Origin of the sequence: Micromonospora sp. CA-240977 (assembly GCF_050942285.1) — a bacterium.
GTDB lineage: Bacteria > Actinomycetota > Actinomycetes > Mycobacteriales > Micromonosporaceae > Micromonospora.
In genome coordinates this window covers 335253-391930 of sequence record NZ_CP192055.1, presented here as the reverse complement: position 1 = coordinate 391930, position 56678 = coordinate 335253, and the positions used below count along the sequence as shown (strand labels likewise).

The 56678-nt window shown below is 71.1% G+C and carries 52 protein-coding genes and 1 riboswitch (2 of these 53 cut by a window edge); of the genes, 12 read left to right on the top strand and 40 right to left on the bottom strand.

Going from position 1 to position 56678, the window contains the following annotated elements; translation table 11 throughout:
- Together ACQPWW_RS01925 and ACQPWW_RS01920 are read right to left on the bottom strand one after the other, a co-directional pair.
- On the bottom strand, window positions 1–479 hold the 5' portion of the coding sequence (locus ACQPWW_RS01925) for an anti-sigma factor family protein (RefSeq protein ID WP_433128505.1). It extends 241 nt beyond the left edge of the window; the window shows 479 of its 720 coding nt (coding positions 1–479); it begins with the start codon at window positions 477–479; its stop codon lies off the left edge, out of view.
- The gene (locus tag ACQPWW_RS01920) at window positions 476–970 is read right to left on the bottom strand and encodes a sigma-70 family RNA polymerase sigma factor (protein ID WP_030334158.1); all 495 of its coding nucleotides are present in this window, start codon (window positions 968–970) and stop codon (window positions 476–478) included. Before ACQPWW_RS01920 ends, ACQPWW_RS01925 begins: the two co-directional genes overlap by 4 nt.
- Window positions 971–1218: 248 nt before the next feature.
- Between ACQPWW_RS01920 and ACQPWW_RS01915 the strand changes: the two genes are divergently transcribed.
- On the top strand, window positions 1219–3333 hold the full coding sequence (locus tag ACQPWW_RS01915; RefSeq protein ID WP_433128503.1) for a PhoX family protein: 2115 nt from the start codon (window positions 1219–1221) through the stop codon (window positions 3331–3333).
- Window positions 3334–3447: 114 nt separating this feature from the next.
- Here the strand turns inward: ACQPWW_RS01915 and ACQPWW_RS01910 are convergent, their stop codons facing one another.
- Complete coding sequence (locus tag ACQPWW_RS01910) at window positions 3448–4230, bottom strand: IclR family transcriptional regulator (RefSeq protein ID WP_433128501.1); 783 nt, start codon at window positions 4228–4230, stop codon at window positions 3448–3450.
- Window positions 4231–4384: 154 nt separating this feature from the next.
- On the opposite strand from ACQPWW_RS01910, the gene ACQPWW_RS01905 reads away from it, so the two are divergent.
- The gene (locus ACQPWW_RS01905; RefSeq protein WP_433128499.1) at window positions 4385–5623 is read left to right on the top strand and encodes an MFS transporter; all 1239 of its coding nucleotides are present in this window, start codon (window positions 4385–4387) and stop codon (window positions 5621–5623) included.
- Window positions 5624–5645: 22 nt separating this feature from the next.
- Here the strand turns inward: ACQPWW_RS01905 and ACQPWW_RS01900 are convergent, their stop codons facing one another.
- The 26 genes from ACQPWW_RS01900 to paaA form a co-directional block, all read right to left on the bottom strand.
- Window positions 5646–6731 carry a polyprenyl synthetase family protein gene (locus ACQPWW_RS01900; RefSeq protein WP_433128497.1) on the bottom strand — a complete coding sequence of 362 codons (1086 nt, stop codon included), beginning with the start codon at window positions 6729–6731 and terminating at the stop codon, window positions 5646–5648.
- A gap of 90 nt (window positions 6732–6821) precedes the next feature.
- Window positions 6822–8375, bottom strand: a complete 1554-nt coding sequence (gene nuoN, locus ACQPWW_RS01895) for an NADH-quinone oxidoreductase subunit NuoN (protein ID WP_433128495.1) — start codon at window positions 8373–8375, stop codon at window positions 6822–6824.
- Entirely contained in the window at window positions 8372–9904 is a 1533-nt protein-coding gene (locus ACQPWW_RS01890; RefSeq protein ID WP_433128493.1) for an NADH-quinone oxidoreductase subunit M, read from the bottom strand. The genes nuoN and ACQPWW_RS01890 overlap by 4 nt, the downstream gene beginning before the upstream one ends.
- 64 nt (window positions 9905–9968) lie before the next feature.
- Window positions 9969–11894, bottom strand: a complete 1926-nt coding sequence (gene nuoL / locus ACQPWW_RS01885) for an NADH-quinone oxidoreductase subunit L (RefSeq protein WP_433128491.1) — start codon at window positions 11892–11894, stop codon at window positions 9969–9971.
- Between the two features lie 12 nt (window positions 11895–11906).
- Window positions 11907–12224: an NADH-quinone oxidoreductase subunit NuoK gene (gene nuoK / locus ACQPWW_RS01880; protein WP_088951135.1), complete on the bottom strand. Its 318-nt coding sequence runs from the start codon at window positions 12222–12224 to the stop codon at window positions 11907–11909.
- Window positions 12224–12994, bottom strand: a complete 771-nt coding sequence (locus ACQPWW_RS01875; RefSeq protein WP_433128488.1) for an NADH-quinone oxidoreductase subunit J — start codon at window positions 12992–12994, stop codon at window positions 12224–12226. The genes nuoK and ACQPWW_RS01875 overlap by 1 nt, the downstream gene beginning before the upstream one ends.
- Window positions 12991–13632 (bottom strand): NADH-quinone oxidoreductase subunit NuoI, encoded by a 642-nt coding sequence (nuoI, locus tag ACQPWW_RS01870; RefSeq protein WP_433128486.1) that lies wholly within the window; start codon window positions 13630–13632, stop codon window positions 12991–12993. The genes ACQPWW_RS01875 and nuoI overlap by 4 nt, the downstream gene beginning before the upstream one ends.
- Window position 13633: 1 nt before the next feature.
- Complete coding sequence (gene nuoH, locus ACQPWW_RS01865) at window positions 13634–14986, bottom strand: NADH-quinone oxidoreductase subunit NuoH (protein WP_433128485.1); 1353 nt, start codon at window positions 14984–14986, stop codon at window positions 13634–13636.
- Complete coding sequence (locus tag ACQPWW_RS01860; protein WP_433128483.1) at window positions 14983–17490, bottom strand: NADH-quinone oxidoreductase subunit G; 2508 nt, start codon at window positions 17488–17490, stop codon at window positions 14983–14985. The genes nuoH and ACQPWW_RS01860 overlap by 4 nt, the downstream gene beginning before the upstream one ends.
- Window positions 17490–18806 (bottom strand): NADH-quinone oxidoreductase subunit NuoF, encoded by a 1317-nt coding sequence (nuoF, locus tag ACQPWW_RS01855; protein ID WP_357068630.1) that lies wholly within the window; start codon window positions 18804–18806, stop codon window positions 17490–17492. The genes ACQPWW_RS01860 and nuoF overlap by 1 nt, the downstream gene beginning before the upstream one ends.
- Window positions 18803–19969, bottom strand: a complete 1167-nt coding sequence (gene nuoE, locus ACQPWW_RS01850) for an NADH-quinone oxidoreductase subunit NuoE (RefSeq protein WP_433128480.1) — start codon at window positions 19967–19969, stop codon at window positions 18803–18805. Before nuoE ends, nuoF begins: the two co-directional genes overlap by 4 nt.
- A 52-nt stretch (window positions 19970–20021) precedes the next feature.
- Window positions 20022–21347, bottom strand: coding sequence for an NADH-quinone oxidoreductase subunit D (locus ACQPWW_RS01845; protein ID WP_355027401.1), 1326 nt, complete (start codon window positions 21345–21347; stop codon window positions 20022–20024).
- Window positions 21344–22081 (bottom strand): NADH-quinone oxidoreductase subunit C, encoded by a 738-nt coding sequence (locus tag ACQPWW_RS01840; protein ID WP_357805124.1) that lies wholly within the window; start codon window positions 22079–22081, stop codon window positions 21344–21346. The genes ACQPWW_RS01845 and ACQPWW_RS01840 overlap by 4 nt, the downstream gene beginning before the upstream one ends.
- Window positions 22078–22755, bottom strand: a complete 678-nt coding sequence (locus ACQPWW_RS01835) for a NuoB/complex I 20 kDa subunit family protein (protein WP_357404631.1) — start codon at window positions 22753–22755, stop codon at window positions 22078–22080. Before ACQPWW_RS01835 ends, ACQPWW_RS01840 begins: the two co-directional genes overlap by 4 nt.
- 14 nt (window positions 22756–22769) lie before the next feature.
- Window positions 22770–23135, bottom strand: a complete 366-nt coding sequence (locus tag ACQPWW_RS01830; protein WP_007454588.1) for an NADH-quinone oxidoreductase subunit A — start codon at window positions 23133–23135, stop codon at window positions 22770–22772.
- A gap of 135 nt (window positions 23136–23270) precedes the next feature.
- Window positions 23271–24548: a geranylgeranyl reductase family protein gene (locus ACQPWW_RS01825; RefSeq protein WP_433128477.1), complete on the bottom strand. Its 1278-nt coding sequence runs from the start codon at window positions 24546–24548 to the stop codon at window positions 23271–23273.
- Window positions 24549–24687: 139 nt separating this feature from the next.
- Window positions 24688–24912 carry a hypothetical protein gene (locus ACQPWW_RS01820; RefSeq protein WP_355027404.1) on the bottom strand — a complete coding sequence of 75 codons (225 nt, stop codon included), beginning with the start codon at window positions 24910–24912 and terminating at the stop codon, window positions 24688–24690.
- Window positions 24913–24991: 79 nt separating this feature from the next.
- A complete protein-coding gene (locus ACQPWW_RS01815) occupies window positions 24992–25639 on the bottom strand; it encodes a demethylmenaquinone methyltransferase (RefSeq protein WP_433134076.1) in 648 nt (215 codons plus the stop codon).
- 211 nt (window positions 25640–25850) lie between these two features.
- Entirely contained in the window at window positions 25851–27179 is a 1329-nt protein-coding gene (locus ACQPWW_RS01810) for an LPXTG cell wall anchor domain-containing protein (protein WP_433128474.1), read from the bottom strand.
- A gap of 421 nt (window positions 27180–27600) precedes the next feature.
- Window positions 27601–28791: a cyclic dehypoxanthinyl futalosine synthase gene (mqnC, locus tag ACQPWW_RS01805; protein ID WP_433128472.1), complete on the bottom strand. Its 1191-nt coding sequence runs from the start codon at window positions 28789–28791 to the stop codon at window positions 27601–27603.
- 143 nt (window positions 28792–28934) lie between these two features.
- On the bottom strand, window positions 28935–29336 hold the full coding sequence (locus tag ACQPWW_RS01800) for a hypothetical protein (protein WP_433128470.1): 402 nt from the start codon (window positions 29334–29336) through the stop codon (window positions 28935–28937).
- A complete protein-coding gene (paaE, locus tag ACQPWW_RS01795; RefSeq protein WP_433128468.1) occupies window positions 29333–30442 on the bottom strand; it encodes a 1,2-phenylacetyl-CoA epoxidase subunit PaaE in 1110 nt (369 codons plus the stop codon). Before paaE ends, ACQPWW_RS01800 begins: the two co-directional genes overlap by 4 nt.
- Window positions 30439–30933 carry a 1,2-phenylacetyl-CoA epoxidase subunit PaaD gene (paaD, locus tag ACQPWW_RS01790; protein ID WP_433134073.1) on the bottom strand — a complete coding sequence of 165 codons (495 nt, stop codon included), beginning with the start codon at window positions 30931–30933 and terminating at the stop codon, window positions 30439–30441. The genes paaE and paaD overlap by 4 nt, the downstream gene beginning before the upstream one ends.
- 20 nt (window positions 30934–30953) lie before the next feature.
- The gene (gene paaC, locus ACQPWW_RS01785; RefSeq protein WP_433128466.1) at window positions 30954–31679 is read right to left on the bottom strand and encodes a 1,2-phenylacetyl-CoA epoxidase subunit PaaC; all 726 of its coding nucleotides are present in this window, start codon (window positions 31677–31679) and stop codon (window positions 30954–30956) included.
- Window positions 31676–31963 carry a 1,2-phenylacetyl-CoA epoxidase subunit PaaB gene (gene paaB / locus ACQPWW_RS01780; RefSeq protein ID WP_355027413.1) on the bottom strand — a complete coding sequence of 96 codons (288 nt, stop codon included), beginning with the start codon at window positions 31961–31963 and terminating at the stop codon, window positions 31676–31678. The genes paaC and paaB overlap by 4 nt, the downstream gene beginning before the upstream one ends.
- Window positions 31960–33051, bottom strand: a complete 1092-nt coding sequence (gene paaA / locus ACQPWW_RS01775; RefSeq protein WP_433128464.1) for a 1,2-phenylacetyl-CoA epoxidase subunit PaaA — start codon at window positions 33049–33051, stop codon at window positions 31960–31962. The genes paaB and paaA overlap by 4 nt, the downstream gene beginning before the upstream one ends.
- A gap of 369 nt (window positions 33052–33420) precedes the next feature.
- Here paaA and ACQPWW_RS01770 point away from each other — a divergent pair, with 369 nt between their 5' ends.
- Together ACQPWW_RS01770 and ACQPWW_RS01765 are read left to right on the top strand one after the other, a co-directional pair.
- Window positions 33421–34413, top strand: a complete 993-nt coding sequence (locus tag ACQPWW_RS01770) for a hypothetical protein (RefSeq protein ID WP_433128462.1) — start codon at window positions 33421–33423, stop codon at window positions 34411–34413.
- Window positions 34413–35372 (top strand): hypothetical protein, encoded by a 960-nt coding sequence (locus tag ACQPWW_RS01765; RefSeq protein ID WP_433128460.1) that lies wholly within the window; start codon window positions 34413–34415, stop codon window positions 35370–35372. The genes ACQPWW_RS01770 and ACQPWW_RS01765 overlap by 1 nt, the downstream gene beginning before the upstream one ends.
- A 124-nt stretch (window positions 35373–35496) precedes the next feature.
- Here ACQPWW_RS01765 and ACQPWW_RS01760 read toward each other — a convergent pair whose 3' ends face one another.
- From ACQPWW_RS01760 to ACQPWW_RS01750, 3 genes are read right to left on the bottom strand one after another with little or no spacing between them, the layout of a single operon-like run.
- Window positions 35497–36348: a menaquinone biosynthetic enzyme MqnA/MqnD family protein gene (locus ACQPWW_RS01760; RefSeq protein WP_433128458.1), complete on the bottom strand. Its 852-nt coding sequence runs from the start codon at window positions 36346–36348 to the stop codon at window positions 35497–35499.
- The gene (locus ACQPWW_RS01755) at window positions 36300–37688 is read right to left on the bottom strand and encodes an MFS transporter (RefSeq protein ID WP_433128456.1); all 1389 of its coding nucleotides are present in this window, start codon (window positions 37686–37688) and stop codon (window positions 36300–36302) included. The genes ACQPWW_RS01760 and ACQPWW_RS01755 overlap by 49 nt, the downstream gene beginning before the upstream one ends.
- 43 nt (window positions 37689–37731) lie before the next feature.
- Complete coding sequence (locus ACQPWW_RS01750) at window positions 37732–38316, bottom strand: ArsR/SmtB family transcription factor (RefSeq protein WP_433128454.1); 585 nt, start codon at window positions 38314–38316, stop codon at window positions 37732–37734.
- A gap of 149 nt (window positions 38317–38465) precedes the next feature.
- Between ACQPWW_RS01750 and ACQPWW_RS01745 the strand changes: the two genes are divergently transcribed.
- Together ACQPWW_RS01745 and ACQPWW_RS01740 are read left to right on the top strand one after the other, a co-directional pair.
- The gene (locus ACQPWW_RS01745; protein WP_433128451.1) at window positions 38466–39716 is read left to right on the top strand and encodes a DUF222 domain-containing protein; all 1251 of its coding nucleotides are present in this window, start codon (window positions 38466–38468) and stop codon (window positions 39714–39716) included.
- Between the two features lie 335 nt (window positions 39717–40051).
- Window positions 40052–42325 carry a HelD family protein gene (locus ACQPWW_RS01740; RefSeq protein WP_433128449.1) on the top strand — a complete coding sequence of 758 codons (2274 nt, stop codon included), beginning with the start codon at window positions 40052–40054 and terminating at the stop codon, window positions 42323–42325.
- Here ACQPWW_RS01740 and ACQPWW_RS01735 read toward each other — a convergent pair.
- Window positions 42314–42856: a hypothetical protein gene (locus ACQPWW_RS01735; RefSeq protein WP_433128447.1), complete on the bottom strand. Its 543-nt coding sequence runs from the start codon at window positions 42854–42856 to the stop codon at window positions 42314–42316. The genes ACQPWW_RS01740 and ACQPWW_RS01735 overlap by 12 nt on opposite strands.
- A gap of 389 nt (window positions 42857–43245) precedes the next feature.
- Between ACQPWW_RS01735 and ACQPWW_RS01730 the strand changes: the two genes are divergently transcribed.
- The 3 genes from ACQPWW_RS01730 to ACQPWW_RS01720 all read left to right on the top strand — a co-directional run bounded on the left by ACQPWW_RS01730 (window position 43246) and on the right by ACQPWW_RS01720 (window position 45781).
- Window positions 43246–44172 carry an ABC transporter ATP-binding protein gene (locus ACQPWW_RS01730; RefSeq protein WP_433128445.1) on the top strand — a complete coding sequence of 309 codons (927 nt, stop codon included), beginning with the start codon at window positions 43246–43248 and terminating at the stop codon, window positions 44170–44172.
- A 10-nt stretch (window positions 44173–44182) separates the two neighbouring features.
- The gene (locus ACQPWW_RS01725) at window positions 44183–44920 is read left to right on the top strand and encodes an ABC transporter permease (protein ID WP_433128443.1); all 738 of its coding nucleotides are present in this window, start codon (window positions 44183–44185) and stop codon (window positions 44918–44920) included.
- A 96-nt stretch (window positions 44921–45016) separates the two neighbouring features.
- Window positions 45017–45781, top strand: coding sequence for a VOC family protein (locus tag ACQPWW_RS01720; RefSeq protein ID WP_433128441.1), 765 nt, complete (start codon window positions 45017–45019; stop codon window positions 45779–45781).
- Between the two features lie 76 nt (window positions 45782–45857).
- On the opposite strand, the gene ACQPWW_RS01715 is transcribed toward ACQPWW_RS01720, so the two are convergent.
- The 4 genes from ACQPWW_RS01715 to ACQPWW_RS01700 form a co-directional block, all read right to left on the bottom strand.
- Window positions 45858–46697, bottom strand: a complete 840-nt coding sequence (locus ACQPWW_RS01715; RefSeq protein ID WP_433128439.1) for an ABC transporter ATP-binding protein — start codon at window positions 46695–46697, stop codon at window positions 45858–45860.
- Window positions 46694–47722, bottom strand: coding sequence for a FecCD family ABC transporter permease (locus ACQPWW_RS01710; RefSeq protein ID WP_433134070.1), 1029 nt, complete (start codon window positions 47720–47722; stop codon window positions 46694–46696). Before ACQPWW_RS01710 ends, ACQPWW_RS01715 begins: the two co-directional genes overlap by 4 nt.
- 115 nt (window positions 47723–47837) lie before the next feature.
- Entirely contained in the window at window positions 47838–48767 is a 930-nt protein-coding gene (locus ACQPWW_RS01705; RefSeq protein ID WP_433128437.1) for an ABC transporter substrate-binding protein, read from the bottom strand.
- A 112-nt stretch (window positions 48768–48879) separates the two neighbouring features.
- Window positions 48880–48945, bottom strand: a riboswitch (cobalamin riboswitch).
- A 177-nt stretch (window positions 48946–49122) separates the two neighbouring features.
- Complete coding sequence (locus ACQPWW_RS01700; protein ID WP_433128435.1) at window positions 49123–51000, bottom strand: M14 family zinc carboxypeptidase; 1878 nt, start codon at window positions 50998–51000, stop codon at window positions 49123–49125.
- 211 nt (window positions 51001–51211) lie between these two features.
- Between ACQPWW_RS01700 and ACQPWW_RS01695 the strand changes: the two genes are divergently transcribed.
- A complete protein-coding gene (locus tag ACQPWW_RS01695; protein ID WP_433128433.1) occupies window positions 51212–52549 on the top strand; it encodes a C39 family peptidase in 1338 nt (445 codons plus the stop codon).
- Between the two features lie 64 nt (window positions 52550–52613).
- Here the strand turns inward: ACQPWW_RS01695 and ACQPWW_RS01690 are convergent, their stop codons facing one another.
- From ACQPWW_RS01690 to mqnE, 3 genes are all read right to left on the bottom strand, one after another.
- Window positions 52614–52904 carry a DUF4229 domain-containing protein gene (locus ACQPWW_RS01690; protein ID WP_433128431.1) on the bottom strand — a complete coding sequence of 97 codons (291 nt, stop codon included), beginning with the start codon at window positions 52902–52904 and terminating at the stop codon, window positions 52614–52616.
- A 73-nt stretch (window positions 52905–52977) separates the two neighbouring features.
- Window positions 52978–53415, bottom strand: coding sequence for a hypothetical protein (locus tag ACQPWW_RS01685; protein WP_433128429.1), 438 nt, complete (start codon window positions 53413–53415; stop codon window positions 52978–52980).
- A gap of 23 nt (window positions 53416–53438) precedes the next feature.
- Window positions 53439–54608, bottom strand: coding sequence for an aminofutalosine synthase MqnE (gene mqnE, locus ACQPWW_RS01680; RefSeq protein WP_091395685.1), 1170 nt, complete (start codon window positions 54606–54608; stop codon window positions 53439–53441).
- Window positions 54609–54846: 238 nt separating this feature from the next.
- Here mqnE and ACQPWW_RS01675 point away from each other — a divergent pair, with 238 nt between their 5' ends.
- On the top strand, window positions 54847–56415 hold the full coding sequence (locus ACQPWW_RS01675) for an NlpC/P60 family protein (protein WP_433128427.1): 1569 nt from the start codon (window positions 54847–54849) through the stop codon (window positions 56413–56415).
- Window positions 56416–56511: 96 nt separating this feature from the next.
- On the top strand, window positions 56512–56678 hold the 5' end (the start) of the coding sequence (locus tag ACQPWW_RS01670) for a hypothetical protein (protein WP_433128425.1). Its footprint extends 1579 nt past the window's final position; 167 of the gene's 1746 nt are visible here — the first part of the coding sequence; the start codon lies at window positions 56512–56514; the stop codon falls past the right edge of the window.

The window sequence follows — 56678 nt, the reverse complement described above, 5'->3', positions numbered from 1 at the left end:
CACTTGGTGCCCATGAGCCCGATGTCGGCATGCACCGGCCCGGTGCTGGCCACCGGACGCATGGCGACCATCGACACCTGCGGTGCGGGCGTGCTGCCCTGGGCCACCGGCGGGCCGGACTGGTCCGCGGGCCGGGGCAGCACCACTGCGGTGCCCACACCGACAAGCAGGGCCAGCCCGGCGGCGGCCAGGGTGGTCAACGCGTAGCGTCGCCGGTCGCTGGCGCGCTCCCGACGCCGGCGACGCCGGGCCTCCTCCAACAACGCGGGCACCCGGGGCGGGGCCGGCGGCGGCAGGATCTGCTCCAACCCCGCCGGGTCGAGCCGCCCGAGCAACCCGGGCAGGACGGCGATCTCGGCGACCGCCTCCCGGCAGGACGCGCAGCCGCCAAGGTGCCGCTCGTAGGCCGCCCGCTCGGCGGGGGCCAGGGCACCCAGCACGTACGCGCCATCGTCGTGCGCGAACTCGCACCGGGTCATCCCGTCACTCCCATCTCAGCCAGGACCAACCGTAGGGACCGCAGCGCGTAGTGGGTGCGGGACTTCACGGTCCCCGGTGGCACGCCCAGCCGGGACGCCGCCTCGGCCACCGACCGTCCCTGGTAGAAGCACTCGACAAGCACTTCCCGGTGGGTCGGGCTGAGCCGGTTGAGCGCCTCGGCGACGGTCCACGCCTCCACCGCCCGCTCGGCCTCGTCGATCACCTCCGGCGGTTCGGGAAGGTCGTCGGTGAAGACCTCGCCGACCCGGGTGGAACGCCGCCGCCAGGCGTCGATGGCCAGGTTGCGGGCAGTGGTGAAGAGCCAGGACCGCACCGAGCCGCGCCGCGGGTCGAGTGACTCGGGATGTCGCCAGGCCCGCAGCAGCGTCTCCTGCACCAGGTCCTCGGCTCGCTGCCGGTCGCCGTTGACCAGCCGCAGGGCATGGGCGTACAGCGCCTCCGCGTGCTCGTCGTGCAGCGCGCGCAGCAGTTGGGCGTCGTGGTCGCTGATGGCGGTCTCCCTCGCTTCCGGCGCGCGTCCGGCGTTGCGTTCGCTCGGGAATACGTGCGGTCACGCCGATCGGTTCAGCCCGAGGTCAGACCGGTTACGTGCGGTAGCCGCCCGCACAGGTGTTCATGGCCGGTTCACATCGTGGCCGACGCACGCTCACCGCGTCCTCCTAGCGTCCGCCTGGTACGCCGCCCGCCGTGCCACACACTTCTCTGGAGGCCTCCCCCATGAGCGACCGTCCCCGGCTGCTCCCGCTGCTGACCGGCAGCCGCCATGGCACCCGTGACGCGATGACCTGTCTGTACCGCTGCGGAAACGCCTGTGACCACCCGGTCCCGAACACCTCCGACAACGCGTACTTCGGAGACGTGGTGAACGCGGAGGTCTCGCGGCGCGGCGTGGTCCGGGCCGGCGCGGTCGGCGCACTGGTCCTCGGCTTCGGCGGCGCGGTCGCCGGCGCGGCCCCGGCCCTGGCGGCCCCCGCCACGCCGGACGTCCCGGAGGCCTTCGGCTTCGGCCGGCCCAGCACCGGGGTCGGCAACGGCGCGCTGACCTTCAAGCCGATCCCACCGAACAAGCTGGACACGCTGCTGGTCCCGAACGGCTACGACCACGCCGTGGTGATCAAGTGGGGTGACCCGGTGCTGCCGGGCGCGCCCGAGTTCGACCTGCACCACCAGACCGCCGCGGCGCAGTCCCGGCAGTTCGGTTACAACAACGACTTCGTGGGCGTGCTGCCGCTGGACAAGCAGGGCCGGCGCGCGCTGCTCGTGGTCAACCACGAGTACACGAACGAGGAACTGATGTTCCCGGGCTTCCCCGGCCTGGACGGGCTCTCCGTCGAGCAGCTCCGCACCACGATGGCCGCGCACGGCATGTCGGTGGTGGAGGTGGAGCGGGTCGCGGGCACCGGGCAGTGGAAGCCGGTCGACACCGGCCGACGACCCTACAACCGGCGGGTCACCGCGCTCAGCACCAAGTTCGACCTGACCGGCCCGGCCGCCGGCTCGGCCTGGCTGAAGACCGCCGCCGACCCCAGGGGTCGTACGGTCGTCGGCACGCTGAACAACTGCTCCGGTGGCGTGACCCCGTGGGGCACTGTGCTCTCCGGTGAGGAGAACTTCAACCAGTACTTCGTGGGCGCCGACGCGGCCCCGGCCGAGCTGAAGCCGAAGTTGGACCGTTACGGCATCAGCACCGCGAGCCGCTACCCCAGCGGCAGCCGCAAGTGGGAGCGCGCCGACGAGCGCTTCGACCTGGCCAAGCACCCCAACGAGGCGCACCGGTTCGGCTGGGTCGTCGAGATCGACCCGTTCGACCCGGAGAGCCGCCCGCGCAAGCACACAGCGATGGGCCGGTTCAAGCACGAGGGCGCGAACGTGATCGTCGCGAAGGACGGCCACGTGGTCGCGTACCTGGGCGACGACGAGCGGTTCGACTACCTCTACAAGTTCGTCTCGGACCAGAAGTTCCTGAAGGGCAACTCCTGGGCCGCCCGCAAGCACAACCTGACCCTGCTGGAGTCCGGCACGCTCTACGTGGCGAAGCTCGACCAGACCAGCGCCGCCGAGATCGACGGCTCGGGCCAGCTCCCCACCGACGGCGCGTTCAACGGCCGGGGGCGCTGGATCAAGCTGGTCAGCGGCAACCGGTCGTTCGTCGACGGGATGACTGCCGCGGACGTGCTCACCTTCACCCGGATCGCCGGTGACAAGGTCGGCGCGACCAAGATGGACCGCCCCGAGGACGTCGAGCCGAGCCAGCTCACCGGCAAGGTGTACGTGGCGCTGACAAACAACACCGACCGCGGTAAGGCCGGCAAGGCCGCGGCGGACGAGGCCAACCCGCGCAACGCCAACAAGCACGGGCAGATCCTGGAGCTGGTCGAGGACCGCAACGACAACACGGCGGAGACCTTCGCCTGGTCGCTGCCGATCGTCTGCGGCGACCCGACCGACCCGTCGACCTTCTTCGCCGGGTACGACAAGACCAGCGTCTCCCCGATCTCCTGCCCGGACAACGTCGCCTTCGACGCCACCGGCAACCTGTGGATCTCCACCGACGGCAACGCGCTGGGCAGCAACGACGGTCTGTTCGCCACCGCCGTCGAGGGCCCGGAGCGGGGGCACCTCAAGCAGTTCCTGACCGTGCCGCTCGGCGCGGAGACCTGCGGGCCGTTCATCACCGGCGACAACCGCTCGGTCTTCGTCGCCGTGCAGCACCCGGGTGAGATCACCGGCGCCTCGGTGGAGAACCCGGCCTCGAACTGGCCCGACGGCGACTACGCCAAGCCGGGCGTGGTGGTCACCTGGCGGCTCGACGGCGGCCCGGTGGGCAGCTGACGGCGTCGCTGCGGTCGGTGGACCGCTGAACCTCACCTCACGGCGGGTCCGGCGCCGGACCGCCACGAGAGGCCCTCTCCCAGCCCGGGAGAGGGCCTCTCGCCGTCGAGGCGGTCAGGTGTCGGCGGTGATGCCGTCGGCGACGCTACGGGCGACGGTGAGCAGCTTGGCGCGGACCACCCGGGCGGAGGTCATCATCTCGCTGGCCGGCAACGCGCAGGCCAGCACGACGCGGCGTTCCATGTCCTTGTCCGGCGCGACGAGCACCGCCGCGCACGCCACCCCCTGGCGGAACTGGCCCATCTCCAACTGCATGCCGCGCCGGTCACCGGCGGCCAGGTCGGCCTCGAACGCCTCGGTGGTGGTGAGCGTGGCGCTGGTGAACGGGCGCATGCCGTACTCCCGCAGGTAGCGGTAGCGCTGGTCGGCGGTCAGGGTGGCGAGCAGCGACTTGCCGAGAGCCGTCGCGTGCGCCCCCTCGTCGAAGCCGGGGACCAGGTCCTCCAGGTAGGGCGAGCGGTGCCCCTCGGCGACCGCCGTGAGCGCCACCTGCCCACCGACGAAGCGACCCAGGAAGTGGCTGTAGCCGGTGTCCAGAGCGGCCCGCCGCAGCGTCTCACCGACCACCGGCGGGCCGCGGAACGCCGTCACCAACTCCCGGTAGCGGTCGGCCACCTCCAACCCCACGATGTACGTGCCGTCCTCGCGACGGATCACGTAGCCCTCGTAGGCGAGCGTGCGGACCAGGTGGTAGGTGGTGGCCACGGTCAGCTCGCACCGCCGGGCGATCTGCTTGACGGTCAGGCCTTTCGGGGCACGACCGACCGACTCCAACACCCGCAGCGCTCGGGACACGCTGCGGATCAGGTCCGAAGGTTCTGCCAAGGGGTCGCGCACAACCACCTCCGCCGCCGGGGACTTACACCATATGAAATACAGGCCCACTGCGAAATGCCTGTTCGGGTGGAGGATGCCAGATCATCACCCACAGCGTGTACCCCGGTGGTCACCAAGAGTGGCCCGAGCAGGGTTCACGTAGCTTTGCCGGACGATGACCAACACCGTCTCCACCTCCGACCCGACCCTCGCCCGACCCCACCCGGTCCGGGCCAGCGCCGGCGCAGTCGTCACCACGGTGGCCTGTGTGCTGCCCGTCTTCCTGCTCGGCGGTCTCGCCGTGCAGATGGGCGCCGACCTCGGTTTCTCCCCGGCCGGCCTCGGCCTGGCCGTGGCCGTCTACTTCGGGGTCAGCGCGCTGGCCTCGGTACCCTCCGGCCGGCTGGTCGAGCGGTACGGGCCGGCCCTGGTGGCCCGCTGCGGCATCGCGCTGGCCGCCGGGTCGATGCTGGCCGTGGCCGCCTTCGCCAGGTCGTACCCGATGCTTGTCGGCCTGCTGGCGCTCAGCGCCGCCGCGAACGCGCTCGGCCAGTTGGCAAGCAACGCGGCGCTGGCCCAGCACGTGCCGGCCCGACGGCAGGGGTTGTCGTTCGGCGTCAAGCAGGCCGCCATCCCCGCCTCCACCCTGCTGGCCGGGGCGGCGGTGCCCACCTTCGCGCTCACCGTCGGCTGGCGCTGGGCGTTCGTGGCCGCCGCCGTGGCCGCGCTGACGACGCTGCCCGCCGTACCCCGGCAGTTGCCCGGCCAGGCACCGCGGACCGGCGCGTCCCGCGCGGGCCGGGCGACTGGGGCACTCGTGGTGATCGGCGCGGCGGCGACGTTGGCCGCGGCCGCCGCCAACACGCTGGGAACCTTCCTGGTGGACTCCGCCGCGACTCGGGGCCTCTCGCCCGGTCTCGCCGGCCTCACCCTGACCCTGGGCGGCACGGTCTGCATGGCGTCCCGGGTGGGCGCCGGCTGGTTCGCCGACCGGCGCGACACCGGTCACGTGGCCCTCATCGCCGCGATGCTCGTCGTCGGCGCGGCCGGGCTGGCCCTGCTCGCGTTGACCGGCTCGGTGCCGCTGGTGGCCGGTGTCGTGCTCGGCTTCGGCCTGGGTTGGGCCTGGCCCGGCCTTGTGAACTTCGCGGTGGTCCGGCTCCACCCGCAGTCACCGGCCACGGCCACCTCGATCACCCAGACCGGGGTGTACGCGGGCGGCTGTCTCGGCCCGCTGAGCCTCGGCCCACTCGCCGCCCACGTCGGCTACCCCGCCATGTGGACCACGGCGGCGGTGGCGATGCTGCTCGCCGCCGCCCTCATGCTCGTCGGCGGTCGCCTGTTGACCGCCGCCCGCCCCGACCAACGTGGTCAGGACGTGGCGGCCCGACCACACGGCGCGGTGCCGCTGTGACGTGTGGACGGAACGGGTGGGGTCAGCCGGTGCGGTCGGCGATGTAGTCGCAGAGCGACTCGAGCGCCTGCCGGGACGGGCCCTGCGGAAGCGGGCCCAGGCGCGCGCGGGCGTCCTCGGCGTAACTGCGCACGGTCTCCCGGGCGCGCTTGAGCGCCGGGCTCTCCCGCAGGAGCCCCAACGCCTCCGCGTGCAGCGCGTCGTCGGTCAGCGGGCCGGTCGCCAGGATCTCCCGCAGCCGCACCGAGGACGCGTCGGCGTCGTCCGCCGCGCGAGCGTAGAGCACCGGCAACGTCGGGACACCCTCGCGCAGGTCGGTGCCGGGGGTCTTGCCCGACTGACCCGACTCGGAGGCGATGTCCAGCAGGTCGTCGGAGAGCTGGAACGCGACACCGATCGTCTCGCCGTAGCCCGCGAGGGCATCGACGTGCTCAGCGGGGGCGCCACCGAACATCCCGCCGAACCGGGCCGACGTGGCGATGAGCGAGCCGGTCTTCTCGGCGATCACGTGCAGGTAGTGGGTCACCGGATCGTCGCCGACGCGCGGACCGACGGTCTCCGCGATCTGACCGTGCACCAGCCGGGCGAAGGTGCGGGCCTGCAACCGGACCGCCTCCGGGCCCAGATCGGCGGCGATGTCCGCCGCCCGGGCGAACAGGTAGTCGCCGACCAGGATGGCGACCGAGTTGGTCCAACGAGAGTTCGCGCTCGGCGCGCCCCGACGGACGGCAGCCTCGTCCATCACGTCGTCGTGGTAGAGGGTGGCCAGGTGGGTGAGCTCCATCACCACGGCGGCCGGAACCACCTGCGCGCCGCTGGGGTCACCGAACTGGGCGCCGAGCGCCACCAGCAGCGGCCGGAAGCGCTTCCCGCCCGCTTCCAGAAGGTGCCGGGCGGCCTCGCTGACGAACGGGTCGGCGCTTGCCACACTGGCCCGCAGCTCGACCTCGACCGTGTCCAGCACACCCAGCACGGACGCCTCGACGCGAGGATCGGCAAGGTGCAGGCCGAGCGCACCGAACTGACTCGTGCTCGCCCGACCCCGCCGACCGCCGGAGCCGGAGGAACCTGAACGCTCGCCCGCCGGATTCACCACGCCATCAACCATGCCACACCCGTTCTACCTGCTCCGGGCCGGGGATACGCACCGGGGGTCGGCACGTGGACACGCGCCAACCCCCGGTGATCGATCCCTCGCTCATCGAACGAATTCGGCAGCTCCGGTCGCCAGATCCAGCAGCGGCGCCGGGGCGACACCCAGCACCAGGGTCGCCAGCACACCGATCATCAACGCGGCGGAGGTGAGCCCACCGGGCACGGTGACGGTCGGGGTGGACTCGCCCGGCTCGGACAGCCACATCATCACCACGACCCGCAGGTACGGGAACGCCAGCACCATGCTCGTCAGCACACCGGCGATCACCAGCCAGGTCTGGCCACCTTCCAGCGCCGGCCCGAAGACCGCGAACTTGCTCATGAAGCCGCTGGTCAGCGGGATACCGGCGAAGGCCAGCAGGATGAAGGTGAACAGGGCGGCGAAGAACGGCGAGCGGCGGCCCAGCCCGGCCCAGCGGGACAGGTGGGTGGCCTCCCCGTCCGCGTCGCGCACCAGGGTCACCACCGCGAACGCGGCGAGCACCGAGAAGCCGTACGCGACCAGGTAGAACATCGTGCCGGCCAGCCCGTCACGGCTCGGCGCCAACACCCCGACCAGCAGGTAGCCGGCGTTGGCGATCGAGGAGTACGCGAGGAGCCGCTTGATGTCGGTCTGGGTGACCGCGAGCACCGCGCCGATCAGCATGGTCAGCACCGCCACCACACCGAGGACCGGGGTGAAGTCCCAGTTGGCGCCGGCGAACGCGACGTGGAAGACACGCAGCAGGGCACCGAACGCGGCGACCTTGGTGCAGGCCGCCATGAAACCGGTGACCGGGGTCGGCGCGCCCTGGTAGACGTCCGGGGTCCAGACGTGGAACGGCGCCGCCGCGGCCTTGAAGAGCAGGCCGATGGCGAGCAGCGCCATGCCGGCGAAGAGCAGCACCTGGCTGGCGGGTGACTCGGTCACCGCCGCGTTGATGGTGGCGAAGTCGACGCCGGCCACCCGGCCCGGGATGCCGGAGGTGAAGCCGTAGATCAGCGCCACGCCGAACAGGAAGAACGCGGAGGCGTACGCGCCGAGCAGGAAGTACTTCATCGCGGCCTCCTGACTCAGCAGGCGGCGGCGACGGGCCAGCGCGCAGAGCAGGTAGAGCGGCAGGGAGAAGACTTCCAGCGCGATGAACATGGTCAGCAGGTCGTTCGCCGCCACGAAGATCAGCATGCCGCCGATCGCGAACGTGGTGAGCGGGTAGACCTCGGTGAGGCCGTTGCGCCCCTCGGCCTGCCGCCGGTCGTCGGCCGACTCGGCCGTCACCGCGGCCTGGGCGACGAACGCCCCGCCCAGCTCGACCGAGCGGTCACCGATCAGCAGCAGCGCCATCGCGGCCAGCACCAGGATCGCGCCCTGGAGGAACAGCGTCGGACCGTCGATCGCGAGGGCCTGCCCGGCGGTGATCATGCGCTCGTCGGAGTTGAGCACCACCATGGTCAACGCCGCGAGCACCGCCAACAGCGCCAACGTCAACTGCACGACGTGCCGCCAACGCCGGGGCACGAAGGCCTCGACGAGCACGCCGAGCAGGGCGGTGGTCAGCATGATCAGGATCGGGGAGAGCGCCGCGTAGTCGATCGACGGCAGTTTGAAATCGGTCACTTTGCCGCCTCCTGGACGGTGCCGACCGACGGGGCCGGGTCGGTTCTGCCGATGTCGTCCATAGTCGCCTGGACGGCCGGGTTGATCACGTCAGTGACCGGCTTGGGGAAGAAGCCGAGCAGCACGATCAGTGCGATAAGTGGAGCGACAACGACCTTCTCACGCAGGTTGAGGTCCCGGCGCATGCCGTCGACCTCGGTGAGCGTCGGGTTGAGAGTGCCCTGGGTGGTGCGCTGCACCATCCACAGCACGTACGCGGCGGCCAGGATGATGCCGAGCGTGGCGATGATCGCGACCGGCTTGTTCACAGTGAAGGTGCCGATCAGCACCAGGAACTCGGAGATGAACGGCGCCGTACCGGGCAGCGCGAGCGAGGCGAGACCGGCGAAGAAGAGCACCCCGGCGAGCACCGGGACCAGCTTGCCGGCGCCACCGAAGTCGCTGATCAGCGCGGAACCACGCCGGGAGATCAGCATGCCCACCACCAGGAACAGCAGGCCCGTCGCCAGACCGTGGTTGAGCATGTAGAGCACCGCGCCGGTGCCGGCCTGGGTGGTGAAGGCGAAGATGCCCACCCCGATGAAACCGAAGTGCGCGATCGAGGTGTACGACACCAGCCGCTTGAGATCGTTCTGACCGACCGCCAGCAGCGCGGCGTAGACGATGCCGATCACGCCCAACGCCAGCGCCCACGGCGCGAACCACTTCGACGCCTCCGGGAACAGCGGCAGGCAGTAGCGCAGGATGCCGAACGTGCCGACCTTGTCCAGCACGCCGACGAGCAGGGCCGCGGCGCCCGCCGGGGCGGCGCCACCGGCGTCCGGCAACCAGGTGTGGAACGGGAAGAACGGCGCCTTGATGGCGAACGCGAGGAAGAAGCCGAGGAACAGCCACCGCTCGGTGCCGGTGCTGATGTCGATCTCCGACAGGGCCTGCCAGTCGAAGGTCTTGCCACCGACCACCCACAACCCGATCACGGCGGCCAGCATGAACAGACCGCCGACGAGCGAGTAGAGGAAGAACTTCACCGCCGCGTACTGCCGCTGGTGGCCGCCGTAGCTGCCGATCAGGAAGTACATCGGGACCAGCATGACCTCGAAGAACACGTAGAACAGGAAGACGTCGGCGGCCGCGAAGACGCCGATCATCGTGCACTCGAGGACCAGCAGCAGCGCGAAGTAGACGGGCACCGACCGCTTCGAGGACTCCGCGTCATGCCAGGAGGCCAGGATCACCAGCGGCACCAGCACCGCGATCAGCATCAGCATCACCAACGCGATGCCGTCCGTGGCGAAGGTGAAGCTGACGCCCCAGTCCGGGATCCACGAGTACGACTCGCGGAACTGGAACCGCTTGCCGCCGGCGTTGAAGCTGACCCACATCGCCACCGAGAGCGCCAGCACCAGCAGCGACCAGACGAACGCCACCTGCTTGGCCAGCTCCGGCCGACGGCGCGGCAGGAAGGCCACCACCAGGGCGCCCACCAGTGGCGCCACGGTGAGCACCGAGAGGAACGGGAAGTTGGACATTATGCGGCCTTACCTCCGTCGTCACTGCGTGGTCCGCCGGCGGGGGCGGCCGGGAACAGGTCGATCACGCCAACCACCCCGCCTGCACCGCCAGGAACGCCGCCATCACCAGCAGCGCACCGGCCAGGATCGAGGTGGCGTACGAGCGGACGAAGCCGGTCTGCATCCGCCGGAGCCGGCCCGAGCCACCGCCGACCGCGGCGGCGAGCCCGTTGACCAGCCCGTCGATCCCCCGGTTGTCGAGGTAGACCAATGCCCGGGTGAGGAAGATGCCCGGCTTCTCGAAGACCGCCTCGTTCACCGCGTCCGCGTACAGGTTGCGCCGGGCGGCGGTGACCAGCACCCCGGCCGGCTGCGGCGCGGTGGCCGTACCGGCCCGGAACAGGAACCAGGCCAGCCCCGCGCCGAGCACTGTCACCAGCAGCGACAGCGTGGTGATCACGGCGTGCGAGAGGACCGGCTCGTGTTCCGCGTGCTCGCCGCCGAGGCCCGCGGTCGCCGTCAGCCAGTCCGGCACCGACGTGGAGAGCAGGAAACCAGCGCCGACCGAACCGGCCGCCAGCAGGATCAGCGGGATGGTCATCAACGTCGGCGACTCGTGCGGGTGTTCGATGTCGTCGGTCCAGCGCTTCGGACCGTGGAAGGTGAGCACGAACAGCCGGGTCATGTAGAACGCGGTCAGCCCCGCGCCGAGCAGCGCCGCCCCGCCGAAGAGCCAGGCGGTCCAGTCCTCCCGCTCGAAGGCGGCCACGATGATCGGCTCCTTGGAGAAGAAGCCGGAGAACGGGAACATGCCGATGATGGCCAGCCAGCCCATCATGAAGGTCAACCAGGTGACCTTCATGTACGTCGACAGCCCGCCGAAGCGGCGGATGTCGACCTGGTCCTTCATCCCGTGCATCACCGAGCCGGCGCCCAGGAACATGTTGGCCTTGAAGAACCCGTGCGCCAGCAGGTGCACGATGGCCAGCGCGTACGCGCCGCCGCCGAGGCCGACACCGAGGAACATGTAGCCGATCTGGCTGACCGTCGACCAGGCGAGCACCCGCTTGATGTCGTCCTTGGCCGCGCCGATGATGCAGCCCATCAGCAGGGTGAGCGCGCCGACGCTGACCACCACGAGCTGGAGCGTCGAGTTGGCGGAGAAGACCGGGTTGGACCGGGCGATCAGGTAGACACCCGCGGTGACCATGGTGGCGGCGTGGATGAGCGCCGACACCGGAGTGGGGCCCTCCATCGCGTCCGGCAACCACGCCTGGAGCGGGAACTGACCGGACTTGCCGGCCGCGCCGAGCAGCAGCAACAGACCGAGGACCAGCACCGTGGCGCCGGTCAGCGAGCCGACACCGTTGAACACCTCGTCGTACTGGGTGGTGCCCAGGGTGGCGAACATGATGAAGATCGCGATGGCCAGGCCGGCGTCGCCGACCCGGTTCATCAGGAACGCCTTCTTGCCGGCGGTGGCCGCGCTCGGCCGCTCGTACCAGAAGGAGATCAGCAGGTACGACGCCAGACCGACGCCCTCCCAGCCGACGTAGAGCATCACGTAGTTGTTGCCAAGCACCAGCAGCAGCATCGCCGCGACGAACAGGTTGAAGTACGCGAAGAACCGACGACGGCCGGCGTCGTGCGCCATGTACTCCACCGCGTACAGGTGGATCAGGAAGCCCACCCCGGTGATCAGCAGCACGAAGACCGCGGCCAGCGGGTCGAACAGCAGGCCGAAGTCGACCCGCAGGTCACCGACGGCGATGAAGTCCCAGAGGCTCAGCTCGACCGACTTGTTCTCCAGGCCGCGAAGCTGGAAGAAGAACGTCAGGCCGAGCACGAACGCGGCACCGATGGCGGTGACGCCCAACCAGTGCCCCCAGCGGTCGGCCCGGCGGCCGAGCAGCAGCAGGATGGCCGCGCTGAGCAGCGGGATCGCCACCAGCAGCCAGACGCCCCCGAGCAGCCCTGAGGCCTGGGCGTATTCCACAGTCTCTTCCACCGGTGGACCCCTCTAGTACTTGAGCAGGTTGGCGTCGTCGACACTCGCCGAGCGTCGCGTCCGGAAGATGGACATGATGATCGCGAGCCCGACCACGACCTCGGCCGCCGCCACCACCATCACGAAGAACGCCATGATCTGACCGTTGAGGTCACCGTTGATCCGGCTGAAGGTGACCAGCGTCAGGTTGGCCGCGTTGAGCATCAGCTCCACGCACATGAACAGCACGATCGCGTTGCGCCGGATCAGCACCCCGGCGGCGCCGATGGTGAACAGCACCGCGGCGAGGACGAGGTAGTAGGTCGGCTCGACCGAGAAGAACGTTCCCATTACTTGTCCGTCCCCTTCAGCGAGGTCTCCTCGGCGGTCAGCTCGCGCTGCGGAAGGATCGCCGGGGTGCTGCGGTCGGTCAGGCGGCCGTCGGGCAGCCGCGCGGGGGTGGCCACCGACGAGGAGGTCGCGAAGACACCGGGGCCCGGCTTCGGACCGGGGTAGTTGCCCGGGGCGAAGCGTGCCCGCATCGTCGACACCTGGTCGACCTTGTCCTGCTTCCGCCGCTCGACGTGGGCCAGCACCATGGCGCCGACCGCAGCGGTGATCAGCAGCGCCGAGGTCAGCTCGAACGCGAAGACGTACTTGGTGAACAGCAGCCGGGCGATGCCCTGCACGTTCCCCTCCGCGTTGGCCCGCTCCAGGCCGACCGCGGTGGTGCCGTCCAGCGCCTGGTAGAGGCCGGTGGCGACCAGGCCGGCGAAGCCCAGCCCGAGCACTATCGCGGCGACCCGCTGGCCGCGCAGCGTCTCGATCAGCGAGTCCGTGGAGTCGCGACCGACGAGCATCAGCACGAAGAGGAACAGCATCATGATCGCGCCGGTGTAGACGATGATCTGCACCATGCCGATGAACGGACCGGCCTGGAGCACGTAGAACACGCCCAGGCAGAGCATTGTCAGCACCAGCCACAGCGCCGAGTGCACGGCATTGCGCGCGGCCACCATCCCGACCCCGCCGATCAGCGCGAGCGGGGCGAGGATCCAGAAGGTGACCGCCTCGCCGGTGGAGACCGAACCGGCGGCGGCGAGCACCGTAGACGTGGTCATACTCCCTCTCCCTTGCCGGCCGCGACGCGCTGGGCGGCCTGCTCGGCGCCCGGGAACGTCACGCCAGGGTGCTCCTCGACCTGGTAGCGGCCCGGACCCATCGGGGAGGTCTCCGCACCGGCGGAGGTGCCCGGGTTGTCCAACGCGCCGACGTAGTAGTCCTTCTCGCTGTCACCGAGCCGCATCGGGTGCGGTGGCTGCTCCATGCCCTCCAGCAACGGCGCGAGCAACTGCTCCTTGGTGAAGATCAGGTCCTGCCGGTTGTCCCGGGCCAGCTCGTACTCGTTGCTCATGGTGAGCGACCGGGTCGGGCAGGCCTCGATGCACAGCCCGCAGAAGATGCAGCGGGCGTAGTTGATCTGGTAGATGCTGGCGTACCGCTCACCCGGCGAGAAGCGCTGCTCGTCGGTGTTGTCGCCACCCTCTACATAGATCGCGTCCGCCGGGCAGGCCCAGGCGCACAGCTCACAGCCGATGCACTTCTCCAGGCCGTCCGGGTGCCGGTTGAGGATGTGCCGCCCGTGGTAGCGCGGCGCCGACACCGGCGGCTTGAACGGGTAGTCGGTCGTGACGACCTTCCTGAACATGTGCGAGAAGGTGACACCGAATCCCTTGAACGTTCCGGTGATCGCGCCCACGTCACACCTCCCTGGAGTCCGAGCCGGCAACGATGTTGGCCGGCTCCCGCTCGGCGACCACGCGCGTGATGCGCGGGCTCGGTGGTACCTGAAGATCCATCGGTGGCAGCGGGAAGCTCCCGTACGGCCGGTTGTCGACCTGCTCCTGCGTCGTCGGCTGCGGCTTCGGACGCCGGCTGGGCCAGAAGATCGTGGTGATCAGCAGGATGCCGGCCGGAATGCCGACGGCGATCATTTTGCCGCGCGAGTCCCAGTCCTCGATGGAGCGCAGGCCCGACAGGACCAGGATCCAGACCAGGTTGATCGGCAGCAGCACCTTCCAACCGAGGCGCATGAACTGGTCGTAGCGCAGCCGGGGCAGCGTGCCGCGCAGCCACACGAAGACGAAGACCAGCGCGATCACCTTGCCGAAGAACCAGAGCATCGGCCACCAACCGGAGTTGGCGCCCTCCCACAACGTGATCGGCCAGGGCGCCCGCCAACCGCCGAGGAACAGCGTGGTGGTGACCGCGGACATGGTCACCATCGCGACGTACTCGCTGAGCATGAAGAGCGCGAACTTCAGCGAGCTGTACTCCGTCATGAAGCCGGCGACCAGCTCGGACTCGGCCTCGGGCAGGTCGAACGGCGCCCGGTTGGTCTCACCCACGGTGGCGATGAAGAAGATGACGAAGCTGGGCAGCAGCAGGATCGCGTACCAGCCCGGCGCCGGGATCGTCTGACCGAAGAGGCTCAGCTCGGTGCCGTGCGCCTGCTTCGCGACGATCCCGCTGGTGCTCATCGTGCCGGCGGTCATGAAGACCGCCACGATGGAGAGCCCCATGGCGACCTCGTAGGAGATCATCTGGGCGCTCGACCGCAGGCCGCCGAGGAGCGGGTACGTCGAGCCGGAGGCCCAGCCGCCCAGCACGATGCCGTAGACGCCCATCGACGAGCAGGCCAGCAGCAGCAGCACCGCCACCGGCACGTCGGTGACCTGCAACGGCGTGTGGTGGCCGAAGATGCTCACCATCGGGCCGAACGGCACCACCGACAGGGCGGTGACCGCGCAGATCACCGAGATGGTCGGGGCGAAGAAGTAGACGACCTTGTCGGCCGCCTTCGGCAGGATGTCCTCCTTGAAGGCCATCTTCAGGCCGTCGGCGAGGGTCTGCAGCAGGCCGAACGGGCCGACCTGGTTGGGGCCGGGCCGCACCTGCATGTAGCCGACCACGCGCCGCTCGAACCAGACACCGAGCAGCGTGGCCAGCAGACCGAAGGCGAACGCGAAGACGATCTTGCCGAGAACCAGCCACCACGGATCCCTGCCGAAGTCGGCAAGCGTCGGATCCTGGGCCAGGTAGATCGGACTCACTGGTTACCCCCGGAGTTGAGGAGCGGACCCGGGAGACCGGTCTCGTCGGCCGCCACGCGTCCGGCCGGGATGGCCGTACTCGGTGCGGGAACGGAGATCCGGACGACCGCTCCGGACGTCGCCCCGAGGCTGCGTCGCACGGTCGAGCCGGGTGAGTTGGTCGGCAGCCAGACAACACCGTCCGGCATCTCGGTGAGCTCGGCCGGCAGGGTCAGTGCCCCCCGGTCGGTGCCGACCGTGACCGCGTCGCCGTCGGCGACACCGAGCGCGTCGGCGGTGCCCTTGCCCAGCCGCACCACCGGCGGACGAGCGGTGCCGGCGAGGTTCTCGTCACCCTCGGTCAGGCTGCCGAGGTCCACCAGTTGGTGCCAGGTGGACAGCACGGCTTCCCCGGCGCCGGGCTGCGGCACCCGGGCCGGCGCCACCGACGGCGCGGACGGCCGCGACGTACGCGTCGCCGGCAGCGCGCCCAGCTCGCGACGCACGCTCGGCACATCAGCGGTGCCGAGCCGCACGTCGAGCAGCGCGGCCAGCGCGTCGAGCACCCGACCGTCGGTCATCGCGGCAGTGGTCAGCACCGCCTCGAACGGGCGCAGCCGACCCTCCCAGTCCAGGAAGCTGCCGGCCTTCTCGGCCACCGGGGCGATCGGCAGCACCACGTTCGCCCGCCGGGTCACCGCGGTGGGGCGCAGCTCCAGGCTGACCAGGAACGGCACGGCGTCCAGGGCGGCCTCGGCCAGTCGCGGGTCGGCCAGGTCGGCCGGGTCGACACCGCCGACGACCAGGGCACCGAGCTGCCCGTTGGCCGCGGCGTTGAGGATCCCGTCGGTGTCCCGACCGGCCTGGCTCGGGATCACCCCGGCCGGGATGTCCCACGCCTCACCCAGCTCGGCGCGGGCGGCCGGTTCGTTGACCAGGCGTCCACCGGGGAGCAGGTTGGGCAGGCAGCCCGCGTCGACGGCGCCGCGGTCACCCGCGCGCCGCGGCACCCAGGCCAGCTTCGCGCCGGTACGCCGGGCCACGTCCGCCGCGGCGGAGAGCCCGCCCGGCACACTGGCCAGCCGCTCGCCGACGATCAGGATCGCGCCCGGCGCGCTCAGCGCCTCGGCGACGGTCGCGTGCTCGGCGAGCACGCTGGCCTCCTCGCCCGGCACGACCCGGGCCAGCTTGGCGCCGAGCTTCTCCAGGCCGCGGGTGGCGAACGGCGCCAGCGCGTACACCGTCAGGGTCTTCTTCAGGTACGCCTTGCGCAGCCGCAGGAAGAGGATCGGACACTCCTCCTCCGGCTCCAGGCCGACAAGCACCACCGCCGGCGCGTTCTCCACGTCGGTGTAGGTGACGTCGGTAACCCCGGCGACCGAGCTGGCCAGGAAGTCGGCCTCCTCGCGGGAGACCGGCCGGGCCCGGAAGTCGATGTCGTTGGTGTTCAACGCGACGCGGGCGAACTTCGCATACGCGTACGCGTCCTCGACGGTGAGCCGGCCGCCGGTGAGCACCGCCGTGCCCTGCCCGCCCTCCCGGGCGGTGTGCAGGCCCTCGGCGGCCACGGTGAGCGCCTCACTCCAGGACGCCTCGCGCAGCTCACCGGTGCGCTCGTCGCGGACCAGCGGGGTGGTGAGCCGGTCGGTGGCCCGGGTGTACTGGAAGCCCCACCGGCCCTTGTCGCAGTTCCACTCCTCGTTGACCGCCGGCTCGTCGCCGGCCAGCCGGCGCAGCACCTTGCCGCGTCGCCAGTCGGTGCGCTGCCCGCAGCCCGCCGAGCAGTGCTCGCAGACGCTCGGGCTGGAGACCAGGTCGAACGGGCGGGCCCGGAACCGGTACTGCGCACCGGTCAGCGCGCCCACCGGGCAGATCTGCACAGTGTTGCCGGAGAAGTAGGAGTTGAACGGAACGTCGCCGGCGTCGCCCTCCTCGCCGTACGCGTCGTCCCGGTAGATGTTGATCTCCTCGGCGGACGACCGGCCCATCAGGTCGATGAACTTGTCGCCGGCGATCTCCTCGGAGAACCGGGTGCACCGCTGGCAGAGGACACAGCGCTCGCGGTCCAGCAGCACCTGGCTGCTGATCGCCATCGGCTTCTCGTACTCCCGCTTGTGCTCGTGGAAGCGCGAGTCGGTGCGGCCGGTGGACATCGCCTGGTTCTGGAGCGGGCACTCGCCGCCCTTGTCACACATCGGGCAGTCCAGCGGGTGGTTGAGCAGCAGCAGCTCCATCACCCCCTCCTGCGCCTTCTTGGCGACCGGCGAGGTGAGCTGGGTCCGGACGACCATGCCGTCGGCGACGGTCTGGGTGCAGGAGGCGACCGGCTTGCGCTGCCCCTCCACCTCGACCAGGCACTGCCGGCACGCGCCGGCCGGGGCCAGCAGCGGGTGGTCGCAGAACCGGGGGATCTCGGTGCCCATCTGCTCGGCGGCCCGGATCAGCAGCGTCCCCTTGGGGGCGGTGACCTCGACGCCGTCGATGGTGAGCGTGACGGTCTCGGTCTGCTTGGCTACGTCGGTCATCAGTGCGCCCCTACCAGGGTCTTCTCCGACAGCTTGGGTGCGGTACGTCCCTCGATGTAGTCGAGGTAGTCCTGCTTGAAGTACTGCAGTGACGAGGTCACCGAGCTGGTCGCGCCGTCACCGAGGCCGCAGAACGAGCGGCCCAGGATGTTGTCGCAGGTATCCAGCAGCGTGTCCAGGTCCTCGTGGGTGCCCTGACCGGCGAGGATCCGCCGGTAGACCCGGACCATCCAGTAGTTGCCCTCCCGGCACGGGGTGCACTTGCCGCACGACTCGTGGTGGTAGAACTCCAGCCACCGGTACGTCGCGTAGACCGGGCAGTCCTGGTCGGAGAAGATCTGGGTGGCGGTGGTGCCGAGGATCGAGCCGGCCGCCGCCACGCCCTCGAAGTCCAGTGGCACGTCCAGGTGCTCGGCGGCGAGCAACGGGGTCGACGATCCGCCCGGGGTCCAGAACCGCAGGTTGTGGCCGGGCTGCATGCCACCGGCCAACTCCAGCAGCTCGCGCAGCGTGACGCCCATCGAGCACTCGTACTGACCCGGGTTGACGATCCGGCCGGACAGCGAGTAGATCATCGGCCCGGAGGACTTCTCGGTGCCCATGGACTTCCACCAGTCGGCCCCGCCGAGCACGATCGGCGGCACGCTGGCGATGGTGCCGACGTTGTTGACCACCGTCGGGCTCGCGTACAGGCCGTGGGTGGCCGGGAACGGCGGGCGCAGCCGGGGCTGGCCCCGGAACCCCTCCAGCGAGTCCAGCAGCGCCGTCTCCTCGCCGCAGATGTACGCCCCGGCACCGGAGTGCACCACCAGCTCCAGGTCGTAGCCGCTGCGCAGGATGTTCCGGCCGAGGTAGCCCTTGTCGTACGCCTCCTGGACCGCGTTGCGCAGCCGGCGCGCGGCGTGCACCGCCTCGCCCCGGATGTAGATGTAGGCGCGGCTGGCCCGGATCGCGTACGACGCGATGATCACGCCCTCGACCAGCGCGTGCGGGTCGTGGGTCATCAGCGGCAGGTCCTTGCAGGTGCCCGGCTCGCCCTCGTCGGCGTTGACCACCAGGTAGTGCGGCTTGCCGTCGCCCTGCGGGATGAAGCCCCACTTGAGGCCGGTGGGGAAGCCGGCGCCACCGCGACCGCGCAGCCCCGAGTCCTTGATCAGCTGGATCAGGTCGTCCGGGTGGGCCTTGAGCGCCTTGCGCAGTGCGGCGTAGCCGTCCAGTTGCTCGTAGGTGCCGATACGCCAGGCGTCCGGCGACAGCCAGCGCTTGGTCAGCACCGGCGTCAGCTTGGCCACGGTCTCCGGGCGGGGAGTTGTCACTTCTGGGCCCCCGTTTCGTTCGCGTCCGCCGGTCCGGCGCCGTCGGCGTCCGTGCCGGCCTTCGCTTCGGTGAGGTTGCGCTCCTGCGCCCCGGCCTCGTCGCCGGCGGGCTTGCCGTCGCCGGCCGGCGGGTTGGCCGCCACGCCGGCGGCCTCGGCCGGCTGTGCGTCCCGAGCCGCGGGCGCGGTGCCGTCCGCCGGGACCTTGGTGCCCGGGGCGTCCGGCACCGCAGTGCCCGCGTCCGGCTGCCGGGTCTCGGCGGTACGCACCTGCGGCGACTTGTCGTCCGGTGCCTTCACGTCCGGGGCGGTGCTGCCGGTCGCGGCGGCGGCCGGTGCCGGCTCGCCGACGCCGGCGTTGCCGGGCGTCGGCGCGGAGGCGCCGTCGCCGCCCTTGACCGGGGCCGCGCTGGCCTCGACGGGCGCCGGCTTGGCGGCCTCCGCCTTCGCCTTCGCCTCGGCGGCGGCCTTGTCCGCCTCCGCCTTGCTCCGGATCGGGGTGTTCGGGTCGAAGCCCGGCACCGAGACGCCGTGCTGCTGGGCCAGCCGCAGCCCGCGCAGGGTCGGCTCGCCCGGCCCACCGTCGGCGACCGCGCCGTCCCGCTCGTCGGCGAAGCCGGCGAGCTGCACCGCCATCTCCTTGAGCGTGCAGAGCCGGGCGCCGCGGGTCGGCATCGGCCGCCCGCCCGCCCGCAGCTCGTCGACGACACCGACCGCGGTGGAGGAGTCCACGCCGTCGAAGAAGTCGTAGTTGACTGTCATCACCGGGCCGTAGTCGCACGCCGCCAGGCACTCGGCGTGCTCCAACGTGATGGTGCCGTCGGCGGTGGTCTCGTCGTGCCCGACGCCGAGGTGCGCGGAGAGGGTGTCGTAGACCTCCTGACCGCCGAGCACGTTGCACATGGTGTTGGTGCAGACGCTGACCAGGAAGTCACCGGTCGGCTTGCGCTTGTACATCGTGTAGAAGGTGGCCACCGCGCCGACCTGGGCCTTGTTCAGCCCCAGCACCTCGGCGCAGAACGCGACGCCGGCCGGGGAGACGTACCCCTCCTGGGCCTGGACCAGGTGCAGCAGCGGCAGCAACGCCGAGCGGGACCGGTCCGCCGGGTAACGAGCGATGATCTCGCGCGCCCGCTCCCGGGTCTCTTCAGTGAAAACACTCATCAGCGTCGCCTTCCGTTCGCGACTGCGGGGCTCGCAAGCTCACTCCTCGCACTCACCTGTCACAACCCCCCATGACCGGGTCCAACGAGGCGCCGCCGGCGATCACGTCGGCGATCAGGCCTCCCTCGGCCATCGCCGGGAGGGCCTGGAGGTTGACGAAGCTGGGCTCCCGGTAGTGCACCCGGTACGGCCGGGTGCCACCGTCGGAGACCGCGTGCACGCCCAACTCGCCGCGGGGCGCCTCGATGGCGACGTACACCTGGCCGGGCGGAACCCGGAAGCCCTCGGTCACCAGCTTGAAGTGGTGGATCAGCGACTCCATCGACTGGCCCATGATCTTCGCGACGTGCTCCAGCGAGTTACCCATGCCGTCCACGCCGATGGCGAGCTGCGCCGGCCAGGCGATCTTGCGGTCGGCGACCATCACCGGGCCCGGACGGAGCCGGTCCAGGGCCTGCTCGACAAGCTTCATCGACTCCCGGATCTCGGCGAGCCGGACCTGGTAGCGACCCCACACGTCACCGTCGGGGTGGGTCGGCACGTCGAACTCGTACGTCTCGTAGCCGCAGTACGGCATGGTCTTGCGCAGGTCCCAGGCGAGGCCGGCGGAGCGCAGCACCGGGCCGGTGATGCCGAGGGCCACGCAGCCGGTCACGTCCAGCACCGCGACGTTCTTCGTCCGCTCGGTCCAGATCGGCTGGCCGGAGAGCAGGTCCTCGTACTCCTTGAGCTTCTTCGGCATCATCTTGAGGAACTCGCGGATCTTGACGATCGCCGCGTCCGGCACGTCCTGCGCCACGCCGCCCGGCCGGACGTACGCGTGGTTCATCCGCAGGCCGGTGATGGTCTCGAAGATGTCGAGGATGTACTCCCGCTCGCGGAAGCCGTACAGCATGATCGAGATCGCGCCCAGCTCCATGCCGGTGGTGGCCAGCCAGACCAGGTGCGACGAGATCCGGTTGAGCTCCATCATCAGCACGCGGATGGTGGTGGCCCGCTCGGTGATGTCGTCGGTGATGCCGAGCAGCTTCTCGACAGCGAGGGCGTACGCCGTCTCGTTGAAGATCGGGGCGAGGTAGTCCATCCGGGTGACGAACGTCGAGCCCTGAACCCAGTTGCGGTATTCGAGGTTCTTCTCGATGCCGGTGTGCAGGTAGCCGATGACGGATCGGGCCTCGCGGACCGTCTCGCCCTCCAGCTCCAGGATCAGCCGCAGCACCCCGTGCGTGGACGGGTGCTGCGGACCCATGTTGACGACGATCCGCTCGTCGTTGATCGGGTCCGTGCCCGAGACGATGGTGTCCCAGTCCCCACCGGTGACGGTGAAGACCCGACCCTCGTCGGTCTCGCGCTCGCTGGCGTAGTTCGACGTCGTCACTGGTACGACCTCCGGGTGTCCGGCGGCTGGATCTCCGCGCCCTTGTACTCGACGGGGACGCCGCCGAGCGGGTAGTCCTTGCGCTGCGGGTGGCCCTCCCAGTCGTCCGGCATGAGGATCCGGGTCAGGTTGGGGTGGCCGTCGAAGACGATGCCGAACATGTCGTACGCCTCCCGCTCCTGCCAGTCCGCCGTCGGGTAGACGGCGGTCACGCTGGGCAGGTGCGGCGCCTCGACGGAGACCGCGGCCTCCAGCCGGACCCGCCGCCGGTAGGTCATCGAGGTGAGCAGGTAGACCACGTGCAGCCGGCGCTCGTCGGCGCCCAGGTAGTCCACGCCGGACACCGAGGAGCACAGCTCGAACCGCAGCGCCAGGTCGTCCCGCATCACCTGGCAGACCTCGGCGATGCGTTCCGGGCGGACGTGCAGGGTCAGCTCGCCCCTGTCGACAACGACCTTCTCGATCGCGTCACCGAAGGCCGGGTACGCCTCCTCCAACGCGTCGCGGACCTCGTCGAAGTAGCCCCCGTACGGACGGGACGCCTCCTCGATGGGCTGGCGCTGGCGGACGAGGCCGCCGTAGCCGGACACGTCGCCGGTGCCCTGGTTGCCGAACATCCCGCGACCGGCCGGGCTGGCCGGCGGGTATTCGGCCGGGGCGGTGCCGCTGGCGCCGGCCGGCGTGACCGGCACCGGCACCCCACCGTCGTTGGGCTTGTCCGTGGGTGACGTCATTTGGGGCCTGCCTGCGGGTGGAGGTGGTTCTGAGCGTTCATCCAGTTCTCGATCCGCAACTGCTCCTCGCGGCCCTCGCGGACCGCCTTGGTCCACTCGGCGCGGCGGGCCTTGTCGCTGCGGTACGAGGAGGGCATGGAGCCGTAGGGCACGACCGGAACGTCGCCGCGCTCCTGCCGGGCGGCGAGCATCTTGCGGCCGTTCGGCCCCAGCGGCTCATACATGATCTTCTCGCGGAGCTTGAGGATCGCGTCGATGAGCATCTCCGGCCGGGGCGGGCAGCCGGGCAGGTACATGTCGACAGGCACCACGTGGTCGACGCCCTGCACGATCGCGTAGTTGTTGAACATGCCGCCGCTGCTGGCGCAGACGCCCATGGAGAGCACCCAGCGGGGCTCGGCCATCTGGTCGTAGATCTGGCGCAGCACCGGGGCCATCTTCTGACTCACCCGGCCGGCCACGATCATCAGGTCGGCCTGCCGGGGGGACGCCCGGAAGACCTCCATGCCCCAGCGGCCCATGTCGTAGTGCGGACCACCGGCGGCCATCATCTCGATGGCGCAGCAGGCCAGGCCGAAGGTGGCGCCCCACACGGACGACTTCCGGGACCAGTTGACCAGCTTCTCCACCGAGGTGAGCAGGACGCCGGCGGGAAGCTTCTCCTCGATGCCCATCTGACGTTCCTTCCTCAGTCCCAGTCCAGGCCGCCGCGCCGCCACACGTAGGCGTACGCAACGAAGACCGCGACGATGAACAGGACCATCTCCACGAAGCCGAAGATCGGCAGGGCGTCGAACGAGACCGCCCAGGGGTAGAGGAAGATGATCTCGATGTCGAAGACGATGAAGAGCATCGCCGTCAGGTAGAACTTGATCGGGAACCGGCCGCCGCCGACCGGCTGCGGGCTGGGCTCGATGCCGCACTCGTAAGCCTCGAGTTTGGCCTTGTTGTAGCGACGGGGACCGGCGAAGCGGGCGGCGCCCACGGAAAACAGCGAGAACGCCGCGGCGAGGGCGAACAGCCCGATGATCGGTGCGTAAGGCGAGAGCGACATCGTTTTCTCCTGCTCGTCCTTCCCTGCCCTCGGTGCTTGACGAAAATCACACTATTCACGTCCCTCGCAGTGGCAGTCGGCGGGGGTCGATCTTTGTCAGCGTCGGGGCCGTGACCAGCACCGATGCCGTCCTACTTATACGGCTGGCGCGGCCTTCGTCATCGCGTTGATGACCCGGTCCATCGCGTCTCCGCCGCGCGGGTCGGTCAGGTTGGCCAACAGCTTGAGCACGAAACGCATCAGCGTCGGGTGCGGCATGCCGTGTTTGGTGGCGATCCGCATGATCTCCGGGCGGCCGATCAGTTTCACGAAGATGCCGCCCAACCGGTAGTAACCGCCGAGGCGGGCCTTCAGCTCGTTCGGGTACGCCATCAGCGCCCGCTCCCGCTCCGGACCGGCCGGCCGGGCGAGGGCCTGGACCATGACCTCCGCGGCCAGCTCGCCGGACTCCATGGCGTACGCGATGCCCTCGCCGTTGAACGGGTTGACCATGCCGCCCGAGTCGCCGACCAGCAGCACCCCTCGGGTGTAGTGGGGCACCCGGTTGAAGCCCATCGGCAGCGCGGCGCCGAGGATCGGACCGTCGGCGTTCGTCTCGTCGGTCATCCCCCAGTCTTCCGGGGTGTTGGCGAGCCAGTCGGTGAGCAGCCGGCGGTAGTTGGTCTTGCCGAACGCCGAGGACGAGTTGAGCACCCCGAGGCCGACGTTGACCCGCCCGTCGCCCAGGCCGAAGATCCAGCCGTACCCGGGCAGCAGGTTGTCGCCGCTGTCCTTGCTGCGCAACTCCAGCCAGGACTCCAGGTAGTTGTCCTCGTGCTTGGCCGGCGAGCGGTAGTAGCGGCGGACGGCCACGCCGATCGGCCGGTCCTCCCGCTTGGCCAGCCCGAGTGCGAGCGGGAACCGGCCGGAGACCCCGTCGGCCGCGACGACAAGCGGGGCGTGGAACGTGGTCGGCTCCTTGCCCGGGCCGACCTCCGTCTCGACGCCGGTGACCCGGCCGTCACCGTCGAGCACCGGGCCCAGCACGTTGACGTTGGTGCGCAGCTTGGCACCGGCGGCCACCGCCCGCTGGGCGAGCAGGTCGTCGAAGTCCAGCCTCGTGCGCACCAGGCCGTAGTTGGGGAAGCTGGCGAGCTCGGGCCAGTCCAGCTCCAGACGCACCCCACCGCCGATGACCCGCAGGCCACGGTTGTGCAGCCAGCCGGCCTCGGGCGAGGTGTCCACACCCATCCGGACGAGCTGGCGCACCGCACGCGGGGTCAACCCGTCGCCGCAGACCTTCTCGCGGGGGAACTCGGTCTTCTCCAACAACAGCACCCGTACGCCGTGCCGGGCCAGGTGGTACGCAGTAGCTGATCCACCGGGACCGGCGCCCACGACAATGACATCGGCGTCGTGTTCCACCGGGGTCATTCGCGCCTCCTCCCGCACGCTCGTGAAATGCTTCACAAGCCAGACGGGACGAGTGTATGACCGGCGTCATACCTGCGCAGGATCAGGGGTACCTAACTCGCCGATGTGACAGCCCTCGACCGTCCACAGCGGTCGAGTGTCAGGCCGGGCTGGGGGCGTCCAGACCCGCATCGACCCGGATGGCCTCCGGCAGATGCTCCCGGAGCGCCCCACCCGCCGCCCGGTCGAGCGCGGCCAACACCTCGGCGACCACCTGCCGGACCTCCACCGGATCGGCTCCCGCCAACGCGCGCAGTTGCGCGACGAGTTCGGCCGCGTCATCGTCGGTGGCGGCCACCGGGTCCGCCGGGTCTGCTCCGGTCATGCGAACGAGCGTACGGGGCAAAGTGGACCAAAGACCGATATTCACGAAACCTGAATATTGTCCGCGTCGGTCGTGCCGACTACTCGCGGATCCCCCGGTGCAGGGCCACCACACCACCGGTCAGGTTGCGCCACGCCACCCGTCCCCACCCGGCCGCGGCGACGCGGCCGGCCAGCGCGGCCTGCGCCGGCCAGACCCGCACCGACTCGGCGAGGTAGACGTACGCGTCGGGGTTGCTCGACACCGCTCGGGCGACCACCGGCAGCGACCGCATCAGATACGACAGGTAGACCGTCCGGAAGACCGGGTTGACCGGGGTGCTGAACTCGCAGATCGCCAACCGCCCACCCGGCCGGGTGACCCGGGCCAACTCCCGCAGGGCCGCGTCGGTGTCGCTGACGTTGCGCAGCGCGAAGGAGATGGTCACCGCGTCGAAGCTGGCGTCGGCGAACGGCAGCCGCAGCGCGTCGCCGGCCAGCAACGGCACCTCGGGACGGGCCCGCTTGCCGGCGTACAGCATGCCCAACGACAGGTCGGCCCCCACCGCGTACGCCCCGGACTGCGCCAGCTCCCGGGTCGAGACGCCGGTGCCCGCGCCGACGTCCAGCACCCGCTCGCCCGGCCGCAGCCCGAGCGCCGCCCGGGTGGCCCGACGCCAGGACCGGTCCTGGCCAAAGGAGATCACCGTGTTGGTGAGGTCGTAGCGCTCCGCCACGCCGTCGAACATCGCGGCGACCTCGTGCGGCTGCTTGTCCAGACTGGCGCGCTGGCCCTGCGGGGAACGGCTCACCCCTCCACTCTGCCAGTCGCCCGCCAACCGGGTGCGGCGCCCCCCGGCACGCGAAGGGGCGGGGTGGTCGCCCACCCCGCCCTCGCGTCGTACCGGCGTCCGGACGCCGACTGCCAGCGCCGCTGTCAGTCGGTCGGCACCGCCGCTGTCAGTCCGTCGGCGTCTCGTCGCTCGGGGCGACCAGGACCACCTTGCGCCGGCGGGAGAGCACCAGCAGCGCACCGCCCACCAGCAGGATGATGCCGCCGATGCCGCCGATCAGGCCGACCTGCACACCCGTCACCGGCAGGCCACCGCCACCGGAGCCGCCACCACCGGCGGCCGGCGTCGTGCTCGCGCCCGGCGTCGTGCTCGCGCCCGGCGTCGTGTTCGCGCCCGGCGTTGGCGTACCACCCGGACTGGGCGTACCACCCGGCGTCGGGGTGGCCGTCCCGCCCGGGGTCGGCGTGGCGGTGGGCGTCGGGGTGGCCGTGGGGGTCGGGGTCGGCTGCGTGGTCAGGTCGACGAAGACGTCGAAGATCGCCTGGTTGTCGCCCTCGTCGACCTCGGTGAAGGCCTTGCGCTGGGCGCTGGTCGCCGGCTCGGGCCGCTCCTCGGCCTGACCCGTCGCACCGTCGAGACCCTGCGCGACCAGCTCACCAACCCGCAGCACCGGCTTGGTGACGTTCGCGCCCACCGTGACCCTGACGTCCGCCGTGTAGTACTCGCCGGGCTTGATCACCGCGCCGTCGTCCTGGCAGAGCGCCTGGGCGACACCGCCGAAGGTCTGCGACGTGCAGGTGTCCGGCAGCGTGGCGAAGGTGACGCCGGCCGGGAGCGTGAGCACGTAGGACAGGCCGGTGGCCTGGCGGCTGCCGTCGTTGTAGACCGCCCAGTCCACCGGCACCGTCTCGCCGCGCCGGACCGGCCGGAGGTTGGGGTCATCGCCCTGGACGCCGTTCACCACGACGTTCGCGTAGACGTCCTGCACCCAACTGGTCAGGTCGTAGCCCGGCTTGCCGACGGTGATGTCGTGCTCGACAGTGTTGTCCTTGCGGTTGGGGTCGGCGGTGGTCGACTTGATGGTGACCACCAGCGTGCCGGCCTCGCCGCGCGCGCCGGTGGAGAAGAGCGGGATGCCGAAGTCCTCGCTGGTGCCGGCCGGCAGGTCGCCGAGCGGGCAGGTGAACGTCTTGCCCTTCACCTGGCAGCCGTCGGGCACGACGACCCCGATCACGCTGTTCAGCATGTTGCTGGTGTCCACGGTGTAGCTGACACCCTTGGCGGCGACCGTGCTCCGGGTGTTGTCGACAAGGAACTTGAACGGCTTGGCCTTGGCCGCCTTGACGCCCTTGGCCAGCTCGGAGCTGAGCGGCACGAGTGCCAGATCGGCCTGGTCGGCGGCCTGCGCCGGGGCGGCCACGGTGGCCAGGCCACCGGCCGCGAGCACTGCCACAACGCCAGCGCGGGCCAGGGCCGAGCGGTGGAACGCTGTCATCGGTCCCCCGGGGGTAGGGAAAGAAAGATTGGTTGCGGAACGAGCGGACGCTATCGGAGGTCGATCACGCACGCCACCGTGCGCGGCCCATTTCATCCGTCCGGCCCGGGGTCCGCAGACGGTACGGGCGGGATGGTCACCCATCCCGCCCGTACCGCCGTGCGTTATATGAACGACCCACAACGGGCCGATGGAGGACCGCCCACGAACACCATCAGACCACCCGCCACCAGCACGATCGCGATGATTCACCGATCGTCGTGGTGACGGATACGAGCCGGGACGCTATCCGCCGACGATCACCTTCACCACCCCGCGCCGGACAGCCTGACGCTGCGGCGGCCGGGACCACCCGTACCGCCGGGGTGAGCCGGCGGGAGCATGAGCCTCGATCAGCCGAACGGCCGGGCGTCGGGCCTCGTCAGTTGACGTCGACAAGTGGCAGGGATCGGCCCGCGCCACCGCCGGGAAGCGCGATCGAGGAGAAGTGCGAGACCACCCGCTCGTCGGTCGGGTCGTCGGCCGGCGTGTGGTGCACGGCGAGCCGGTTGTAGAGGGTGTCGCGCTGCGCGGGGATCCGGTCCGCCGAGCGGATCATGCCGATCAGCTCGTGCAGGTTGGAACGGTGCCGCGCGCCGGCGGAGGAGATCACGTTCTCCTCCAACATGATCGAGCCGAGGTCGTCCACGCCCATGTGCAACGAGAGCTGCCCGACGTCCTTGCCGGTCGTCAGCCAGGACGCCTGCAGGTGCGGCACGGTCTCGAAGAAGAGCCGGGCCACCGCGACGAGCCGCAGGTATTCCAGGTTGGTGGCCTGGGTGCGGCCCTTGAGGTGGTTGTTCTCCGGCTGGTACGTCCACGGGATGAAGGACCGGAAGCCACGGGTGCGGTCCTGCACGTCCCGGATCATCCGCAGGTGCTCGATCCGCTCGGCGTGCGTCTCGCCGGTGCCCATCATCATGGTGGCGGTCGACTCGATGCCCTGCCGGTGCGCCAGCTCCATGACCTCCAGCCAGCGCGCGCCCGACTCCTTCAGGGGCGCGATCGCCTTGCGGGGCCGCTCCGGCAGCATCTCCGCGCCGGCGCCGGCGATCGAGTCCAGGCCGGCGGTCTTGATCCGGGCGATGGCCTCGTCCAGGCTCACCCCGGAGACCTTCGCCATGTGCAGGATCTCGCTGGGGCCGATCGAGTGGATGACAAGCTGCGGGTACGCCTGCTTGACCGAGGAGAACAGCTCCTCGTAGTACTCCACGCCGTAGTCCGGGTGGTGCCCGCCCTGGAGCATCACCTGGGTGGCGCCCAGCTCGACCGCCTCGCCGCACCGGCGCAGGATCTCCTCGGTCGGGTGGGTCCACCCTTCCTGGTGCTTGGGAGCGCGGTAGAACGCGCAGAACTTGCACGCCGTCACACAGACGTTCGTGTAGTTGATGTTGCGATCGATCAGGTACGTGACGACGTTGTCCGGGTAGCGCCGCCGACGCACCGCGTCCGCCGCCTCGCCCAACGCGTGGAAGGGCGCCTCGGTGTAGAGCAGCAGTGCCTCCTCGGGCGTGATCCGCCCGCCGTCCGCGCCACGCTGCAGGATGTCGTCGATCTCCCGGCTCACCGTCACACCCCGAGCCTACGTCGCCCGATCAGGGGCTGGCATTCCGCTCTGTCTCCCGTGACGCGCACCCCAGGCGGCACTCCGACACGGCGAGCTGTCCGGCGGGTTGATCCAGGGCAACGCACAGTCTCGGCGGCGACCGGGGCTACTCAGCTTTCGCGTACCTCGACGGGTATGCCGTAGGTGTCCCGCAGCTCCGCCGCGAACTCCGGTCCCGCCCACGCCGGCACGTACGCCTGCCACCACGGCTGCTCGGAGCGCCCCGGCATCGGCCGCGCGGAGAGCACCGCGCGGAACCGCTCGTCCGCCGCCTCGATCCGCTCCCGGACCCACCCCATCTGCGGAAAGCCGGACAGCCGTTCGTCGGTCAGCACCCGCTCGATGGCGTCGCGGACGCTGAGGTCGAACCAGTACTCGTCGAGGTTGTCGTGATAGCCCTCCTCGCAGAACTCGACGAACTGCTCCCACCCCTCCACGTAGCCGGTCGGCCGCCGTCCCCCGGTGACCTCGGCGAACCGCTCGACGAACTCCCTGTCGTTCGGCGTCGTCATGCGTCGTAGTCGACGGTGAGCTTGTCGGTGGTGGGGCTGGACTGGCAGGTCAGCACGTAGCCGGCGGCCAGTTCGTCGGGCTCCAACGCGTAGTTGCGGGCCATCGTGACAGCGCCGTCGACGACCTTCGCCTTGCAGGTCGAGCAGACGCCACCCTTGCAGGCGTACGGCAGCTCACCCCGCACCTTCAGCGCGGCGTCCAGCACCCGTTCCTCGCGACCCATCGTGAAGCTCGACGACCGGCCGTCCAGCACGATGGTCACCTCGGCCCCGGCGCCCGCCTGGTCCACCGGACGGCGCACCGGCTCCGGCGGCGCGTCGACGTGGAACAGCTCGGTGTGCACCGCCGACTCGGGCAGCCCGCGCGCGGTCAGCACGTCCCGAACGTCCACCACCATGGCGTACGGGCCGCAGAGGAACCACTCCTCGATCACGTCGCCCGGCACGATGGTGCCCAGCAACCGGCCCAGCCGCTCGGCGTCGATCCTCCCGGAGAGCAGCGCCGACTCGCCCTGCTCCCGGGACAGCACGTGCACCAGGTGCAGCCGGGTGGGATAGCGGTCCTTCAGATCGGCCAGCTCCTCGGCGAACATCACGGTGTTCGCCGTGCGGTTGCCGTACACCAGGGTGAAGGTGCTGGCCGGCTCGACGGCCAGCGCGGTCGCGACAAGCGCGAGCACCGGGGTGATGCCGGAGCCGGCGACGACAGCGCCGTAGTGCCGCACCCGGTCGGGCGCGAACGCCGTGGTGAAGGTGCCCAACGGCGGCAGCACCTCGACCGTGTCGCCACCACGCAACGCCCCGCACGCGAACGCCGAGAACGCGCCGCCGGGAATCTCCCGGACCCCGATCCGCAACCGGCCGTGCCGGGCCAGATCGTCGGGCGTCGAGCAGATCGAGTACGACCGGCGCACGTCCGTGCCGTCCTCGGCCACGCGCCGCACGGTGAGGTGCTGGCCGGCGCGGAACGCGAAGGTCTCCCGCAGATCCTCGGGTACGGCGAAGGTCACCGCGACCGCGTCGTCGGTGAGCCGGTCGACGGCCGCGACCGACAGCGGATGGAAGACCGGCCGGCGGCGGACCGGGCGGGTGATGGTGACAGTCACAGCGCCTTCAGGTGGTCGAAGGGTTCGGAGCAGGAACGGCACCTCCACAGCGCCTTGCACGCGGTGGAGCCGAACCGACTGACCTGCTCGGTCTCCGGTGAGCCGCACTGCGGGCAACGGACCGCGAGGGTCAACGGGACGACACCGGCGGCGGGCACCGGGGCCGGTGGGGCGATCCCGGCCGCGGCGAGCTTGGCCCGTCCACCGTCGGAGATCCAGTCGGTGCTCCACGGTGGGCTGTAGACGGTGCGGACCTCGGCGTCGGGGTGGCCGGCGACCGCCAGCGCACGGCGGATGTCGGTGCGGATCACGTCCATCGCCGGGCAACCGGTGTAGGTCGGGGTGATGGTGACGGTGACCCGACCGCTTGTCGGGTCCTCCTCGACCGCCCGCAGGATGCCCAGCTCGGCAACGGTGATCACCCGGATCTCCGGGTCCACGACGCTGGCGGCGGCGTCCCACGCGCTCGCCGTGCCGCCGTCGGCGAACACCGGGCTCGCGCTCCGCGCGCTCACCAGGTCGCTCCGGGATGGGCGCGGTGCAGCACCTGCATCTCGGCGAGCAGGTAGGCCAGGTGCTCGGTGTGTACGCCGTCCCGCCCGCCGGCCGGCGCCCAGCCGCTCTGCGGTCGGGTGAGCGTCGCCTCGGCCAGCACCGCGTCGACTGTCTCGTCGAACGCCGGCCGCAGGGTGGCCGGGTCGACCGGCGCCGCCGGGTCCGCGGCGAACAACTCGTGCGTGTACGGCCACACCTGGTCGACGGCCTCCTGCATGCGACGGTGCGACTCGTCGGTGCCGTCGCCGAGCCGCTTCACCCACAGTGCGCCGTGGTCCAGGTGGTACGCCGACTCCTTGCGCGCCTTCGCGCCGATCGCCGCCAACCGCTCATCGGCGCAGCCGGCCAGCGCCGTGTACAGCGGCAGCTGGTAGGCCGCCAGGAAGAACAGCTTCGCCATGGTCACCGCGAAGTCGCCGTTGGGCAGCTCGACCACTAGCGCGTTGCGGAACTCGCGGTCGTCGCGCAGGAACGCCAACGCGTCCTCGTCCCGGCCGGCGCCCTCCAGCTCACCCGCGTAGGACAGCAGCAGCCGGGCCGCGCCGAGCTGGTCGAGGGCGATGTTGGCAAGCGCGATGTCCTCTTCCATCTCCGGCGCGCGGGTCGTCCACTCGGCCAGTCGTTGCGCCGCGACCAACGCGTCGTCGCCGAGGGCGAGGGTGAAGTCGTGCGGCCCGTTCACAGGTGGGCCACCCCGTCCGGCACCTCGTAGAACGTGGGGTGGCGGTAGACCTTGTCGGCGGCCGGGTCGAAGAAGGCGTCCTTCTCGTCCGGGCTGGACGCGGTGATCGCGCCGGCCGGCACCACCCAGATCGACACGCCCTCCTGGCGGCGGGTGTACAGATCCCGGGCGTTGCGCAGGGCCAACTCCGCGTCGGGGGCGTGCAGGCTGCCGACGTGGGTGTGCGACAACCCGCGTCGCGCCCGCACGAAGACCTCCCAGAGCGGTGAGTGTTCGGTAGTCACGCGGCCACCTTCTCCTTCTGTCGCGCCTGCTTCGAGGCGTACGCCTCGGCGGCCTCGCGGACCCAGGCGCCCTCGGTGTGCGCCGCCCGGCGGTGGGCCATCCGCTCCCTGTTGCACGGCCCGTTGCCGGAGATCACCCGCAGCAGCTCGTCGTAGTCCGGCTGGGTGTAGTCGTACGCCTGCCGCTCCTCGTTCCAGCGCAGGTCCGGATCGGGGATGCGCACGCCGAGGATCTCGGCCTGCTGGACGCACATGTCGACGAAACGCTGCCGCAGATCGTCGTTCGAGAAACGCTTGATCTTCCAGGACATCGACTGGGCGGAGTGCGTGGAGTCGCCGTCCGGCGGGCCGAACATCGCCAGCGACGGGTACCACCAGCGGTTCACCGAGTCCTGGGCCATCGCCCGCTGCGCCGGGGTGCCGTGCGCGAGGGTGTGCAGGATCTCGTAGCCCTGCCGCTGGTGGAACGACTCCTCCTTGCAGACCCGGATCATCGCTCGGGCGTACGGGCCGTACGAGCAGCGGCACAGCGGCACCTGGTTGACGATCGCCGCGCCATCCACCAGCCACCCGATGGCGCCCACGTCGGCCCAGCTCAGGGTGGGGTAGTTGAAGATCGAGCTGTACTTCTGCCGGCCGTCGAGCAGCAACTGGACCAGCTCGTCGCGGCTGATGCCGAGGGTCTCGGCGGCGGCGTAGAGGTAGAGGCCGTGACCCGCCTCGTCCTGCACCTTGGCCAGCAGGATCGCCTTGCGCTTCAGCGAGGGCGCCCGACTGATCCAGTTGCCCTCCGGCTGCATGCCGATGATCTCGGAGTGGGCGTGCTGGGCGATCTGCCGGATCAGCGTCCGGCGGTAGGCGTCGGGCATCCAGTCGCGTGGCTCGATCTTCTGCTCGGCGTCGACCACCTCGCTGAAGTACGCCGCGAGGTCCTCGTCGGGCGCGGGTCCGCCACGCCGCCCGCGCGCCGCTGCCGCGCGTAGGTCTGCCTCGGCGGCCTCGACCTCGCCCAGCAGGCCGGCACCGGGCGCGTCGCCCACACCGGCGTCCGACGCGTCGGTCGGGGTCGAGAAGTCATTGCCATACATGGGCCAAGTGTTACAGCTTGCGACCCAAGAAACCAGAGCGTGTAACAGGAATCCGAGGATCCCATCCGTAACGGAATGGGTGCTTTGCGCTACGTGCGTGCGCCGACTTCACAGTGACCTGGACCACGAAACGAAGGTGAAACGCCACAAGGGCCGCATACCGTCTCCATATCCCGCCTTTATCGCAGGTTGCCTAGTGTCGGACCCTGGCGGGTCTCCCAACCAGACGTAGACTTTCCGCCGTCACACCGATCGGCTTAACAAGATCGCCGCCAGACAGAGGCCACCTCCCCCGGCCTCGGCGATCGGCCGATCCGTCCGGACAACAAGCCGGTCCCCCCGGCCCTGACACCTGGAGCTCACCCACTCATGCGATCCCGCGTGACCATGGTGCTCGCCATCACGGCGGTCCTGCTCGGCGGCGTCCTACTGGTCCCCGCCGCGTACGCCCGACTCTCCAACGGCGACAGCGGCGGAGGCGGTGGCGGCGGTGCCGCCTCGACCGTCGCCGCGCCCGCGCCCACGCCACCGCCGCCGCCCACGCTGGCGGCCGGTCCGGTGTCGGTGAACTTCCAGGGCGACTTCTTCTCGTGGGCACTGCTGGATCGGCAGACCGGCAAGATCTCCGGATCGTCGAACATGACAGCGACCAGCTCCACCGAGTCGATGATCAAGGCGTGGATCGTGTCGGACTACCTGCGTCAGCTCGGCGACCGGGAGCCGCCCGCGGGGTTGAAGAAGGCCGCCAGCCTCGCCATCCGGGACAGCAACGACACGGCGGCCAACAAGGTCTACGCCGCCGCGGGTGGCTCGTACCGGGTGCCGCCGAACGGGCAGCCGGGTCCGGTCATCCAGCGGGCGATCAAGATCTGCGGGTTGACCGACACCAAGCGTGGCAACGTGCCGAAGTACGAGGGCTGGTGGAGCTTCACCCGGATGTCTCCCCGGGACGCGGTCCGGGTGGGCGACTGCATCGCCGACGGCAGGGCCGCCGGCCAGAAGTGGACCAAGTGGGTGCTCAGTGAGATGAGCCAGGTGCAGGGCACCACCGCGGCGAAGGACCAGAAGGCCGACTCCGGCGGCGGGCGCTGGGGGATCATCGACGGCCTACCCAAGTCGATCACCGCGCAGGGCCCGGTCAGCATCAAGAACGGGTGGACGCGCATCTACGACGACGGCAACTGGCACGTCAACTGCCTCGCCGTCACCGGAAAGTGGAGTCTCGCTGTGATGCTGCGCTACCCGATCAGGAACAGCCTCGACTACGGCGCGAAGGTCTGCGCCAGTGTGGCCACCCAGTTGGTCACCCCGCAGCCCGGCGCCGCGCTCAAGGTGCCGCAACAGCCGGCCGGGAAGCTCTGATGGCCGGGAATCGGCGGGTCGACCGGCGCGGCGGCGGCGAGACGTCCCCGCTGCGGTTGGTCGCCGTCGCGGTCATCCTGATCGGATTGGTGCTGGTGTCGCTGCGGCTGTTGCCCGGCTCACCGTTCGAGTCGGCCGCCGCCGCCAAGTGGGGCGACGGCACGAACAGCGGCGATCGGTCCACGAGTCCGGCCACCGACCGCAGGGCCCGCCAGCCGGCCGCACCGTCACCGAGCCCCAGCCCGGAGCTGGAGCCGCTGCCGTTCGTCGCCAAGGACCTCAAGCTCGACATCGAGGGCTGGTACGCCTGGAGCGTGCTGGACCGCCGCACCGGGCAGATCATCGGCTCCAAGAACATGGACGAGACCAGCACGACCGCGTCGATGATCAAGTCCTGGATCGTCGCCGACTACCTGCGTCGCTCGGCCGACGCCGGCCAGACGCCAAGCGACGCGAAGCTCGCCGACGCGACGCGGATCATCCGGGACAGCGACAACACCCGGGCCGAACAGTTCTACAACCTGGTCGACCGGGACGCCTCGATCAAGCGGCTGATCTCCATGTGCAAGCTGACCGACAGCAAGGTCGCCCCCGACAAGGGCTGGTCCCGGACGGCGCTGTCCCCGCGGGACACCGCCCGCCTGGGCAACTGCATCGCCACCGGCACCGCCGCCGGGCCGAAGTGGACCAAGTGGCTGCTCAACGAGATGAAACTGGTCCGCGGCGCCGGTGACTTCGGCATCCGCAAGGCCTTCCCGGCCGCCGAGCAGAAGCAGATCGCCATCAAGAACGGGTGGATCGACCGGACCCAGGAGCAGGAGATGCACATCAACTGCCTGGCCATCGGCGACACCTGGACGATGGGCGTGATGGTCAAGTACCCGATCAACATGGGCTACGACTACGGCATGAAGAACTGCGAGAAGATCACCGAGGCGCTGCTGCGCCCCGGCACCTGAGCCGTACTCGCCTTCCCGTCGACCCGCCCGACCAGGCTGCTGGTCGGGCGGCTCGCGTTCCGGCGACCAGCGCCCGCCGTTACCCAGGGGGCGCCGTGCGCTCAGCGCGCCGCCGCCCCGGCGCTCAGCCGGCGAAGAACTCGGGGCCGCCGTCCGGCAGCTCCGGGGCCTCGCCGATCGCGGCGGCCCGCCGGGCCCACTCGCGCAGCCCGGCGACCTGCCGGTCGCCGAGGGAGAAGTCCAGGGTACGGAAGTACGTGGCCAGCGTGGCCGCGTCGAACGTCTCCCAGCGGGCAGCGGCCTCGGCGACCTGGTCCAGCTCGGCCAGGCAGAGGTCCCGCGAGCGCAGGAACGCCTCGTGCACCTCCTTGACCAGGCCCGGGTGGGCGGCGGCAAAGTCGCGGCGGACCGCCCAGACGGCGAAGACCATCGGCAGGCCGCTCCACTCCCGCCACGCCTGCCCGAGGTCGGTGACGATGAGCCCGCGCCGCGGCGCCTCGTAGTACGCCCGCAGCGCCACGTCCCCGATCAGCACCCCGGCGTCGGCTTCAAGCAGCATCTGCGTCAGGTCCGGCGGGCAGCGGAAGTACTCGGGCCGCACGTTGTACCGCTCGGCGAGCAGCAACTGGGCCAGCATCACCCCGGTCCGCGAGGTCGAGCCGAGCGCCACTCGGGCGCCGTCCAGCTCGGCGAGGGGTCGGGTGGAGACCATGTTGACCGAGAGCACCGGCCCGTCACTGCCCACCGCCAGGTCCGGCAGGAGGAGCAGCTCGTCGGCGTGCTTCAGGTACTCCAACAGGGTGATCGGGCCGATGTCGAGGTCGCCGGCGACAAGCGCCGCACTCAACCGGTCCGGCGAGTCCTTCTGCAGGTCGACGTCGAGCAGGGCACCGGAGCGCATCAGACCCCAGTAGATCGGCAGGCAGTTCAGGAACTGGATGTGCCCGACCCGCGGGCGTGCGATGCGCTCAGCCATGACCCGACCGTATCCCCGGCCTTCGGGTCCGGCTCCGCGGGTCGCCCCGGAGTGGCCAAGCCCGCATCGGGCCCGGTCGCCGGCGGCTGTCCCCGGGCCGGCGCTACCGGCCGTCGGCGTCGCACCGCCACGGCCGCGATCGGCACGAAGAGCAGCACCACAAGCAGCCCGACCACTCCGGCACCGGCGATCAGTGGGCGCGGCGCGACGGCCGTGAGCAACGCCCCGCCGCCGAGGAACCCGACAATCGAACCACCCTGGACCGCCGCGCCGTAGCTGGCGTACGCCCGGGCGCGGACCGCCTCCGGGACCCGCCGGGTGGTGAGCACGTTGGCGAAGACGTTCTCGCCGCCGTTGGCCGCGCCGCCCACCAGCCAGAGCGGCACCAGGAGGACCGCCCCCGGCACCGTCGAGGCGAGCAGCACCATCAGGCTGCACACGCCGAGAGTGGCAAGCACGCCGCGTACCAGCGCGCCGTCGTCGTCGAGCCGGTTGGCGACTCGCGCGGCGAGCCATGCGCCGGGCAGCATGCCGGCCATCCATGCGGCAGTGACCAGGCCGTACGTGGTGGCTGATCCGCCAAGCGTCTCCCGGATGAAGAAGACCTCGATCACGTTGATGCCGCCGATCGCCGCGATCACCACGGCGGTGCTGACCACCATGAGGAGCATCAGCGGGTCCCGGCGCAGCCGCCAGACGACAGCCGTACCCGCTGGGTCTGCCGTGCCGCCGGGGACGGTCCGGCCCGGCGCGGCGAGGGATCCGCGACCCCCGCGCCGAGTCCGCAGCCGCAGGCCCGCGACCACGAGCGCCAGGTAGGTGGCGGCATCGAGAAGCAGGGGTACGCGGGTGCCGAACTGCCCGACCAGCAGGCCGGCCAGCACCGGGCCGCCGAGCGCGCCGAGCGAGACAGCGGTCTGACTGATCGCGCTCGCGCGCGGCAGGTCGGCCGGACGGACCATCGCCGGGAGGAGCGCCGCCAGGCAGGGTTGGGTCACCGCGAGCCCGCAGGCCAGCAGGGTGACGAGCCCGACCACGAGGACCGGGCGCTCGACGACGGCGAGGAGCGCGCAGATCGCGGTCTGGAGCAGGCCGATGGTCACCAGCAGGGTACGACTGTCCACCCGGTCGGCGAGCCGGCCAGCAAGCGGGGCGAGCACCACCAGGGGCACAGTGGCCGCCAGCAGCAGCCCCGACACGGCGAGCCCGCCGGCTCCGGCGCCCTGTAGGGCAAGCGCCAGAGCCGTGGCGGCGAGGAAGTCGCCGCAGATCGTGGTGCCCCGAGCGGTGGCGGCAAGCCAGACGTCCGACCAGCGCGACTCGTCAGATGCGAAGGACATACTTCGAAAATAATCCTTCACAACTGACCGGCGCAATCCCCGGCTACGCCAGCGGCACCGTCCGGTAGTGCACAGCGACAGTGCGCGCCCCCGTCGGCGGATCGGCCTCGCGTCGCCGCGCCTGGTAGGGCCGCAGCAACGCCAGGACCGCCTCGTTCAACCCCGCCAACTCCTCGGCGGTCAGCAGGAGCAGCGTGTCGTGGAACAACGCGTTGTCGTACCACTCGGCAGGCTCGTCCCCGGCGCGCCGCGACCAGTCCCGGACCCGCTCCATGGCACGGGCCGCGTACGCCTCCACCACCGCCTGCTCGGCCGCACGCGCCGCAGGCCCGGCGTCGCGTCCCGCGTCGACCCACAAACCGGAACTCGCCACACGCCACACCCGCTCGCGCGCATCCCCCCGGCTCGGCGCCTGCTCGACCAGTCCGAACTTCGCCAGCTCCCGCAGGTGGTAACTCGTCGCACTCGGCGACAGCCCGACCACCTCCGCGCACTCGGTGGCGGTGCCGCCACCGTCGCGGGCGGCCAGGTATTCCATGATGGCTATCCGGGCCGGATGGGCCAGCGCCCGCATCACCTGCGGATCACTGATCGCCGTCCGGCGCGCATCGGGCCGAGCCTCGGTCATGAGCCCATGATCCCGGCAGGCTCCCCAACCTGCCATCACCCCCATCGCTGCGGCGCACGGCTCGGCGCGATCAGCGCTCGGCGAAACCGGTTTCATCCAGTGCTGGTCGACGCCCCGAAAGTGTCGTACACCAGTTCTATTCTGGTGTCATGTTGAGGGCGTTGGCGCAGGCCGGCGGTGCGGTCGACGACTGCGCCGAGACTGCTCGCTGGGGGCTCTCCGACGATGAGCTGCTCGCCGCACTCGACGCGACCCAGGTGTTGGCGCAGCGGCTTGCCACCGTTCAGCTCGGGCTGATCCGTGAGGTGGACGGCCGTGGCCTGGCGGTCGCCCAGGGCGCCTCGTCCACCGCCGTCTGGCTGCGCGAGCGGCTCCGGCTCTCCGGCCGCTCCGCGCGCCAACTGGTCCAGCTCGCCGCCACCGTCGATGCCGCGCCGGCACCGGTGCGCGACGCGCTGCTCAGCGGTGCCCTCACCGTCGAGCAGGCGCGAGTGGTGGCCGAGACGATCGCCGCGCTCCCGGTGGAGGCCGGCCCAGAGGTGGCGGACAAGGCCACCCAACTCCTGGTCGCCTGGGCCGACCGGTTCGACCCGACCATCCTGAGCCGGCTCGGCGAGCGCGTCCTCACCCACGTCGCACCGGAGCTGGCCGACCAGGCTGAGCTGAAGGCTCTCCAACGGGCCACCGAGCGGGCCGAGGCTCGCCGGCACGTCACGCTCTCCGAGCAGCAGGACGGTCAGGTACGCCTCAGCGGAAACCTCGACACCGAAACCGCGAGCCTGCTCCGTGAGGCGATCGACCCGCTCTGCGCCCCGGCCGGTGAGCACGATGACCGCACTCCAGGTCAGCGCCGCGCCGACGCGCTGGGCGAGATCTGTCGGTTGGCGCTGCGCACGGGTCAGCTGCCCGACAGCGGCGGAGACCGGCCCCAACTCGTGGTGACAGTGTCGCTCGACGACCTGGTCAACGGCGTACGCGCCGGCACCTTGGAGACCGGAGCCCGCCTCACGCCGGGTGCGGTCCGTCGCCTCGCCTGCGACGCCAACCTGTTGCCGGCCGTGCTGGGCGGCAACAGTCAGGTCTTGGACGTCGGTCGCCAACGCCGGCTCTTCACCGGCCCGCTGAGGCGTGCGCTGGTGCTGCGTGACGGCGGGTGCGCCTTCCCTGGCTGTGACCGGCCGCCGAGATGGTGCGACGGTCACCATGTCCGACACTGGGCCGACGGTGGGGCGACGGCGCTCAGCAATGCCGTGTTGCTCTGCGGCTACCACCACCGGTTCGTCCATCGCGGCGACTGGACGGTCCGCATCGCGGCGGATGGCCGGCCCGAGTTCCTTCCGCCCCGCTGGCTCGACCCACTGCGCACGCCACGCCGCAACCTCTACCACCAGCGCTGCTGATGCCGCCGGCACGCCTACGCCACGCGGGACCAAGACCGTCACCGTCACCGTCGCGCCGCGCCGCGGCAACATCACCTCAGCGCTGGGCTGGGCTGGGCTGGGCTGGGCTGGGCTGGCAACCATCATCTCCGCGCCGCACGAGCAGGCAACACGCCAGCTCGGATGGATGGTCGTCTGGGTAATTCGCTGGAAGCGGCGGGTTCGGGGGCGTAAGGTTGCAGCCCGCTTGACGGCCGAGGTGAGCTGCACCGGAACGGACGTCTTCGCGCCGGGCGGCCGGCCATCCGCCCCCGGACACGCGAGCGCGCAGCAGATGTGAACGATGGGACGTCAGCATGCCCGCACTTGATCTCGACACCCAGCTCGACACGGATCTGTCCGCCGAACGCGCACACCTGGCAGCCTCGCGAAACGCGCTGCGGCGGATGCGGGAGCGGGCCGAAGCCCTCTTCGCCACCGGTGACCAGGTGGCCGGCGACGCGTACGCGGCGGAGACGCTCGGCCGCACCCTGGCCCGCCGGGTGGCGGAGCTGGCCGACGACCCGACGACGCCCCTGTTCTTCGGCCGCCTCGACTTTGCCGAGTCCACCGACCCCGACGACACGGACCCTGGCACCACCGACACCAGCAGCAGCACGCACGACACCACCAGACATGGCAGCGCCGGCACCGGGCACCGCAGCACCCAGGGCAGCGCCGGCAGCAGCACCCAGCAGCAGCACGCACGGCACCACCGAGGGCAGGACCAGAGCACACGCGGCAGCACCGGAGCCAGGACCGGCGACGGGGATCCCGGCGCGGCTCCGCGCGGCTCTGATCATGACGGTCGGCGGTATCACGTGGGGCGGCGGCATGTCGCCGACGACCGCGGTGAGCCGTTGGTGCTGGACTGGCGGGCGCCTGTCTCCCGGTCGTTCTACCAGGCCAGCGCGCGGGATCCGCAGGGAGTGGCGGTCCGGCGACGGTTCGGGTTCAGCAACGGGGTGCTGACCAGCTTCGAGGATGAGCGTCTCGATCGGGGCGAAGAGCTCGGCACGGCCAGTCGGATCCTCACCGCCGAGATCGAGCGGCCGCGGGTCGGGCCGATGCGGGACATCGTCGCCACGATTCAGCCGGAGCAGGACGAGTTGGTCAGGGCCGACCTTGCCGACTCGATCTGTGTGCAGGGAGCGCCGGGCACCGGGAAGACGGCTGTCGGCCTGCACCGGGCCGCGTACCTGCTCTATCTGCACCGGGAGCGGCTGCGGCGGGCGGGTGTGCTGATCGTCGGGCCGAACCGGGCGTTCATGTCGTACATCGCTGCGGTGTTGCCGGCGCTGGGTGAGGTCGAGGTCGAACAGGCCACTGTGGAGGAGTTGATTTCCCGGGTGCCGGTCCGGGCGGTCGAGGCGCCGGCGGTCGCCGTGCTCAAGCACGACGTCCGCATGGCGGGTGTGTTGCAACGCGCGGTGCGGGCACGGATCGGCACGCCGACCGAACCGATCACGGTGTCGGACGGTTCGTTCCGGTGGCGGATCGGGCTGGAGCCGTTGCACCGGATCGTCGAGGAGACCCGGCGGGAAGGGCTGCCGTACGCCACGGGTCGGGAGCGGGTCCGCGCGCGAGTGGTGAGCCTGCTGCAACGACAGGCCGAGGCGCGGCGGGCGGAGTCGCCGAGCGATGCCTGGTTGCGCCGGATGGGCCGTTGCCGGCCGGTGATCGACTTCCTGGACGCGGTCTGGCCGGCGCTCACCCCGGAGGGGCTGGTGTTCGGCCTGCTCTCCGACCCGGACCGGCTCGCCGCCGCGGCGGACGGGCTGCTCAGTGACACCGAGCAGGCGCTGCTCGGCTGGGTGAAGCCGGCCCGTACCGCGAAGGCGACCCGCTGGACCGCCGCCGACGTGGTGCTGCTCGACGAGGCCGCCGGGCTGCTGGAACGGCCCTCCGGTTTCGGGCACGTGGTGGTGGACGAGGCGCAGGACCTCTCCCCGATGCAGTGTCGGGCCATTGCCCGGCGCAGCGAGCACGGGTCGGTCACTCTCCTCGGTGACCTCGCCCAGGGCACCGCGCCGTGGGCGGCGACGGACTGGCGGGAGTCCCTCGCCCACCTGGGCAAGCCGGACGCCGTGGTGGTCCCGTTGACAGTGGGCTTCCGGGTGCCCGCCGCGGTGGTCGCGTTCGCGAACCTGCTGCTTCCGGCGCTCGCTGTGGACGTACCGCCGGCCGAGTCTCTGCGCCACGACGGTGGGCTGGACGTGCGTACCGTGACCGACCTGGTCGCGGAGACGGTGGCCGAGGTGCGGGCGGCGCTCGCGCACGACGGCTCGGTGGGTGTGATCGCCGCCGACGACGCGGTCGACGGTCTGCGCGCGGCACTGGCCGCCGCCGGGGTCGCGACCGCGACCGCCGACGACGTGACGGCCGCGGAGCGGGTCACCGTGGTGCCCGCGACGCTGGTCAAGGGCCTGGAGTACGACCATGTGGTGGTGGTCGAGCCGGCCGCGATCGTCGCGGCCGAGCCGCGCGGGCTGCACCGGCTGTACGTGGTGCTCACTCGGGCGGTGTCCCGGCTGGCGGTGCTGCACCGCGAGCCGCTGCCCGCCCCGCTCGTCGGCGGCTCAGCCGGCTGACACGGCCGTCGCGACCTCCCGCAGGGGGCGGCCGGAGTCGGCCAGCGGCACATGGAACGACAGCCACGACCCGTCGGCGAAGTCGAGCCGCAGCCGCTTCCAGTTCAACCGGTAGCGGCCGACCCGGGCGGCCACCGTCGTGCGCGGCGCCGACCCGAGCAGTTCGATGTCGGCCTGGGCCCGTTCGTCCGCCACCGAGCTGGAGAGCAGGCCGACCGGTGCTGTCGCGCCGAGCAGCAGCCGCTGGTCGGTGACAGCCAGCACGACGTCCCGGAGGCCGAAGCCCTTCGTCGCCACGGTCAGGGCGTGGTGCAGCAGAGACGCCTGCGAACCCGGTTCGCCTCGACCTCCGACCCCGAAGAAGAGCCAGTCGACGGCGGTGTCGGCCCGGCCGACTGTGATGTTCGGCGAGAGCACGGTGAGCAGGACACCCAGGAGGCCCGGCCCGCCGGGGGAGGGTGGCGACGCCGGCTGCGGGGGCGCCGCCGGGACGAGACCTCCACCCACCCGGACCCGGGCCACCGCACGCACCGGCTCGTCGACGGGCAGCAGTCGGGGAGAGCCCCTCGACGTACCGTGCGTGACTTCCGTCGAGCGTCATCGGCGCGGCTCGCGAAAGCCCGCCACCCGGTCCCGGGACGCCGAGGCGAATGCCGTCCGGGCATCCGGCTGGAATTCCCGCTCGCTGTTCGGGCTCGACACGGACCCTCCCCTGTGTCCGGTGCGACGGGTCAGCCGCAACCGCTCCCACCATAGGCACTGCCCACGCGACCGGTGGCCCCGCCCGCGACGTCGGGGGTCACCGAGCTTTGACTTTGCGTCATAGGGTTCGTGCGGGAACCCGATGACGGTCTGCCTCCCACGACGCCGCCGGGGGCAGCGCGCGCCCCGCTCGACCCCACCCCGTCGAAGGAGCAGTCATGACCCTCGTCCGCGCCGACCAGGCCAGCCGCCGGTACGGCGACGTCCTCGCCCTCGACCGCGTCGACCTGGACGTCCGGGCCGGCGAGCTGGTCGGCCTGCTCGGGCCGAACGGCGCCGGCAAGAGCACCCTGATGAACCTGCTTGTCGGCCTGCGCCGCCCCACCTCCGGGCGGGTCGAGCTGTTCGGCCAGGACCCCCGCGACCCGGCGAGCCGCCGGCAGATCGGGGTCACCCCGCAGGAGACCGGCCTGCCGGGCACGCTGCGGGTCGGCGAGGTCGTCGACTTCGTCTCGGCGCACTACCCGGACCCGGTGCCCCGCGGTGAGCTGCTCGACAGCTTCGGCCTTGGCGATCTCGCCAAACGGCAGACCGGTGGGCTGTCCGGTGGGCAGCGCCGCCGGCTGGCGGTGGCGCTGGCGTTCGTCGGCCGACCCCGTCTGGTCCTCCTCGACGAACCGACCACCGGCCTGGACGTGGCCGCCCGGCACACCCTGTGGGAGGCGATCCGCGCGTTCCACGCCGACGGCGGCACCGTGTTGTTGAGCAGCCACTACCTGGAGGAGGTGGAGGCGCTGGCACATCGGGTGGTCGTCATCGGGCAGGGCCGGGTGCTCGCCGACGACACAGTGGACGCGGTGCGGGGCATCGTCGGCGTACGCCGGGTCAGCCTGGTCACCGACGACCTCCCCGACCTGCCCGGGGTCGTTCGCAGTGAACGGATCGACGGGCGGCTGCACCTGCTCACCACCGACGCCGACGAGTTGGTCCGCGCGTTGGTCACGGCCGGGACCCCCTTCAGCGACCTGGAGGTACGGCCGACCTCGCTGGAGGAGGCGTTCCTGGCCATCACCGGCGGCGGGGACGCGCCCGGCGGGGACCGGCCCGCCACCGCCGCTGCCGGCGGCCGATCCACCACCGCCTGAGGAGGCCACCGTGCAGCTCGCCCTGGTTCACGCCCGCTACCAACTCCTGGAGATCATCCGGATTCCGGTGGCCGTCTTCGGCAGCGCCTTCTTCCCCGCCGCCGCCATGATCTTCTTCGTGGTGCCGTTCGCCGGCGACGACTCGGCCGGCGCGACCTTCGCCACCGCGTCGATGGTCACCTTCTCGGTGATGAGCGCCAACATCTTTCAGTACGGGGTCGGCGTCGCGGAGGACCGCGACCAGCCGTGGAACCCGTACACCCGGACCCTGCCGGCCGGGCCGGCGCCCCGCTTCGCGGGCCGGGTGCTGGCCGGGCTGGCGCTGACGTACCTCTCGCTGATCCCGGTCGTGGTCATCGGCGCAACGCTCACCGCGGCCCGGGTCACCCCGGCGGCGTTCCTGCTGACCGCCGTCACGGTGGCCGTCATCTCGGTGCCGTTCACGCTGATGGGGTTGGCCATCGGCTACTCGCTGCCCAGCAAGGCCGCGATCGTGGTGGCCCAGGTGGTCTTCCTGCCGCTCGCGTTCGGCGGCGGGCTGCTCTCCGCGCCGGGAGAGGCGCCCGGGTTCATCGAGACGATCGCACCGTTCCTGCCCACCCGGGGCGCGGCCGAACTGATGTGGTCGGCGGTCGGTGACTACGCCGTCGAGCCGCTGGCACTGATCATGCTCGGCGTCTGGGTGGTGCTGCTCGCCGCGCTCGCCGGTTGGGCCTACCGACGGGACGAGGGTCGCCGGTTCAGCTGACGATTCGTCCGTTTCCGCCCCGCGCCGCAGCGGGACGGTGCCAGGATTCCGGCAGGGGGCCGCCGTGGCCGCCCGGGCCGAGAGGGGTCTTTGACCGTGAGCACCGTCCCGCCGGGCACGCCCTGCTGGGCCGACCTGGCCACCCCGGACCTGACCGACGCGCGGCGCTTCTACCCCGAGCTGTTCGGATGGACCGGTCGGGTCACCCCGGAGCCCGAGGCGGGCGGCTACACGGTCTTCCTGCTCGACGGCAGACCGGTGGCCGGGGCCGGACCGCCGGCGATCCCGGACCAGGTCCCCATCTGGTCGACGTACGTCGCCACCGACGACGCGGAACTGGTCGCCGGCCGGGTCGAACGGGCCGGCGGGCAGGTGGTGGTGCCGCCGTTCGAGGTCTTCGACCGGGGCTGGATGGCGGTCTTCGCCGACCCGGCGGGTGCCTCGTTCAGCGTCTGGCAGCCGCTGACGATGGCCGGCGCCGAGGTGTTCAACGTGCCGGGCGCGATGAGCTGGAACGAGCTTGTCACCCCCGACCCCGAGGGCGCGAAGGTCTTCTACGAGCTGGTGTTCGGCTGGCAGCCCGACGACCAGGCGGTGGGCGGGATGACGTACACCGGGTGGCGGCTCGGGACGCAGATCGTCGCCGGGATGATGCCGCCGCTGGCCGACGACTTCCCGGCCGACCTCCCCGCGTACTGGACGGTGTACTTCGCGGTGACCGACGCCGACGCCGCCGCGGCCCGCGCCGCCGAGCTGGGCGGGACGATCCTCGTCCCGCCCCGCGACATCCCGGCGGGCCGGTTCGCGGCACTCCGCGACCCCCAGGGCGCCCTCTTCTCCGTCATCGACCTGGGCCCCTGACCCGGACCGGCCCCGCGCACCGCCCGCGACCCGCCACGATCGCGCCGGGTCCCGGCTGTGGTGTGCCTGGCCGGTCTCACAGGTCCGCGCGGGGACGCACCGGGACCACCAGGGGGCCGTGTTCGCCGGGGACGACCCGCACGCTGGCCCGGTAGTGGGTGGCGAGCAGGTGCTCGGTCAGCACCTCGGCCGGGGTTCCGGCGGCCACCACCTGGCCGCCGGCGAGCATGACCATCCGGTCGGCGTACTCGCCGGCCAGGGAGAGGTCGTGCATCGTGGCGAGGACGGTCAGGCGGTGCTCGCGGCGCAGCTGGTCGACAAGCTCCAGCACCTCCTGCTGGTGACCGATGTCGAGCGCGCTGGTCGGCTCGTCGAGCAGCAGCAGCGTCGCGCCCTGGGCGAGCGCGCGGGCGAGGAACACCCGCTGCCGTTCGCCCCCGGAGAGGGTGGCGAGTTCGCGGCGTTGGAAGCCGGTGAGGTCCAACCGCCTCAGCACGTCGTACGCGGCGTCGACGTCGGCTGTCGACTCCCGGCCCAGCGCCGGGATGTACGGGGTGCGCCCGAGCAGCACGTAGTCCAGCACCGACATGCCGGGCGGTACCACCGGGGACTGCGCGACAGTGGCCACCACCCGGGCGCGGTCCCGGCGGCGCAGCGCGGCGCTCGCCGTACCGAACAGGGTGATCGCCCCCGGCGCGGGCAGCAGGCCGCCGACGGCGCGCAACAGTGTCGACTTGCCGGCACCGTTCGGGCCGATCACGGTGACCCATTCGCCGACGGCGACGGTGAGGTCGACGCCGGTCAGGATCGGTGTGCCGTCCAGGCTGACGTGCAGCTCGCGTACCTCGACGGCCGGCACGACGGGGTCGACCGACCGAGTGCCGGCGGACGGGCCGGCGGTGGGTTCGGGACTCATGTGAGCGCCCGGCGGGCGGTTCGCAGCACGAGCACGAAGAACGGGCCGCCCAGCAGGGCGGTCACCACTCCGATCGGCACCTCGGAGGGAGCCGCGGCGGTGCGGGCCACCACGTCGGTAAGCGCCAGGAACGCGCCGCCGAACAGCAGCGACATCGGCAGGATCACCCGGTAGCTCGATCCGGCGAGCAGCCGGACGGTGTGCGGCACGATGATGCCGACGAAGCCGATCAGGCCGGTCGCGGAGACCGCCGCCGCGGTGCCCAGGGAGGCGGCGGCGATCAGCAGGTACCGGGTGCGCTGCGGGTGCAGGCCCAGACTCCTCGCCTCGTCGTCGCCGACCGCGAGGACGTCCAGCTCGCGGCGGTGCAGCAGCACCACCACTGTGGTCAGCGCGGCGTACGGCAACACCAGCAGCACGTCGTGCCAACCGGCGGTGGCCAACCGACCGAGCAGCCAGGAGTAGACCGGCTGGATGCTGTCGGAGTGTCGTTGCAGCAGGTACGTCTGCCCGGCGGAGAGGAACGCGGAGACCGCCACCCCGGCCAGGATCAGCATCGCGGGCGAGCCGCCCCGCCCGCCGGCCGCGCCGAGCACGTACGTCATGGTGACGGCCAGCAGCGAGCCGGCGAACGCGGCCAACGGGATGGTCATCGGCAGCCCGGAGATCGCGCCCTGCCGGCCGGCGCCGCCGAGGGCGATCGCCGCGGTGACCGCGAGGCCGGCGCCCGCTGCCACACCGAGCAGGTACGGGTCGGCCAGCGGGTTGCGGAACACACCCTGGTAACACCCGCCGGCCATGGCGAGCAGGCCGCCGACGAGCAGGCCCAGCACCACCCGGGGCAGCCGCAGCTCGGTGACGATCGCGATCTCCCGCTCGGTCAGCCCGCTGTCGAGGCGTACGCCCGGGATGAGGTTGAGCAGCTCGGCGGCGACGCTGCCCGGAGGCAGGCTCACCGGGCCGAGCGACACCCCGACGACGAGCGCGACGAGCACCGCGACCACCCCGGCGACCAGCCAGCGCATCCGCAGCCCGGCGGGCCGGGCTGCGGATGGCTGCTCGGCGGGCCGGGCCACGGACAGCTGCGCGGTTGGTGCCGGTTCGGGCACCTGTCGTGACCCGCTCACTTGTCCGCGACGGTCACGCGGGCACCTTGGCGACCGCGTCGATGATCACCCGGAGCAGGTCCACGACGCGCGGGCCCCACCGGGAGGCGATGTCGTCGTCCAGTGCGACCACCTGGTTGTTCTTGACCGCGGTGAGGCCGGCCCAGCCGCTGCGGGCCTTGACCGTGTCGGCGTTCTGCTGGCAGCACTTGGCGTCGGCCAGGAAGACGAAGTCCGGGTCGGCCTTGACGATGAACTCCTGGGACAGCTGCGGGTAGCCGGCGTTCTTGCCGTCCGCGTCGGCCGGGTCGGCGATGTTGGTCAGCCCGACCTGGCTGTAGAGCGAGCCGATGAAGGTGTTGCTCGTCGCGCTGTACAGCTCCGGGCCCAGCTCGTGGAAGTAGGTGAGCTTCTCGGCACGCTGCGGCAGGTCCTTGACCAGCTTGGCGATGTCGTCCCTCATCCGGGTGGTGACGTCGCTGGCCTGGTCGGCGTGCCCGGTCAGCGTGCCCAGCTCGTTGATCTGCCGGTACGAGTCGTCGAGCGTGGTCGCCGCCGGCGTCAGGTAGACCGGGATCTTCAGCTTGGCGAGCTGGTCGACGATCTTGTTGCGGTCGTCGGAGAGCACCACGAGGTCCGGGTTCTTCCCGGCGATCGCCTCGGCGTTCGGCTGGAAGGCCGAGAGGTCGGTCTTCGGCGCGTCGGCCGGGTAGTTCGACTGGTCGTCGACGGCGGTGACCTGCGGACCGGCGCCGATCGCGAAGAGCATCTCGGTGGCGGTGGGCGACAGCGCGACGATCTTCTCGGGGCGCTTGTCGAGAGTGAGCGCGCCGACAGTGACCGGGTACGCGGCCGCCGCGGTGCCGGCACTGGGCTTGTCGTCGGCCTTCTCGGCGCAGGCGCCGAGGGCGAGCGCGGCGACCGCGAGGGTCGCGGCGAAGAGCCGAGGGGTACGTCTGAACATGGGGGCCTCCTGTCGGTCGAGGAGTGTGGTGCTTCGCCGACAGGGACTTTCGTACGCCCGCCCACGAGGCGCCCTTCCTCGAGAGCGCGTATCGCGACCGATCCGTAGGCGACCTGGCTCGTCCCCACCGGCCGGTGGGGCATCACAGTTGCGGGACAGCGCCGGATTTCGCACCGGCTTCGCTGCGGACTGGTCGGTAAGACGGTAGCGCACCGCCGGGACGTGCCGGATCGATCAAGGGCTGATCGCCGCTCGTCGATCGGTCGGGCAGCCACAGGGAGGCATATGTCCCGGATCTGGAGGCTCGGGAGCGGGTGGTGGGGCCCCGTCGGGGGCGGGACGGGGCCCCACCCGATCAGGAGGACGTGATGGTGACGTTGTCCACAGCGGCCTCCACGAGGCTGGCTCCGGAGGCGTCCGCCGCCTCGACGAGGATGCGGACCGACTGGCCGGCGTACGGGCTGAGGTTGAGGTTCGCCACCGCCCAACTACCGTTGCGGTTGGCCGCCGCGCCGGCCTGGGTGAGCAGCGCGGTCGTGCCGCCGTTGTGCACCACGCTCACCCGCAGGTAGTCCGCCGACGAGGCGTTCGACCCGTGCGCCAGGTACCAGGCCAGCGAGAGGGTCAGCGTGCCGGACGACGGCAGGGTCACCGCCGGGGACCGGGCGCTGGACACCCCACCGTCGAGGTCGTAGTCACCGGCGGCCGAGCCGGCGAGCCGGCCGGTGACCAGGTCGTTTGATCCGGCGTACGGGGTGAGCTGCTTGGCGCCGGAGGACGTGGTCGCCTGGGCGGCACCCCGTTCCCAGGCTCCGAGGGTGGCGGTGTCGGTGCCGGCCGGGTTGGTGGTCCACCCGGTGGCGGTCTCGAAGGTGTCCGACCAGACAGTGGTGCCGCCACCACCGCCGCAGTACTGCGACTGCTTACCGATGGCCCGGTACGGGCAGTCGGCGTACTCGCTGAGCAGCAGCACGGCCTCGCGGTTACGGGTCGTCTCCGCGGTGATCACCTCGTCGGGCGGGTAGAAACCGCCGCCGCCGGACGAGCCGGGGTACATCTCGAAGGTGTACGCCCAGATGTTGTGGGTGGCCCACATCCAGTCGAGGCTGTCCCCGTCGGTGATGTAGAGGTCGCTGGACTGCTCCGGGGTGTAGTTGTTGGTGGCCGCCATCTGCTGACCGATGGTGGCGAAGGTGTTGTACTGGTCGGCGCTCATCCCGGTCGCGGTGTTCGCGGTGGTGTAGCCGTACGGCCAGAGCACCAACTGCGAGTACGTGTGGAAGTCGATGTTCGCCTTGATCTGCTGCACGCCGCCGACCACCCGGCCGTTGACGAAGTTGCGCAGCGCCTGCGTCTCGGGGGCGGAGAACGCCGACGGACCGCGGTAGGTCTCCGACGAGGTGGTGCCGGACGAGCCGCCGCAGCAGCCCCAGTTGTAGCCCCAGTTGCGGTTCAGGTCGGTGCCGACGTTCGACGAACCGCTGTTGGGCTGCCGGTTCTTGCGCCAGGACCGGTACGACCCGGTGGCGATGTCGTATTCGCTGCCGTCCGGGTTGACCGTCGGCACGATCCAGATCTCGCGGCTGTTGACGATGCCTGTGATCCGGGAGTCGTTGCCGTAGCTGTCGGTGAAGAGGTTGAGCAGGTAGATCGCCATCTCGACGGTCAGGTGCTCGCGGGCGTGCTGCTGGGAGTTGAACAGGATCTCCGGCTCGCTCTCGTCGGTGCCGACGTTGTCGGAGATCTTCACCGCCATCAGGTCGCGGCCCTCGTACGACGACCCGATGCTGATCTTGCGGGCGATCGCCGGGTGGTCGGCGACGACCTGGTTCACGACGGCGGTCAGTTCCGCGTAGTCGTGGTAGTTGGAGTCGGCGGGCGGGAAGGCCAGGGTGCCGATCTCGCCGGCGCCGCGTTCGGCGTTGGGCGGTGGGGCGAGCGGTTCCAGTCGGAAGCCGAGCTTGCCGATCGCGGCGGCCTCGCCGGCGGTCGCCGAGATGTGCAGGACTCCGTGTTCGGAGTAGTCGATGGCGGCTCCGGTGCGGGCCACCGCGTTGCGGTCGGCGAGGGTCCGGGGCCCGAGCACCCGGTAGCCGGCGGCGGCCGACTCGGTGGTGCGGTCCGGCGCCGGTCGGGCGGCGACCGGACCGGCGGCGACGGTGACGATGCCCAGCCCGGTGACGACGGCGAGCACCAGGACGCGGCGGAGAGGGATGGGCGTGCGGAGGGCCATGGACTACCTCCTCGATGGGCGGGAGATCCCGCTCGGTGAAGGACACTTCACCATCTGTCACATGGTCATATCAATATTGATCGTTACCTGGTCCATCCCAGGCGGATCATCGCGGCGGCAATGATTTTCCATACGTCAACATCTGGCGAAACTTCCTTCCAAGCGGAAAACTGACCAGCGACGATGCCCCTCTCGACACCGCGGAGCACTCATGGCCAGATCCCGCCTACGCGCGGGCGCCCTCGCCGGCGTCACCGCGCTCACCCTGCTCGCCACCACCGCGCCCGCGATGGCAGGCCGCCCACCCGCCACCGGTCACGACGAGCAGATCACCTTCCAGGACTGGTCCGGGCCCGCCGACTGGGACCGGGGCAGCCGGGCCGGCACCCGCGTGGCGCCCGGCGTCGGAGCGGGCCTCACCCTGGCCCGCCCGGCCGGCACCACCGAGTACGCCGACCCCCACACCGGCACCACCCGCACCTGGGAGTACGGCACCTGGACCTCACCGGTGACCCGGATCGGGTTCGACGCCACCGAACTGATCGCCTCGTGGAACGCGGAGACCCCCGCCGGCACCTGGATCCAGGTGGAGATGCAGGGCAGCTACACAAGCGGCGACCAGACCCCGTGGTACGTCATGGGTCGCTGGGCGTCCGGCGACACCGACATCAAGCGGACCAGCGTCGAACCGCAGGGCGACCCCTGGTCGACGATCTGGACCGACACCTTCAGCATCGACGACGCCACCGCCGGGGTGCTGCTGCGGTCCTACCAGCTCCGGCTGACCCTCTACCGGGCACCCGGGCAGGCCGCCGCGCCGGTGGTCCGGATGGTCGGCGCGATGAGTTCGACAGTGCCGGACCGCTTCACCGTGCCGCCGAGCGCCGGGCACATCGCCTGGGGCGTCGAGCTGCCGGTGCCGCGCTACTCGCAGAACGTGCACGCCGGGCACTACCCCGAGTACGACGGCGGCGGCGAGGCGTGGTGCTCGCCCACCTCCACCGAGATGGTGGTCGAGTACTGGGGTCGCAAGCCGTCGGCGGCCGACACCTCCTGGGTAGACCCGACCTACCCGGATCCGACGGTCAACCACGCCGCCCGGATGACCTTCGACTACGCGTACGACGGGGCCGGCAACTGGCCGTTCAACACCGCGTACGCGGCCAGCTTCCCCGGGCTGGAGGGGCGGGTGACCCGGCTGCACTCACTGGATGAGCTGGAGCGTTTCATCGCCGCCGGCATCCCCGTCGTGACCAGCCAGTCCTTCCTCGCCAGTGAGCTGGACGGGGCGAACTACGGCACCTCCGGGCACCTCTTCGTGGTGGTCGGCTTCACCGCCGACGGCGACGTGATCGTCAACGACCCGGCCTCGTCCAGCGACGAGGTGGTGCGCAACGTCTACAAGCGCGAGCAGTTCGAGCAGATCTGGCAGCGGACCAAGCGCATCAACGCCAGCGGGGGCGTCTCCGGCGGCACCGGCGGCGTCGCGTACCTGATCAAGCCGCTCGACAGGCCCTGGCCCAAGGTCCCCAACTCCACCAACTGGTGACCGCAATCGAGTGATCAAGGGGTTTGCGTCGCCGGACCGGTTGTCGGTGACGCAAACCCCCTGATCACCGCGCGGTGTCCGGGCCCTCCGTGGAGGTCGTCGAGTTCGGGTCGTCATCGCCGGCCAGGGCGGAGCGGAGGCGTTCCTTCTCCGTCCGGCGACGCTCGGTGGCGTCGGCCATCTCCCCCGCCAGCTCGTCGCGCCAGCCGCGGAGCAGGAAGAAGGAGAGCGCGGCGGAGAAGACCAACGCCAACATCAGCTTCAGGAACACGTTCATGTCGACCAGCCAGAGGCCCGCCAGCACGGCGACGAACAGCCCGATCCGGCCCAGCGTGTACTTGAGCGCGGCGCTCACCTGCACCACTCCGTTCTCTCCGTCGCCCGCCGGTGCCGGCGGGACAGTCGATCCGCCCGGCGGGCGGTCCCGGTCAACCGGTCCGGCGGGTCAACCAGCGCACGCCCGGGAACCAGATCATCGCGTACGCCACAGTGAACGCCCCCGCCGCCAACGTCCCGGAGAGCAACGTCGGCAGGTCGGCGCCCAGACCCGCGACCAGCAGCCCGACGACCACCCCGACGGCGGCGGCGACCACGGCCGCCACCACCCGGGCCGCGCCGAACTCCCAGGCCCGAAAATCGTCCCAGAACAGCCAGGCCGGCAGGATCACGGCCAGCCACCCGTTGGTGTACCCGAAGTCGCCGGCGCCGATCGAGGCGAACGCCCAGTCGAACAGCACCAACGCCAGCGCACCGATCACCAGACCGGCCAGGCACACCCCGAGCAGATCACCCAGGGTACGAACGCGCCCCTCGGCGTCCCGGCGGGGAAACCCGCCCTGCTGCTCGGCACCACTCTTCTCGGTCATCGACTGCGAGGGTACGTGGCGGCTCAGGCCCAGACCTGCTGCGGCTCGGCGCGACGCTCGGCCAGCGACGGGGCCTTGTCGTACTCGCGCACCACGTTGTAGCGGGTGTCCCGCTCCACCGGCTGGAAACCGGCGTCCCAGATCAGGTGCAGCAGGTCGTCGCGGTGCATCGTGTTCGGGGTGCCGTACGAGTCGGCGTCGTGCGTGATCTTGTATTCGACGACCGAGCCGTCCAGGTCGTCCACGCCGAAGTTCAGCGAGAGCTGGGCCACCGACAGCCCGTGCATCACCCAGAAGTTCTTCAGGTGCGGCACGTTGTCGAAGAGCAGCCGGGAGACGGCGAACGTCTTCAGCGACTCGGCCGGCGAGGCCATCGTGGTGCGCGCCTGGATCCGGTTACGGATCTTGCCGTCCGCCGAGTCCACGAAGTCGTGCTGGTAGCGCAGCGGGATGAAGACCGCGAAGCCACCCGTCTCGTCCTGCAACTCCCGCAGCCGCAGCACGTGGTCGACCCGGTGCCGGGGCTCCTCGATGTGGCCGTACAGCATGGTGGCCGGGGTCTTCATGCCCTTGCTGTGCGCCAGGGCGTGGATGCGCGACCAGTCTTCCCAGTGGCAGGCGTGGTCCACGATGTGCTGGCGGACCTCCCAGTCGAAGATCTCCGCGCCACCGCCGGTCAGCGACTCCAGGCCGGCGTCCATCAGCTCGTCGAGGATCTCGTCGGCGCTCAGGCCGCTGATCTTCTCGAACCACTGCACCTCGGTCGCCGTGAAGCACTTGAGCTTGACGTTCGGCAGCGCCGCCTTCAGCTCACGCAGCACCTTCGGGTAGTAGCGCCAGGGCAGCGTGGGGTGCAGGCCGTTGACGATGTGCAACTCGGTGAGCTGCTCATCCTCCATCTCCTTGGCCTTGCGGACCGCCTCGTCGATGCGCATCGTGTACGCGTCCTTCTCGCCCGGCTTGCGCTGGAACGAGCAGTACGCACAGGACGCCGAGCAGACGTTCGTCAGGTTGAGGTGCCGGTTGACGTTGAACATCACCCGCTCGCCGTTCAGCTCGGTGCGCTTGTGGTGGGCGAGCCGCCCCAACCAGGTCAGGTCGTCGCTCTCGTAGAGGGCGACCCCGTCCTCGCGGGTCAGCCGCTCACCGGCGTACACCTTCGCTTCGAGCTCACGCTTGAGTCCGGCGTCCATGGCACGTCCCTTCCACCTGCGGTCCGATCGAGCGTACGTCGAGGGGCCGACCACCGCGGCGGCACGGTCGGTGACAGCGACCCACTTCACCAGACTCTCAGCCTCCCGTAACCCGTCAACGCATCGACATGAGTGGCGAGGTGCGGTAGTAACAAGGTGGGGCGGAACACACACACTGGTACCGTCCCGACGGTCGCGCCCACCGAGCGCGGCGACGAGCGGTTGAACGGGGAGCGGAATGGTCTACAGCGGGCGCGGGCGACGGCAGCGACGACGGAGCCCGGTGATCTCGCCGGTCCTGCGTCCGAAGCTCTGGGCCGCCCTGCTCGGCGCGATCGCCGCCGCCGTGCTGGCCACCCCCGCCTACGCCGATCCGCCGGTGCCCACGACCGTGCCGGACACCGGCGCCCGCCCGCCGGCGATCGGCGCGCCCCAACTGCCCGGCGCTCCGCCCTTCGGCGGCGTCCCGTCGCCACCGGTGGGCGCCATCGGCAACGGCCCGCTGGCCGCGCAGATCTACGCCGCCGAGACCCAGGTCGGCACGCTCGGCGAGGCGCTTCTGCAGAGTCGGCAGAAACGCACCGACGCCCAGGCCCAGCTCGAGGCCGCCGGCAAGGTGCTCGCGACAACGCAGGACGCCCTGCTCCGGGCCCAGCAGGAGGCCGACGCGGCCGCCGCGGACGCCGTCAAGGCAGATGCCGCGCTGCCGCCCGGCGAGTTCGCCCAGGACCTCCGTGGGCTGAGCCGCCTGCAACAGATCACCCGCGGCGAGAAGGTCGACGGCGGCACCACCGGGGTGACCGGGGCGTTGGCGCGTGCCCGTGCCGACGAGCAGGCCGCCTACCAGAAGCACACCGAGGCCAAGGATCTGCTCGCCACCGCCCAGCGGGAGTTCACCGCGGGCGAGACGGCACTCCGCACCGCCGAGGCGAGCCTGCTCACGCTGCGCCGGAACAACGCCGAGCAGCTGATCGAGATCGAGCGCCAGCAGGAAGCCGCCGAGCAGCAGTACGGCGCCGGCTACGTCACCAACCAGAACATCAGCGGGATGGCCGCGCACCCCCGGGCGATGGCCGCGGTCCGGTACGCGCTGGCCCAGCTCGGTGACCCGTACAAGTGGTCCGAGGAGGGGCCGGACCGGTTCGACTGCTCCGGTCTGATGTGGGCGGCGTACCGCTCCCCGGGCGCCGACTACTTCGACCTGCCGCGGGTCTCCCGCGACCAGTACGCCGCCACCCGGAGCCGGACCGTTCCGCAGAGCGCGCTGCTCCCCGGCGACCTGCTCTTCTTCGCGTCCGGCAGCAGCTGGACGACGATCCACCACGTCGCCATGTACATCGGCAACGGCAAGATGGTGCAGGCACCCACCACCGGCGACGTCGTCAAGATCTCGGTGGTCAGCTGGACCCGGCTGTACGCCGCGACCCGGGTGATCGGCGCGGTGCCGGCACCGGTCGTGACCGTGCCGACGACCCCGCCGGTCACGCCGCCCACCGTCAAGCCCACGGCGAAGCCGACGCCCACTCCCAAGCCCACGCCGACCACGAAGCCGACGACCACCCCGTCGCCGACCGGGTCGGCCACCCCGACGCCCACCGGCGGCACGACCCCCACGCCCACGCCGACGCCCACGCCGACCGAGAGCGCCACACCGACCCCGACCAACACCCCGGACAGCACGCCGTCGACGCTGCCCCCGCCGCCCACCAGCGCCCCGAGCAGCGCCACCGCGACGTCCACACCGAAGGCCAGCACGAGCGTGACGGGCAGCGGCAGCTCGTCGGGCAGCCCCAGCACCGCTGGTTGATCCGCCACGACCCGCTCCGGCTGTCCGCTCGGGGAGATCTGTGGCACCGTGACAACCAGGCACATCCGACCCGACGTCTCGGGTCCGGGTGCGAGCATGGCGCGGAGGGCGGAGATGGCCGAGCAGAGTGATCCGGCGGAGACGGTCGACCCCGTGGTCGACAAAGCCGACCCGTCAGGGCCGGGCGCCGTCGCCACGGCGTCCACCACCGACACCTCCGCAGCGGCCCCTGCCGCCGGCCCGGCCACCACCGCCGAACCGGC

Coding starts and splice junctions, on each gene's coding strand:
- ACQPWW_RS01685 (WP_433128429.1), bottom strand. CDS start 53,415: ATGACCGAGAAGAGTGGTGCCGAGCAGCAGGGCGGGTTTCCCCGCCGG.
- ACQPWW_RS01740 (WP_433128449.1), top strand. CDS start 40,052: ATGCCCGCACTTGATCTCGACACCCAGCTCGACACGGATCTGTCCGCC.
- ACQPWW_RS01710 (WP_433134070.1), bottom strand. CDS start 47,722: ATGCGCTGGCTGGTCGCCGGGGTGGTCGCGGTGCTCGTCGCGCTCGTC.
- ACQPWW_RS01715 (WP_433128439.1), bottom strand. CDS start 46,697: ATGAGTCCCGAACCCACCGCCGGCCCGTCCGCCGGCACTCGGTCGGTC.
- ACQPWW_RS01830 (WP_007454588.1), bottom strand. CDS start 23,135: ATGTCGCTCTCGCCTTACGCACCGATCATCGGGCTGTTCGCCCTCGCC.
- mqnE (WP_091395685.1), bottom strand. CDS start 54,608: ATGGACGCCGGACTCAAGCGTGAGCTCGAAGCGAAGGTGTACGCCGGT.
- ACQPWW_RS01755 (WP_433128456.1), bottom strand. CDS start 37,688: ATGTCCTTCGCATCTGACGAGTCGCGCTGGTCGGACGTCTGGCTTGCC.
- nuoK (WP_088951135.1), bottom strand. CDS start 12,224: ATGGGAACGTTCTTCTCGGTCGAGCCGACCTACTACCTCGTCCTCGCC.
- ACQPWW_RS01875 (WP_433128488.1), bottom strand. CDS start 12,994: ATGACCACGTCTACGGTGCTCGCCGCCGCCGGTTCGGTCTCCACCGGC.
- ACQPWW_RS01745 (WP_433128451.1), top strand. CDS start 38,466: ATGTTGAGGGCGTTGGCGCAGGCCGGCGGTGCGGTCGACGACTGCGCC.
- ACQPWW_RS01860 (WP_433128483.1), bottom strand. CDS start 17,490: ATGACCGACGTAGCCAAGCAGACCGAGACCGTCACGCTCACCATCGAC.
- ACQPWW_RS01730 (WP_433128445.1), top strand. CDS start 43,246: ATGACCCTCGTCCGCGCCGACCAGGCCAGCCGCCGGTACGGCGACGTC.
- ACQPWW_RS01825 (WP_433128477.1), bottom strand. CDS start 24,548: ATGACCCCGGTGGAACACGACGCCGATGTCATTGTCGTGGGCGCCGGT.
- ACQPWW_RS01765 (WP_433128460.1), top strand. CDS start 34,413: ATGGCCGGGAATCGGCGGGTCGACCGGCGCGGCGGCGGCGAGACGTCC.
- ACQPWW_RS01900 (WP_433128497.1), bottom strand. CDS start 6,731: ATGGTTGATGGCGTGGTGAATCCGGCGGGCGAGCGTTCAGGTTCCTCC.
- ACQPWW_RS01835 (WP_357404631.1), bottom strand. CDS start 22,755: ATGGGCATCGAGGAGAAGCTTCCCGCCGGCGTCCTGCTCACCTCGGTG.
- ACQPWW_RS01815 (WP_433134076.1), bottom strand. CDS start 25,639: ATGTTCGACGGCGTGGCGGAGCGCTACGACCTCACCAACACGGTGATC.
- ACQPWW_RS01675 (WP_433128427.1), top strand. CDS start 54,847: ATGGTCTACAGCGGGCGCGGGCGACGGCAGCGACGACGGAGCCCGGTG.
- ACQPWW_RS01820 (WP_355027404.1), bottom strand. CDS start 24,912: ATGACCGGAGCAGACCCGGCGGACCCGGTGGCCGCCACCGACGATGAC.
- ACQPWW_RS01905 (WP_433128499.1), top strand. CDS start 4,385: ATGACCAACACCGTCTCCACCTCCGACCCGACCCTCGCCCGACCCCAC.
- ACQPWW_RS01810 (WP_433128474.1), bottom strand. CDS start 27,179: ATGACAGCGTTCCACCGCTCGGCCCTGGCCCGCGCTGGCGTTGTGGCA.
- nuoE (WP_433128480.1), bottom strand. CDS start 19,969: ATGAGTGTTTTCACTGAAGAGACCCGGGAGCGGGCGCGCGAGATCATC.
- ACQPWW_RS01800 (WP_433128470.1), bottom strand. CDS start 29,336: ATGACGACGCCGAACGACAGGGAGTTCGTCGAGCGGTTCGCCGAGGTC.
- ACQPWW_RS01760 (WP_433128458.1), bottom strand. CDS start 36,348: ATGGCTGAGCGCATCGCACGCCCGCGGGTCGGGCACATCCAGTTCCTG.
- ACQPWW_RS01890 (WP_433128493.1), bottom strand. CDS start 9,904: ATGTCCAACTTCCCGTTCCTCTCGGTGCTCACCGTGGCGCCACTGGTG.
- ACQPWW_RS01770 (WP_433128462.1), top strand. CDS start 33,421: ATGCGATCCCGCGTGACCATGGTGCTCGCCATCACGGCGGTCCTGCTC.
- paaA (WP_433128464.1), bottom strand. CDS start 33,051: ATGTATGGCAATGACTTCTCGACCCCGACCGACGCGTCGGACGCCGGT.
- ACQPWW_RS01840 (WP_357805124.1), bottom strand. CDS start 22,081: ATGACGTCACCCACGGACAAGCCCAACGACGGTGGGGTGCCGGTGCCG.
- ACQPWW_RS01750 (WP_433128454.1), bottom strand. CDS start 38,316: ATGACCGAGGCTCGGCCCGATGCGCGCCGGACGGCGATCAGTGATCCG.
- ACQPWW_RS01705 (WP_433128437.1), bottom strand. CDS start 48,767: ATGTTCAGACGTACCCCTCGGCTCTTCGCCGCGACCCTCGCGGTCGCC.
- ACQPWW_RS01700 (WP_433128435.1), bottom strand. CDS start 51,000: ATGGCCCTCCGCACGCCCATCCCTCTCCGCCGCGTCCTGGTGCTCGCC.
- ACQPWW_RS01695 (WP_433128433.1), top strand. CDS start 51,212: ATGGCCAGATCCCGCCTACGCGCGGGCGCCCTCGCCGGCGTCACCGCG.
- ACQPWW_RS01915 (WP_433128503.1), top strand. CDS start 1,219: ATGAGCGACCGTCCCCGGCTGCTCCCGCTGCTGACCGGCAGCCGCCAT.